Origin of the sequence: Vibrio gallaecicus, from assembly GCF_024347495.1 — a bacterium.
Classification (GTDB): Bacteria; Pseudomonadota; Gammaproteobacteria; order Enterobacterales; family Vibrionaceae; genus Vibrio; species Vibrio gallaecicus.
This window is the reverse complement of record NZ_AP025490.1, coordinates 2,997,915-3,055,585: the sequence shown is the minus strand read 5'-3', so window position 1 is coordinate 3,055,585 and position 57,671 is coordinate 2,997,915. Positions and strand designations below refer to the sequence as shown.

Annotated in this window: 52 protein-coding genes and 1 pseudogene (2 of these 53 cut by a window edge); 23 read left to right on the top strand and 30 right to left on the bottom strand. The window is 42.5% G+C overall.

Annotated elements, in window-relative coordinates:
• The 7 genes from OCU78_RS13410 to aspA all read right to left on the bottom strand — a co-directional run.
• On the bottom strand, nucleotides 1-287 hold the 5' end (the start) of the coding sequence (locus OCU78_RS13410) for a sodium:solute symporter family protein (RefSeq protein ID WP_137375045.1). The gene continues 1,417 nt to the left of window position 1, outside the view; the window shows 287 of its 1,704 coding nt (coding positions 1-287); its start codon is at nucleotides 285-287; its stop codon lies beyond the left edge, outside the window.
• A 10-nt stretch (nucleotides 288-297) separates the two neighbouring features.
• Nucleotides 298-564, bottom strand: coding sequence for a DUF4212 domain-containing protein (locus OCU78_RS13405; RefSeq protein WP_137375046.1), 267 nt, complete (start codon nucleotides 562-564; stop codon nucleotides 298-300).
• Between the two features lie 548 nt (nucleotides 565-1,112).
• Nucleotides 1,113-1,739, bottom strand: a complete 627-nt coding sequence (locus OCU78_RS13400; protein WP_137375047.1) for a MarC family protein — start codon at nucleotides 1,737-1,739, stop codon at nucleotides 1,113-1,115.
• 146 nt (nucleotides 1,740-1,885) lie between these two features.
• Nucleotides 1,886-2,521, bottom strand: a complete 636-nt coding sequence (locus OCU78_RS13395; protein WP_137375048.1) for a response regulator transcription factor — start codon at nucleotides 2,519-2,521, stop codon at nucleotides 1,886-1,888.
• A 233-nt stretch (nucleotides 2,522-2,754) separates the two neighbouring features.
• Nucleotides 2,755-4,593, bottom strand: coding sequence for a protein-disulfide reductase DsbD (locus OCU78_RS13390; protein ID WP_137375049.1), 1,839 nt, complete (start codon nucleotides 4,591-4,593; stop codon nucleotides 2,755-2,757).
• 187 nt (nucleotides 4,594-4,780) lie between these two features.
• Nucleotides 4,781-6,088, bottom strand: coding sequence for an anaerobic C4-dicarboxylate transporter (locus tag OCU78_RS13385; protein ID WP_137375050.1), 1,308 nt, complete (start codon nucleotides 6,086-6,088; stop codon nucleotides 4,781-4,783).
• Between the two features lie 159 nt (nucleotides 6,089-6,247).
• On the bottom strand, nucleotides 6,248-7,699 hold the full coding sequence (aspA, locus tag OCU78_RS13380; protein ID WP_137375051.1) for an aspartate ammonia-lyase: 1,452 nt from the start codon (nucleotides 7,697-7,699) through the stop codon (nucleotides 6,248-6,250).
• A gap of 284 nt (nucleotides 7,700-7,983) precedes the next feature.
• On the opposite strand from aspA, the gene OCU78_RS13375 reads away from it, so the two are divergent.
• Nucleotides 7,984-8,511 carry an FxsA family protein gene (locus tag OCU78_RS13375; protein ID WP_137375052.1) on the top strand — a complete coding sequence of 176 codons (528 nt, stop codon included), beginning with the start codon at nucleotides 7,984-7,986 and terminating at the stop codon, nucleotides 8,509-8,511.
• A 220-nt stretch (nucleotides 8,512-8,731) separates the two neighbouring features.
• Here the strand turns inward: OCU78_RS13375 and OCU78_RS13370 are convergent, their stop codons facing one another.
• The 4 genes from OCU78_RS13370 to OCU78_RS13355 form a co-directional block, all read right to left on the bottom strand.
• Entirely contained in the window at nucleotides 8,732-9,211 is a 480-nt protein-coding gene (locus tag OCU78_RS13370) for a tRNA (cytidine(34)-2'-O)-methyltransferase (RefSeq protein ID WP_137375053.1), read from the bottom strand.
• A gap of 209 nt (nucleotides 9,212-9,420) precedes the next feature.
• Complete coding sequence (locus tag OCU78_RS13365; RefSeq protein WP_137375054.1) at nucleotides 9,421-10,038, bottom strand: superoxide dismutase; 618 nt, start codon at nucleotides 10,036-10,038, stop codon at nucleotides 9,421-9,423.
• Nucleotides 10,039-10,171: 133 nt separating this feature from the next.
• Nucleotides 10,172-11,551, bottom strand: a complete 1,380-nt coding sequence (cpxA, locus tag OCU78_RS13360) for an envelope stress sensor histidine kinase CpxA (protein WP_137375055.1) — start codon at nucleotides 11,549-11,551, stop codon at nucleotides 10,172-10,174.
• Entirely contained in the window at nucleotides 11,551-12,243 is a 693-nt protein-coding gene (locus tag OCU78_RS13355; protein WP_137375056.1) for a response regulator, read from the bottom strand. The genes cpxA and OCU78_RS13355 overlap by 1 nt, the downstream gene beginning before the upstream one ends.
• Nucleotides 12,244-12,426: 183 nt before the next feature.
• Between OCU78_RS13355 and OCU78_RS13350 the strand changes: the two genes are divergently transcribed.
• From OCU78_RS13350 to pfkA, 3 genes are all read left to right on the top strand, one after another.
• Nucleotides 12,427-12,924 carry a CpxP family protein gene (locus OCU78_RS13350; RefSeq protein ID WP_137375057.1) on the top strand — a complete coding sequence of 166 codons (498 nt, stop codon included), beginning with the start codon at nucleotides 12,427-12,429 and terminating at the stop codon, nucleotides 12,922-12,924.
• Between the two features lie 189 nt (nucleotides 12,925-13,113).
• Nucleotides 13,114-14,025 (top strand): CDF family cation-efflux transporter FieF, encoded by a 912-nt coding sequence (gene fieF, locus OCU78_RS13345; protein ID WP_137375058.1) that lies wholly within the window; start codon nucleotides 13,114-13,116, stop codon nucleotides 14,023-14,025.
• Between the two features lie 314 nt (nucleotides 14,026-14,339).
• Nucleotides 14,340-15,302, top strand: coding sequence for a 6-phosphofructokinase (gene pfkA, locus OCU78_RS13340; RefSeq protein ID WP_137375059.1), 963 nt, complete (start codon nucleotides 14,340-14,342; stop codon nucleotides 15,300-15,302).
• Between the two features lie 229 nt (nucleotides 15,303-15,531).
• Here the strand turns inward: pfkA and tpiA are convergent, their stop codons facing one another.
• The gene (gene tpiA / locus OCU78_RS13335; protein WP_012604968.1) at nucleotides 15,532-16,302 is read right to left on the bottom strand and encodes a triose-phosphate isomerase; all 771 of its coding nucleotides are present in this window, start codon (nucleotides 16,300-16,302) and stop codon (nucleotides 15,532-15,534) included.
• A 250-nt stretch (nucleotides 16,303-16,552) separates the two neighbouring features.
• Here tpiA and OCU78_RS13330 point away from each other — a divergent pair, with 250 nt between their 5' ends.
• Nucleotides 16,553-16,900 (top strand): 5-carboxymethyl-2-hydroxymuconate Delta-isomerase, encoded by a 348-nt coding sequence (locus tag OCU78_RS13330; protein ID WP_137375060.1) that lies wholly within the window; start codon nucleotides 16,553-16,555, stop codon nucleotides 16,898-16,900.
• A 128-nt stretch (nucleotides 16,901-17,028) separates the two neighbouring features.
• Nucleotides 17,029-17,451, top strand: coding sequence for a DUF805 domain-containing protein (locus tag OCU78_RS13325; protein WP_137375061.1), 423 nt, complete (start codon nucleotides 17,029-17,031; stop codon nucleotides 17,449-17,451).
• Between the two features lie 75 nt (nucleotides 17,452-17,526).
• Here the strand turns inward: OCU78_RS13325 and OCU78_RS13320 are convergent, their stop codons facing one another.
• From OCU78_RS13320 to glpX, 3 genes are all read right to left on the bottom strand, one after another.
• A complete protein-coding gene (locus OCU78_RS13320) occupies nucleotides 17,527-17,886 on the bottom strand; it encodes a DUF3135 domain-containing protein (RefSeq protein ID WP_137375062.1) in 360 nt (119 codons plus the stop codon).
• A gap of 107 nt (nucleotides 17,887-17,993) precedes the next feature.
• Nucleotides 17,994-18,614 carry a helix-turn-helix transcriptional regulator gene (locus OCU78_RS13315; protein ID WP_137375063.1) on the bottom strand — a complete coding sequence of 207 codons (621 nt, stop codon included), beginning with the start codon at nucleotides 18,612-18,614 and terminating at the stop codon, nucleotides 17,994-17,996.
• A 246-nt stretch (nucleotides 18,615-18,860) separates the two neighbouring features.
• The gene (glpX, locus tag OCU78_RS13310) at nucleotides 18,861-19,868 is read right to left on the bottom strand and encodes a class II fructose-bisphosphatase (protein WP_137375064.1); all 1,008 of its coding nucleotides are present in this window, start codon (nucleotides 19,866-19,868) and stop codon (nucleotides 18,861-18,863) included.
• A 322-nt stretch (nucleotides 19,869-20,190) separates the two neighbouring features.
• Between glpX and zapB the strand changes: the two genes are divergently transcribed.
• The gene (gene zapB, locus OCU78_RS13305) at nucleotides 20,191-20,433 is read left to right on the top strand and encodes a cell division protein ZapB (protein WP_137375065.1); all 243 of its coding nucleotides are present in this window, start codon (nucleotides 20,191-20,193) and stop codon (nucleotides 20,431-20,433) included.
• A gap of 125 nt (nucleotides 20,434-20,558) precedes the next feature.
• Here zapB and rraA read toward each other — a convergent pair whose 3' ends face one another.
• The 7 genes from rraA to priA form a co-directional block, all read right to left on the bottom strand.
• A complete protein-coding gene (gene rraA / locus OCU78_RS13300) occupies nucleotides 20,559-21,134 on the bottom strand; it encodes a ribonuclease E activity regulator RraA (RefSeq protein WP_137375066.1) in 576 nt (191 codons plus the stop codon).
• Nucleotides 21,135-21,206: 72 nt separating this feature from the next.
• Entirely contained in the window at nucleotides 21,207-22,124 is a 918-nt protein-coding gene (locus OCU78_RS13295; RefSeq protein ID WP_137375067.1) for a 1,4-dihydroxy-2-naphthoate polyprenyltransferase, read from the bottom strand.
• A 189-nt stretch (nucleotides 22,125-22,313) separates the two neighbouring features.
• On the bottom strand, nucleotides 22,314-23,651 hold the full coding sequence (gene hslU / locus OCU78_RS13290; RefSeq protein WP_137375068.1) for an HslU--HslV peptidase ATPase subunit: 1,338 nt from the start codon (nucleotides 23,649-23,651) through the stop codon (nucleotides 22,314-22,316).
• Between the two features lie 164 nt (nucleotides 23,652-23,815).
• Nucleotides 23,816-24,364, bottom strand: coding sequence for an ATP-dependent protease subunit HslV (hslV, locus tag OCU78_RS13285; protein ID WP_137375069.1), 549 nt, complete (start codon nucleotides 24,362-24,364; stop codon nucleotides 23,816-23,818).
• Between the two features lie 275 nt (nucleotides 24,365-24,639).
• Entirely contained in the window at nucleotides 24,640-25,179 is a 540-nt protein-coding gene (ftsN, locus tag OCU78_RS13280) for a cell division protein FtsN (RefSeq protein ID WP_137375070.1), read from the bottom strand.
• A 111-nt stretch (nucleotides 25,180-25,290) separates the two neighbouring features.
• Nucleotides 25,291-26,298, bottom strand: coding sequence for a DNA-binding transcriptional regulator CytR (gene cytR, locus OCU78_RS13275; protein ID WP_137375071.1), 1,008 nt, complete (start codon nucleotides 26,296-26,298; stop codon nucleotides 25,291-25,293).
• Nucleotides 26,299-26,515: 217 nt separating this feature from the next.
• A complete protein-coding gene (gene priA, locus OCU78_RS13270) occupies nucleotides 26,516-28,717 on the bottom strand; it encodes a primosomal protein N' (protein ID WP_137375072.1) in 2,202 nt (733 codons plus the stop codon).
• A gap of 344 nt (nucleotides 28,718-29,061) precedes the next feature.
• Here priA and rpmE point away from each other — a divergent pair, with 344 nt between their 5' ends.
• Both rpmE and OCU78_RS13260 read left to right on the top strand, forming a co-directional pair.
• Nucleotides 29,062-29,277, top strand: a complete 216-nt coding sequence (rpmE, locus tag OCU78_RS13265) for a 50S ribosomal protein L31 (RefSeq protein ID WP_137375073.1) — start codon at nucleotides 29,062-29,064, stop codon at nucleotides 29,275-29,277.
• Nucleotides 29,278-29,488: 211 nt separating this feature from the next.
• Nucleotides 29,489-30,799 carry a malic enzyme-like NAD(P)-binding protein gene (locus tag OCU78_RS13260; protein WP_137375074.1) on the top strand — a complete coding sequence of 437 codons (1,311 nt, stop codon included), beginning with the start codon at nucleotides 29,489-29,491 and terminating at the stop codon, nucleotides 30,797-30,799.
• Between the two features lie 164 nt (nucleotides 30,800-30,963).
• On the opposite strand, the gene metJ is transcribed toward OCU78_RS13260, so the two are convergent.
• Nucleotides 30,964-31,284 carry a met regulon transcriptional regulator MetJ gene (gene metJ, locus OCU78_RS13255; protein ID WP_004415993.1) on the bottom strand — a complete coding sequence of 107 codons (321 nt, stop codon included), beginning with the start codon at nucleotides 31,282-31,284 and terminating at the stop codon, nucleotides 30,964-30,966.
• A gap of 205 nt (nucleotides 31,285-31,489) precedes the next feature.
• Between metJ and OCU78_RS13250 the strand changes: the two genes are divergently transcribed.
• From OCU78_RS13250 to metF, 3 genes are all read left to right on the top strand, one after another.
• Complete coding sequence (locus OCU78_RS13250; RefSeq protein ID WP_137375075.1) at nucleotides 31,490-32,674, top strand: O-succinylhomoserine (thiol)-lyase; 1,185 nt, start codon at nucleotides 31,490-31,492, stop codon at nucleotides 32,672-32,674.
• A complete protein-coding gene (locus OCU78_RS13245) occupies nucleotides 32,674-35,085 on the top strand; it encodes a bifunctional aspartate kinase/homoserine dehydrogenase II (protein WP_137375076.1) in 2,412 nt (803 codons plus the stop codon). Before OCU78_RS13250 ends, OCU78_RS13245 begins: the two co-directional genes overlap by 1 nt.
• Before the next feature lie 286 nt (nucleotides 35,086-35,371).
• Complete coding sequence (metF, locus tag OCU78_RS13240) at nucleotides 35,372-36,271, top strand: methylenetetrahydrofolate reductase (protein WP_137375077.1); 900 nt, start codon at nucleotides 35,372-35,374, stop codon at nucleotides 36,269-36,271.
• Nucleotides 36,272-36,382: 111 nt separating this feature from the next.
• Here metF and OCU78_RS13235 read toward each other — a convergent pair whose 3' ends face one another.
• From OCU78_RS13235 to argE, 3 genes are all read right to left on the bottom strand, one after another.
• Nucleotides 36,383-36,922, bottom strand: a complete 540-nt coding sequence (locus OCU78_RS13235) for a PadR family transcriptional regulator (RefSeq protein ID WP_137375078.1) — start codon at nucleotides 36,920-36,922, stop codon at nucleotides 36,383-36,385.
• 355 nt (nucleotides 36,923-37,277) lie between these two features.
• Entirely contained in the window at nucleotides 37,278-39,908 is a 2,631-nt protein-coding gene (ppc, locus tag OCU78_RS13230) for a phosphoenolpyruvate carboxylase (RefSeq protein ID WP_137375079.1), read from the bottom strand.
• A gap of 279 nt (nucleotides 39,909-40,187) precedes the next feature.
• Nucleotides 40,188-41,324 (bottom strand): acetylornithine deacetylase, encoded by a 1,137-nt coding sequence (argE, locus tag OCU78_RS13225; RefSeq protein WP_137375080.1) that lies wholly within the window; start codon nucleotides 41,322-41,324, stop codon nucleotides 40,188-40,190.
• A 153-nt stretch (nucleotides 41,325-41,477) separates the two neighbouring features.
• On the opposite strand from argE, the gene argC reads away from it, so the two are divergent.
• The 4 genes from argC to argH all read left to right on the top strand — a co-directional run bounded on the left by argC (nucleotide 41,478) and on the right by argH (nucleotide 46,825).
• On the top strand, nucleotides 41,478-42,482 hold the full coding sequence (gene argC, locus OCU78_RS13220; RefSeq protein ID WP_137375081.1) for an N-acetyl-gamma-glutamyl-phosphate reductase: 1,005 nt from the start codon (nucleotides 41,478-41,480) through the stop codon (nucleotides 42,480-42,482).
• An 11-nt stretch (nucleotides 42,483-42,493) separates the two neighbouring features.
• Nucleotides 42,494-43,282 carry an acetylglutamate kinase gene (gene argB, locus OCU78_RS13215; protein ID WP_137375082.1) on the top strand — a complete coding sequence of 263 codons (789 nt, stop codon included), beginning with the start codon at nucleotides 42,494-42,496 and terminating at the stop codon, nucleotides 43,280-43,282.
• Between the two features lie 119 nt (nucleotides 43,283-43,401).
• Entirely contained in the window at nucleotides 43,402-44,613 is a 1,212-nt protein-coding gene (locus OCU78_RS13210) for an argininosuccinate synthase (RefSeq protein WP_137375083.1), read from the top strand.
• A 337-nt stretch (nucleotides 44,614-44,950) separates the two neighbouring features.
• On the top strand, nucleotides 44,951-46,825 hold the full coding sequence (argH, locus tag OCU78_RS13205; protein ID WP_137375084.1) for an argininosuccinate lyase: 1,875 nt from the start codon (nucleotides 44,951-44,953) through the stop codon (nucleotides 46,823-46,825).
• Between the two features lie 202 nt (nucleotides 46,826-47,027).
• On the opposite strand, the gene OCU78_RS13200 is transcribed toward argH, so the two are convergent.
• Nucleotides 47,028-47,279, bottom strand: a complete 252-nt coding sequence (locus OCU78_RS13200) for a DUF3624 domain-containing protein (protein WP_137375085.1) — start codon at nucleotides 47,277-47,279, stop codon at nucleotides 47,028-47,030.
• Between the two features lie 87 nt (nucleotides 47,280-47,366).
• On the opposite strand from OCU78_RS13200, the gene OCU78_RS13195 reads away from it, so the two are divergent.
• Nucleotides 47,367-47,714 carry a RidA family protein gene (locus OCU78_RS13195; RefSeq protein ID WP_137375086.1) on the top strand — a complete coding sequence of 116 codons (348 nt, stop codon included), beginning with the start codon at nucleotides 47,367-47,369 and terminating at the stop codon, nucleotides 47,712-47,714.
• Between the two features lie 102 nt (nucleotides 47,715-47,816).
• On the opposite strand, the gene OCU78_RS13190 is transcribed toward OCU78_RS13195, so the two are convergent.
• Both OCU78_RS13190 and OCU78_RS13185 read right to left on the bottom strand, forming a co-directional pair.
• Nucleotides 47,817-49,283, bottom strand: coding sequence for a dihydrolipoyl dehydrogenase (locus OCU78_RS13190; RefSeq protein WP_137375087.1), 1,467 nt, complete (start codon nucleotides 49,281-49,283; stop codon nucleotides 47,817-47,819).
• Between the two features lie 323 nt (nucleotides 49,284-49,606).
• The gene (locus OCU78_RS13185) at nucleotides 49,607-50,335 is read right to left on the bottom strand and encodes a glutathione peroxidase (RefSeq protein ID WP_137375088.1); all 729 of its coding nucleotides are present in this window, start codon (nucleotides 50,333-50,335) and stop codon (nucleotides 49,607-49,609) included.
• Nucleotides 50,336-50,556: 221 nt separating this feature from the next.
• On the opposite strand from OCU78_RS13185, the gene oxyR reads away from it, so the two are divergent.
• Nucleotides 50,557-51,474: a DNA-binding transcriptional regulator OxyR gene (gene oxyR / locus OCU78_RS13180; protein ID WP_137375089.1), complete on the top strand. Its 918-nt coding sequence runs from the start codon at nucleotides 50,557-50,559 to the stop codon at nucleotides 51,472-51,474.
• A gap of 156 nt (nucleotides 51,475-51,630) precedes the next feature.
• Here the strand turns inward: oxyR and OCU78_RS13175 are convergent, their stop codons facing one another.
• Nucleotides 51,631-54,276, bottom strand: coding sequence for a penicillin-binding protein 1A (locus OCU78_RS13175; protein WP_167494071.1), 2,646 nt, complete (start codon nucleotides 54,274-54,276; stop codon nucleotides 51,631-51,633).
• A 204-nt stretch (nucleotides 54,277-54,480) separates the two neighbouring features.
• On the opposite strand from OCU78_RS13175, the gene pilM reads away from it, so the two are divergent.
• The 5 genes and pseudogenes from pilM to OCU78_RS13150 all read left to right on the top strand — a co-directional run.
• A complete protein-coding gene (pilM, locus tag OCU78_RS13170; protein WP_137375090.1) occupies nucleotides 54,481-55,503 on the top strand; it encodes a type IV pilus assembly protein PilM in 1,023 nt (340 codons plus the stop codon).
• A pseudogene (locus OCU78_RS13165) lies at nucleotides 55,487-56,053 on the top strand (PilN domain-containing protein); the annotation flags it as partial. The gene pilM and the pseudogene OCU78_RS13165, both read left to right, overlap by 17 nt.
• A 130-nt stretch (nucleotides 56,054-56,183) precedes the next feature.
• Nucleotides 56,184-56,777, top strand: coding sequence for a type IV pilus inner membrane component PilO (gene pilO / locus OCU78_RS13160; RefSeq protein WP_137375092.1), 594 nt, complete (start codon nucleotides 56,184-56,186; stop codon nucleotides 56,775-56,777).
• A complete protein-coding gene (locus tag OCU78_RS13155; protein ID WP_137375093.1) occupies nucleotides 56,764-57,279 on the top strand; it encodes a pilus assembly protein PilP in 516 nt (171 codons plus the stop codon). Before pilO ends, OCU78_RS13155 begins: the two co-directional genes overlap by 14 nt.
• A 59-nt stretch (nucleotides 57,280-57,338) precedes the next feature.
• On the top strand, nucleotides 57,339-57,671 hold the start of the coding sequence (locus tag OCU78_RS13150) for a type IV pilus secretin PilQ (RefSeq protein WP_137375094.1). The gene runs 1,380 nt beyond the window's last position; only the first 333 of its 1,713 coding nucleotides appear in the window; the start codon lies at nucleotides 57,339-57,341; its stop codon lies off the right edge, out of view.

Genomic DNA, 57,671 nt, shown 5'->3' with positions numbered 1-57,671 from the left:
CGTAGGTAAGGAGCTAAACATAGAGCAAGTAGTACATAACCACCAGTCCAACCCATAAGGTAAACCGCACCGTCATACCCTACGAATGAAATGATACCAGCCATTGAAATAAATGATGCAGCTGACATCCAGTCTGCAGCGGTTGCCATACCATTCGCAACAGGGTGTACACCACCGCCAGCTACGTAGAACTCACTGGTTGATCCCGCGCGAGCCCAGATTGCGATGCCGATATAGACTGCGAAAGTAATACCGACGAGAATAAACGTCCAAGTTTGAATATCCATGTTCTAGCCTCTAGTCTTCCTGTACGTTATATTTTTTGTCGAGCGCATTCATGCGAACAACGTAAATAAATATCAGCGCCACGAAGGTATAAATGGAGCCTTGTTGGGCGAACCAAAAACCTAGCTTGAAACCGCCAAATTGAATGGTGTTAAGGGCATCCACAAATAAGATGCCTGCGCCGTAAGACACTACAAACCATACCGCGAGTAGTGTTCCCATAATTCCCAAGTTTTCCTTCCAGTAGGCTTGAGCATGTTCTGTCGATTCGAACGCCATTGCCTTCTCCTTAATTCCGTTTCAGTAAAAACTGTTTCTGTAGAAAATTACCATGTTAACGTAATGTTACGATTTAAAAGATAACAAGGATAAGTCAATAACTCTGTGCAACTTTAGTCGGGCTAATAAAAGCGTAAGATCTCCACTTAATGGGGCTTTAAGGGAAGTCGGCAATGAAAGTGTGATGTTAATTTGTTGTTAAATTAGCCAAAGGTCTAAGGTTGAGGGTACTTTGAAGGGATCTTTTGAGCAATAAAATGAAAATTATTGAAAATAAACGGCGGATTGGGGCATGGAACATAGGTGTCTTTATGCATTATAAGGGCTAAATAAGAGAAGCTTCAGTATAAATGGCTAAGTATGAAAAGGGTTAAGAATGAAGGGGGCTAAGTGCAAGAAGAACTCTGAGTAGAAAACCTTAAGAATAAGAAAAACTGAGCTCTAAATTTGAGAGTATCTGAGCTTTAGACAAGCACGGCTTACAAGGAAGATTGCCCTCAATCACCGGCTTAGTCATTGAGGACAACATTTTTAAATTGGTTAAAGGGTTACATGTAAAAATCTTTAATACCGAGCAGTAAGTTATTCACTGCTACTGCTGCAAGAATAAGCCCCATTACGCGGCTGATAATAGCAGCTCCTGCATTACCAATGACCTTTTGGATGCTATTCGCTGCTAGTAAAAGCAGTAAAGTAATGACTAAGACACCGAGCATCACACCGGCAGTAATACTCTGATCAATCAAAGAAAAGCGGTGGTTATCAGTCAACATAACAATAGCCATCATTGCTCCGGGAGAAGCAATGGATGGAATAGCTAATGGGTAGACAGCCAAATCAGCTAGTTGAGAATGGCTGACTTCCTCAGAGATTTTTTGTTCTTGCTCGGGTTTGCTTTCCCCAAAAATCATAGATAACGCAAACAGCAATAAAACAAGCCCACCCGCCGCTTGAAATGCAGGAAGTGGAATTTGCATGGCCTCAAGAAGAAGTTGCCCAGCGATAAGGAAAAACAATAAAACGCCAGCAGATATCGCCACGGCTTTCAAAGCCACTTTGCGTCTTTGTGCAGGGGTTAAGCGTTGAGTTTGAGATAAGTAGACAGGTACAGAGCCAATTGGGTCAATAACAGCCCAAAGAACAACAAACTGAGTAATGATGATACTAGTAAGCAAAGTAAATCTCCCAGAGTTACGGACAGAGGGATAAAGATTGCTAGGGCAGCAATCTTATTCATTATAGCGTCTGTTATTCTCTTTAAGTCATCACAATGTGAGAGCTGAAAAAGACATTCAATTCAGCTCAGATATTGTGATGTTACTTACTGCTCGGTTTCCACCTGCTGTAGAAGGATGACGGCTTGAGTGCGGTTTTTTACGTCCAATTTACGAAAGATTGCAGTCATGTGTGCCTTGATAGTTGCTTCTGAAACATTTAACTCGTACGCGATTTGCTTGTTGAGTAAACCATCCGAAAGCATGCCGAGCACTTTGTATTGTTGAGGGGTGAGAGTGGATATTTTCTCCGCTAGATCGTTACATGCAGCGTTATTAGTAATCAGACCTTCAGGGTAGAAAGGGTCACCGTTTAATACTTGATTTAATGCACTGACTAATTCTCGCATGTCACTCGATTTCGGAATAAATCCAAAAGCTCCGTGGCTTTTTACTTGGGTAACGACGCTGGCGTCTTCACTGGCAGAAATCACGACAATAGGTAAATCTGGGTATTCTGCTCTCAATTGAATAAGCCCTGACATGCCATTTGCACCAGGCATTTTGAGATCAAGCAGTAATAGATCTGGCTCATCTTCTTTTTTAAGGAGGGTCAGTAGTGCATTGAGTGAGTCTGCTTCAAGTAAATTAGCCCCGCTTATCGCCATATGAACCGACTGAAATAGAGCGTTGCGAAAAAGAGGGTGGTCATCAGCAATGATAATGGTGTAGGTCGAGTCCATGACATTTTACACTTTTAACAATTTAGTTAACTTTTATTATTATCTTGATTGGATATGCGGACAATATTTATACACTAAAAGTCTGAACCATATCGACTTTTAACGTGAACTAGTTTGATTATGAATCGGTAATTGAAAGGTAGATAAAGAAAACCGCAATTCTAAGAGTATTATTAAGTACTTATAGAAATGCGGTTCTTTTAAATTTGCTCTTTAGTTTCGGCTTCGGAAGCTTATTGATTCGCTTCGAGCAGGTAGTTATTCATATGCGTTAGGAATTTTTCAGCATTCATAAAGCCAGTCACGCGAGCATTTGGAACATGGTTACCCTTACTGTCCCAGAACTCGATAGTGGGTAGCCCAAGTACTTGTAATTGACCTAATAATTCAATGTCTTGAGGTAGGCTTTTAGTGACATCAGCTTGAAGTAAAATAAAGTTACCCAACTTTTTCTCTACATCTTGCTGGTGGAAGGTGTATTTCTCAAATTCCTTACATGCCACGCACCAATCAGCGTAGAAATCGAGCATCACAGGCTTACCTTGGGTTTTTGCATTTATTAGCTGTTGCTCTAAGTCAGCGATGTTACTGATTTGAATAAATTGCACTTGTGCTTGTTCTACTTGTACTGATTTTTCTGAAAACCAGTAGTTGAGCGCAGGCTGCGCTGAAACAAACAATCCAAGTATTGCAATAATTCCCACAGCACTTTGTTTCCACTCTCCAAATGGCAGAGAATTCTTAGAATGGTAAAGCCAACCAAATGCGATAAAGCCTAAAGTAGACCACAGTACTGTTGCCCAAAATTCAGGAATAATTCGTTCCAGTAAGAAGATAGGAGCGGCAAGCAAAATGAATCCAAACACGACTTTCACTTTATCCATCCAATTACCTGCTTTTGGCAGAAGCTTATTACCAAACACGGCCACTAATATAAGTGGAATTCCCATGCCCATTGCAAGTGCGTAAAGCGCAATGGCACCAGTAAACAAGTCACCACTTTGTGCAACATACAAAAGAGCGCCAGAAAGTGGGGCTGTGGTGCAAGGTGAACATACTAAACCAGAGATAGCCCCCATAGCGAAGACACCTAAAGTATTGCCACCTTGTTGCTTGTTGCTTTGATTGTTTAACCAAGTTTGGATACTGCTTGGCAATTGCAGGTTGTACACGCCAAACATCGACATTGCCAAAGTGACAAACAATAAGCTTAAGCCAATCAGGACATAAGGGTGCTGCATTGCGGCTTGAAATTGCATGCCAGCTGAAGCGACAACTAACCCCAATAATGTGTAGGTGAGCGCCATACCTTGCACATAAATAAACGACAGCATTAATGCGCGACCTTGGCTCAATTTACCGCCACCCAGTACGATGCCAGTTAAAATTGGGTACATAGGTAAAACACAGGGAGTGAAAGCTAAACCAACACCTAGTGCTAGGAACAAGAAAGGTGTCCACCATGCATCACCAAGCTTGTCTGCAAGGTTTGAGTCTTTCGATGATTCTGAAATCGAAGGAGTTTGGTTATTTGAGCTGGATAAATTCTGATTACTTTGAGTCTTTTTAGCAGTGTTATCTACTGAGTCAGCTGGTAATGATTCGGCAGTTGATGAACCCGCAACAAAAGGCTCGATATCAATAACACGAGTTTCAGGAGGGTAGCAGAAGCCAGCTTTAGCACAGCCTTGATATTGAACAATGAGTTTTGCACCTTCTTGATATTCAAGAAGCGGTATTTGAACAAAAAGAGGCTCTGTATAAATGCTCACTTCACCAAAAAATTCATCTTGGTAAGGTTGACCATCCTCCATTTGCTCATCACCAATCAAGAGGTTTTCACCACTGAAAGCTATGCGATGTTGGTAGAGGTAGTATTCATCCTTCACTTGCCAATCAAGTAATATTTGATTGCCTTGCTGAAAGTGATTTAAAGGAAAAGCTTGGTCTACAGGAACAAATGTATTGCTCGATGTTAGGTTTAAGCTTGGTTCACTTTTTCCAAATAAAGCGAAAACAGGGTTAGAGAGAGTAAGTAACCCGATAACCAGCAAAGAAATGAAAGCGCGCATAAAAAGATTCGTCAGTGTTAAGTTAAAAGTATCTTAACTTACTCAGACAGGATTATTGATGAATAAGTTTCAACTTGAGGCATATTTATACTGCATTGGGCTTTTTGAGAAAGATACAGATAAAGAAAAAGGAAGCCGAAGCTTCCTTTATGTTTTTATTACCGGGACTCACTGAGTCAATCGGAAACTAAATAAGTAGACCGCCGAATGCAAAACCTAGTGCTACAGAAGTCGCAATAGTCACAACACCCGGAATAAAGAATGGGTGGTTGAATACGTAGTTACCGATACGTGTCGAACCTGTGTCATCCATCTCAACTGCTGCCAATAATGTTGGGTAAGTTGGAAGTACGAACAGTGCACTTACCGCAGCAAATGACGCAACGGCTGTTAGTGGTGCTACACCAATTGCAAGAGCAGCTGGCATTAGTGCAACCGTTGTTGCGCCTTGTGAGTAAAGCAGCATAGAAGCGAAGAACAGAACTAGTGCTAGCATCCATGGGTAGTCAGCCAGTAGAGCGCCTGCTACGTCTTTGATTTCAGCAACGTGTGCGTTTACAAACGTTGAGCCTAGCCAAGCCACACCAAGTACACATACACACGCTGTCATACCAGAGCGGAATGTTGGCGCAGATGAAATTTTAGCAGCATCTACTTTAGTGAATAGAACAATCGCAGCTGCGGCTGCAAGCATGACACTCATGATTGCTTCGTTACGGCCAAGTGCTGGGTTTTCAATAAGACCAACTGAGCTTGAGATTGCAGCAGCGTAGCAAACGACAAAACCAATAGCGGCAAGGAAGATAAATGTCGCTTTCTTCGCTGTAGGCAGAATTTCACGCTTCTCTTGTGTCGCCAGTTTCACTAAACCTTTTTCAAGACGGTCTTGGTAGATAGGATCGTCTTTCAATTCGCTGCCCATGTAATTGGCAACCAAAGCACCGACCATACAAGCAATAAAAGTTGTTGGAATACAAACAGCTAGCAATGTTAGGTAGTCAACACCGAATGGTGCCAGCATCGCAGCAAAAGCAACCACTGCCGCTGAAATTGGAGACGCAGTAATCGCAATTTGAGATGCAACAACAGCAATAGAAAGCGGACGAGATGGGCGGACCCCTTGTCCTTTTGCTACTTCGGCAATAACAGGCAGAGTTGAGAATGCTGTATGACCAGTACCCGCCATAAGAGTCATGACAAAAGTTACAATAGGCGCGTAAAAGGTAATACGTTCAGGATGTTTTCGTAAAAAGTTTTCGGCAATTTGCACTAACCAGTCCATACCACCAGCAACTTGCATAGCTGCAATCGCGGTAATGACCGACATGATGATCAAAATTACGTCAACAGGGATAAATGCTTGGCTGGTTGGAACTCCAAGTATTAGAGAAAGTGCGATAACACCTGCACCACCGGCAAAGCCGATTCCAATACCACCAATTCTGGCCCCTAAGAATATAAAGAGTAGGACGACAAATAGTTCTACTGCAATCATGGTTACACCTCATTATTAGATTTTATTATGTGAAGGTTCATATGAATAAGCCCTCAAATAATAAATATTATGCATCTCGTTGATATAACCACTTTTATATTGTGGTTAACCGTATTGGAGCCTAAAAAAGGGCTCCGTTTGGAGCCCTCTATCTTCTACTTATTCGTAGCGCTTAGCTTTATACTGAGGATGCATGAGGTTTTCAACAGAGAAAATGTCATCTAGCTCTTCTTCAGTCAGTAATCCACGCTCTAAGACCACTTCTCGAACACTTTTTCCTGTTTCTGCACAAATCTTACCGACAATGTCACCCTCGTGGTGCCCAATGTATGGGTTTAGGTAAGTGACGATACCGATAGAGTTAAATACGTGAGATTCACATACTTCTTTGTTCACCGTAATGCCGTCTACACACTTGTCACGAAGGTTCACACACGCGTTTGTTAGAATATCTAGAGACTCAAACATGCTTTGTGCAATTACAGGCTCCATTACGTTCAATTGCAGTTGACCACCTTCAGCAGCGAAAGAAACCGTGTTGTCGTTACCTAGCACTTTAAAGCAAACTTGGTTTACTACTTCAGGTACAACTGGGTTTACTTTAGCTGGCATGATTGAAGAGCCTGCTTGAAGTTCAGGTAGGTTAAGTTCATTCAGACCAGTACGTGGACCTGAAGAAAGCAGACGTAAGTCATTACAGATCTTAGACAGTTTAACCGCTAGACGCTTAAGTGCTCCGTGTGTCATTACGTATGCGCCACAGTCCGACGTTGCTTCGATTAAATCTTCAGCCGCTACACACTCTAGTCCAGTTACCTCTGCTAGGTGTTTAACCGCAAGACCTTGGTAGCCAGGTGCAGCGTTCAGACCAGTACCGATAGCTGTTGCGCCTAGGTTTACTTCTAGAAGTAGTTTTGAAGTGTATTCTAGGTTTTTGATTTCTTCATTAATGGTAACTGCCCAAGCATGGAACTCTTGACCAACCGTCATTGGCACTGCGTCTTGAAGCTGAGTACGTCCCATCTTCAAAATTGTGTTGAATTCTTGGCTCTTAAGCTCGAACGCACCTTTTAGGTATTCGATAGCGTCGATCAGTTTACGAACACTGTTGTAAACAGAGATGCGGAAGCCAGTAGGGTAAGCACAGTTTGTCGATTGGCTGCGGTTTACATGGTCATTTGGGTTGATGAACTCATATTGGCCTTTTTCTTTGCCCATTAGTTCAAGTGCCACGTTCGCGACTACTTCGTTCGCGTTCATGTTTACAGAAGTACCAGCACCACCTTGGAAAACGTCCGATGGGAACTGATCCATGCACTTGCCCGTGTCTAGAATTAGGTCACAAGCTTCGATGATGTATTTAGCAACTTCGCTTGGAATAACACCTAACTCTTTGTTTGCTAAAGCCGCCGCTTTCTTGGTCATCACCATGCCACGAACAAATTCTGGTACGTCAGAAATAGTTACATTTGAGATGTTAAAGTTTTCAATAGCACGAAGAGTATGGATGCCGTAGTAAGCATCAGCGGGAACATGACGTTGACCTAATAGATCTTCTTCTAAACGAGTGGCTTGATTAGCTGCGATAGGAGCTTTAGATAGAGTAGCCATAACAGGATCCTTAGAGAATAATTCTGATAATGTAGTTAATTATTAGCCTATTCTGTATGCAAATACTCCGTTCGCTAGAATATTGGGCTGATAAATCCGTCCTGACTTATGTAGCACATGATACTGTACTTAGCGCATAAAAATAGTAAGTTGATCACCTTTTTTACTTTTGTCTCGTCAATATTCTGTAAAGTTATTTCGGGTCAAAAAACACGGTTCTTTACAGGATAAATTTGTGGTTAGTGGGGCTTTAAGCGTACACTGCAAGTAACAAAGGAGGGCGTGTGTTTCCTATCTTACTTTTACTCTTTATTTTCGTACCTATCATTGAGATCGGTCTATTTATTCAAGTTGGTGGCTTTCTAGGATTGTGGCCAACGATTGCGTTAGTACTCGTGACTGCATTTGTTGGGGCTTCACTGGTTCGTAGCCAAGGTATCCAGACATTAATGTCGGTACAAGGTCGCTTGCAGCAGGGTGAAATGCCTGCTCAACAGATTCTAGAAGGCGTGATGCTGGCTGTTGCTGGCGTATTGTTATTGACTCCTGGTTTCATGACAGATGCTTTCGGCATGCTGGTTTTACTTCCTGCACCAAGAGCTATCATGGCTAAAAAGTTGATGGAAAAAATGGTTGTGAAGAATATGTCTGGCGGATTTCACGCTGGTGGTTCGGCTGGTTTTGGTCATAGCCCATTTGAGCAAGACCCATTTCACCGCGACCCATTTAATAATTCGAATGATAGCAATACGTTTGAAGGTGAGTTTGAGAAAAAAAATGATGATGACGTCAATAAACTCAACAAGCCTTAGAGTGAGCTGATGGAATTCACGTTTTGAATGTCTGAATCGATTTAAATAAAAAATGCCCTAGCAAATTGCTGGGGCATTTTTTATTCGGTATCTAATCAACTGAAGCTTGGTTCACTTCAATGTTGGCTCTTGTGATATTGAAGCCTGATGTGTTTTGGTTACATGAGTCCGACTAAACGGTAATGACTCATGTTACTGTAATTTTGAAATAAAAAGCGATTTAAAGCGCTCCTTTAAATCCCATTTGACGCCAAGCTTCAAAGGCAATAATTGCAACGGCATTAGATAAATTTAAGCTGCGAGCATCTGGCATCATAGGAATACGAATTCGCTGACCCATCGGCATGCTTTCAATAAACTCTGCTGGTAAACCGCGAGTTTCAGGACCAAACATTAAGACATCACCTTGTTGAAATTTAGCATCGACATGATGCCCCGTGGTTTTTGTGGTGCAGGCAAAAATACGGTAGTCGCCTTCACGTTCATTTTCTAAATATTCAATAAACGCTTCTAAATTCTTGTGTCGCTTTACGCGTGCTAAGTCATGGTAGTCCAAACCCGCACGGCGGACTTTCTTTTCTTCTAAATCAAAACCTAGTGGCTCAATTAAATGTAAGTTCGCACCGCAGTTAGCGCTAAGTCTAATAATGTTGCCAGTATTAGGGGCGATTTCAGGTTCATAAAGTGCAATATCAAACATATAAATTCACTATCAATAGAAGAAAAGAGGCTGAAGTATAAGGCGGCTTATTGTTTTAATACAAGCCACCTTATTGTTTCACTTTACGTCAGAGTTCATTCTGATGTTTTTCTGACTTGTATCTTTCGCATATCTTGATATTGAAAGCGATTTAGAACAGATGAGATTCATCTAGCCGTTATGACTTGTGGGTACTATGACTTTGGAAATTATGATTTTGGAAATAGAGCAACTTCGTAGTTCTCGGCAACCGCATTCCAGTTCACAACGTTCCACCAGGCTGCTATGTAGTCAGGGCGGCGGTTTTGATAACTGATGTAGTAAGCATGTTCCCAAACATCGAGAGCTAAAATTGGCTCACCTTGGTTTTCAGCCGCGTCCATTAGTGGATTGTCTTGGTTCGGTGTTGAGGTGATTTGAAGCTTTTTATCTTTCACGATTAGCCACACAAAGCCAGAACCGAAGGTATTGATTGCTGCTTGAGTAAATGCCTCTTGGAATGCTTCAAAACTACCAAATGTAGATTGAATTGCTTCGCCAAGTGCCCCTTGTGGCTCGCCTCCACCTTCAGGTGACATGCAGTACCAGTACAGAACATGATTATAGTAACCACCGCCATTATTGCGGATCGCTGGAGCGTGCGTTGAGATATTGGCGAAGATGTCTCTAAGGGTTGCAGTTTCAAGATCACTGCCACTGATCGCAGCCATGAACTTGTCGTAATAAGTTCTATGGTGCTTTCCGTAGTGGACTTCCATTGTTTTCGCATCAATGTAAGGTTCTAAAGAATTGTATGCGTAGGGTAGTTCAGGGAAAGTGTGTGACATAGTAAATCCTCCGTAATTAGACGATCTACCATAATGATAATAAATATCATTATCAACTATGTATTTGTAAGGTTATAGCTTGTGTCAAAATAAGCCGCTCACTCTTAAGTGGCTTACTTTGAGTACGACTTTATTAAACGGGCAAAATCGGTAGGGTAACTTCGACCTGAAGCCCACCTAACTGACTTCGACTACCTGCGATGGTGCCACTATGCTGGCGAATCGCACTTTCCGTAATAGCTAGCCCTAAACCAGCCCCTCCGGAATGCCGATCTCTAGCGGTCGATACTCTGTAGAATGGACGGAATATGGCTTCTAATTCATCGTCCGGAACACCTTCACCATTGTCACTTACTTGGATGGTAAGTGTGTCATTCTCGACAAACAGCTGAACATCAACAAGGTCCTCTCCATAATAAATGGCATTGCGAGTAATGTTCTCTATTGCACTCATCAATAGCTTTGGATTACCTGAGATCTTTCTATCTGGAATGTTTGAGAAAGTCAGCTGTTTATCCATTTGCTCTGCTTCAAATTGGGCATCTTTTAATATTTCTTCCCATAAGCTAGATAAAGGCTGTACTTCGCGGTTTAAATGACTGTCTACTTGCATTCTTGAAAGAGTCAGTAGTTCGCCAATCATTTGTTCTAAACGTTGAGCTTCTGTTTCAACCCTGCCGTGTTCAGAGCTTTCCCCCTGCTTTCGTATGGCTAGAGCATTTGCCATGCGCAGGCGAGTTAATGGTGAGCGCAGTTCATGAGAAATATCAGATAGCAGGCGCTGTTGCCCTGAAATCATTTGATTCACAGCTTCAACCATTTGGTTAAAGCTTGCCCCTGCTTGTCTGAATTCTGACGTCCCTTTTTCAAGTTCAGGGTCTACGATGAACTCCCCTTGAGCAACTCGCTTAGCTGCTTGTTCAAGTTTTCTTGCAGGTTGGCTAAGTGCCCATGCTAACCAAAGCAGTAAGGGTGTGCTCACGAACATTACGGCGAGGAGCAGCTGTAATGGTTTATCGAATAAGCGGAGGAGAAATGGCGGTGTTTGATCCCATTTAACGCCAATATACATATATAGATCTTGGTTGGCTAAATGCACTGGCAGAGGTCCAGCCACCATATAATGTCCATACAATCTTTGCTTGGGTTGCGTGGGTGCATCTATGGTTGTTACAAAATTTTTAATGGCTTTAAGTTTAAAGTCTGGGTGCCTTTTTGTGGTTAACACGTTGCCATCTAAGTCAGTTAAAAATTGGCGAGCGCGTTTATCCCTTTTACTTCGAGGCTCTTCAAGCTTGAATAAAATTTTGCCTAAGTTGCTTTCGTTGGCAAAGCGTTTCTCAGTGTTGTCTTTTATCTTAAGAATACGCTGATAATGATCGGCTGGAATGTCGCGTGCCTTTCTTGGGTCTAAGTGTGGTAGAGATAACACAGCCAAAAGCACCAGTAACATGGTGAACCAAAAGATAGCAAAGATACGTCCATATAAGCTGGTGATTTTAGGTAAGCGCATTAATCTTCCTCAATCAATAAGTAGCCACGCCCTCGTAGGGTTTTAATACGAGGCTTGCCATCAGCACGTTCGGGGAGTTTTTTTCGTAAATTAGAAATATGCATATCAATGGCACGGTCAAAAGCTGCTAACCGTTTACCTAGGACATCCAAACTTAAGGATTCCTTTGTGATGACTTTTCCTGGGTTTTGGATTAAGTGGCTTAATAAGGCAAATTCAGTCGTTGTTAAGTCAACAAGCTCGCCTTTGTAGTAGGCTTCCTGTTTTCCGGGGTAGATCTTTATACCGTTATACTCGATACCATCGTTAGTCGGTTTTGGTGTCACAGCTTCCGTTTGGGTACGCCTAAGTATCGCTCTGATACGAGCAAGCAATTCGCGGTCACTAAAAGGCTTAGGTAAGTAGTCATCGGCGCCAAGCTCTAAACCAATCACGCGATCAATTTCTTCGCCCTTTGCAGTGAGCATGAGCACTGGTGTTTGCCTTGTTTCTCTCAGTTTCTTTAAAGTTTCCATACCATTAAGCTTTGGCATCATGACATCCAACAAAATAAGGTCGATGTCATCTGTTACGGCTTCTAATCCTGCGTATCCGTCATTGGCTTCTGATACAGAAAAGCCTTCGAAGCTCAAAATATCTTTCAGTAAGCTGGTGAGCTCAGTATCGTCATCAATGAGAAGAATATTTGCCATGGTAAGAACCTTGTTATTGTTGTGTACGCTTTAATATTACTGCTAATCGTTGGTCTATTTATAGTCTTTACGATTCTTTACGCTTTCTAAACGTTGCTTTACAAGCTAGCCACTATTCTACACTCAAGCGCTGAGAAACAGCCCACAAACAACCGAACCGTGACACGAATTGAGGCAATGATTATGAAAATGACTAAGAAACTTGTTCTAGCAGCAACTGCACTTCCACTAATGTTAGGCACTGCAAGTGCGTATGCTTTTGGCGGTGGTGATAAAGGACATCATGAAGGCTTCAAAGGTAAGTGTGGCGGTTTTGATAAGAAGATCATGCGCAAACTTGACCTAACTGATGCTCAGAAAGACCAGCTAAAAGAAATGCGTGAAGCGGGTCGTGAAGAAATGAAAGGTAAGCGTGCAGAGAAAATGGCGAATATGCAGCAGCACCAAGAAAAAGTTCAAGCGCTAGTTCTTGCTGATACTTTTGATGAAGCCGCAGCAACAGAGTTGGCGACTCAGATGGTAGAAAAGCAAGCTGAACGTCGTGTTGCAATGCTTAAGAAGCAACATCAAGTGATGAGTATTTTAACTGAAGAGCAAAAAGCCGAGTTCCAAGAGATTCAGCAAAAGCGCATGCAGAAATGTACTGAAAAAATGGAAAAACACATGAGCAAGCAAGGCTAAGCCTTCTGCTATTATTCGGGTGTTTTGTTACACCAGAATGTGTAAATAATTGATTAAATAAGCGACCTTGTGTCGCTTGTTGTCGTTTAAGCATTCTAATTTTTAAGATAGAACATATTTTAACCTGTCATATTCAAGCTTTAGATTGCACGTTATACTTTGTTAACTCAGTCACTATATAGCCAGATTATGAAACAAGAATACGCTCGTTTAGTTACCTTGGCCGCTTGGGCGGCAACTATTATCGCCTCCATTTTGTTGATTGTGAAAGTGGCAGCTTGGTGGGTCACCGGATCAGTCAGTTTGCTGGCTTCCGTTGTTGACTCTCTGCTCGATATCGCGGCTTCAGTCGTCAACTTGTTGGTGGTCCGTTATGCATTACAACCTGCAGATAAAGAACATGCGTTTGGTCATGGAAAGGCGGAGTCACTGGCGGCTTTGGCTCAGGCGATGTTTATTTCTGGTTCTGCCTGCTTCCTTATTCTAAATGGTGTCGAGCGATTCTTCAGACCCCATGAACTTAACTCCCCTGAAATTGGTATATATGTCAGCTTATTTGCGATGCTGATGACCTTTGGGTTAGTTCGCTTCCAAAAGCATGTGGTTCGCCAAACGGGCAGCCAAGCCATTGCCGCCGATTCCTTGCATTATCAATCTGACCTTTATATGAATGCTGCGATTATGCTGGCATTAGCGTTGAGTTGGGTTGGCTTTGGACAAGCTGACCCTGTGTTTGCTGTCGCTATTGGTCTTTATATTCTTTACAGCGCGTACCAAATGGCAATGGAAGCTATTCAATCTTTGCTTGATAGAAAGCTGCCTGATGATGAACTTCAGAAAATCAAAGATGCTTCGTTAAGCGTGGAAGGAGTGCTCGGTGTTCACCAGTTACGAACTCGTCGTTCTGGTCCTATTCGATTTATTCAACTGCATTTAGAGCTAGAAGACCAAATCCCACTTATTGAAGCGCACCGTATTTCTGATGAAGTAGAAGCAAAACTTATTTCAGTTTTCCCATCTGCTGATGTATTAATTCATCAAGACCCGTATTCCGTTGTTTTTGGTCCTGAAAAAGAACAAAAGTTTCAAGATTGGTCTTAATTGAGTGAAATGGTAAGTGATTGGATTTTGGACTACAGTGAGTAAAACCAAAGCGTCAGTGGTTGGTTTTCTCTACTGAGTAGTGAGCGTCTTAATAACAATTGTTGTTGATTCTGATATGAATCAACAAAGTATTTGAGTAAAACTGTAATACTCTTACATAAGTAGAAAAGTTACATAATTTAGTGCGATTAAAGTGGTATTCCTGTTGAAGAAATGTAACATAGCGCACAAATATAGAGTTTAAATATTGTTGATATACCGTCAGCAAGCATAAGAATTGAATAATAAATTCCCAAAAATCGAGGGTGAGCATGATTAAGAAAATCGGTGTTTTGACAAGTGGCGGTGACGCTCCAGGCATGAACGCAGCAGTACGTGGCGTAGTTCGTACCGCACTATCAGCTGGCATTGAAGTTTACGGCATTTACGATGGCTACCAAGGTCTAGTTGAAGACCGCATTCAACAGCTTGATCGTTCAAGTGTATCTGACGTGATTAACCGTGGTGGTACTTTCTTAGGTTCTGCACGTTTCCCTGAGTTTAAAGATGTAGCGGTTCGTGAAAAGGGTATTGAAAACCTTAAGAAACACGGCATCGAAGCTCTTGTGGTTATCGGTGGTGACGGTTCTTACATGGGTGCGAAAAAGCTTACTGAAATGGGCTACCCGTGTATTGGTCTTCCTGGCACTATCGATAACGATATTGCAGGCACAGATTACACAATCGGTTACCTAACTGCACTTAACACTGTTATTGATTCAATTGACCGTCTTCGTGATACTTCTTCTTCTCACCAACGTATTTCAATTGTAGAAATCATGGGTCGTCACTGTGGTGATCTAACTCTGATGTCTGCAATCGCAGGTGGCTGTGAGTACATCATCACTCCTGAGACTGGCTTAGATAAAGACCAGCTAATCGGTAACATTCAAGACGGCATTGCGAAAGGCAAAAAGCACGCAATTATCGCTCTGACTGAACTGATGATGGATGCTAACGAACTAGCAAAAGAAATTGAATCAGCAACGGGTCGTGAAACTCGTGCAACGGTTCTTGGCCACATTCAACGTGGTGGTCGTCCAACAGCATTTGACCGTGTACTTGCTTCACGCATGGGTAACTACGCTGTACACCTTCTTGCTGAAGGTCACGGTGGTCGTTGTGTTGGTATCGAGAAAGAACAGCTTGTTCACCACGATATCATCGATTGTATCGAGAACATGCAAAACCCAGATCGTTCAGACCTATTCAAGGTTGCTGAAGAGTTATTCTAAGCAAACATTAGACTTTGTCTGAAAGACTTAAAAATATTAAAAGTTTATAAGTCTGAAAAATTTAAAAACCGCTGATTAACTTCAGCGGTTTTTTTATGCCTGGCTTTTATACCGCTGAAGTTTCTAATTGAGCTGAACAGTATAGAAAACTGAACATATTAGAAAAGCAGGCAATAAAAAAGGCCAACCGAAGTTGACCTTTCATTTAACTTAAACGGTGAAGTTTAAATTAAGCTTTTGCTTCAGCTGCTGCTTTAGCGATAGCTGCGAAGCTTTTCGCGTCTAGAGCTGCACCGCCAACTAGAGCACCGTCGATGTCTGGTTGTGCGAAGTAAGCTGCTGCGTTTTCTGGCTTAACAGAACCGCCGTATTGGATAACAACTTTCTTAGCAACGTCTTCAGATTTCTCTGCAATGTGTGCACGGATTTGAGCGTGGATGCGTTGTGCATCTTCAGCTGTAGCTGCTTTACCTGTACCGATAGCCCAGATTGGTTCGTAAGCGATGATAGCGCCTTCAAGAGCTTCAACACCTTGAGTGTTGATAACAGCGTCAAGTTGACGAGCACATACAGCAACAGTTTCGCCTGCTTCGTTTTGTGCTTCAGACTCACCAATACAAAGAACAGGAGTTAGACCGTTCTCTTTTAGGAATGCGAATTTCTTAGCAACAAACTCGTCAGATTCAGCGTGGTATTCACGACGCTCAGAGTGACCGATGATGATGTGAGATGCGCCGAACTCTTTAAGCATTGCTGGAGACATGTCGCCAGTGAATGCACCGCTGTTGTTTAGGTCAGAGTTTTGAGCACCTAGGATGATAGCGCTGCCTGCTTCAGTAAGCGTACGCTCAGCAAGGTCAACGAAAAGTGCAGGTGGAGCAACTGCTACGTCTACGCCTGTCACGCCTTCAAGTTCAGCGTTAAGACCGTTTAGTAGATCAACAACCATTTCTTTGCTGCCGTTTAGTTTCCAGTTACCCATAACTACAGGATGACGCATAGGAATATCTCCAAAGTATTTAAATAAATCGAATGTAAAAAAGTAAACTTTATTACGAAATAATATAACAGATTAATATCAACAGATCATGACTGTGGTCATTACTTTCTTGGATCTTACTCAATGGTCAGAGTAGATTTTAAGCATATATCAGTGATCCGACAGACAGAATAATAGCGAACTTCTCGGATTTTTCATCGTTAGTTGATATTAAGGGACAAACGATTGCGTATTAGTATAGGAATTGAGAATGCCAAATTTAGTTTTAGAGTATTCAAACTCAGTGGATGAGCGAGTTAATATTCAAGGTTTGTTAGAAGACCTTCACCAAGTGGCACTTGTATGTGGGTTATTTGATGCGACTTCTGTGAAGTCTCGTTCACTGCGTTGCCATAATTGGTTGGTGGGTGAGGAAGGCGATAATGTCGATTTTATCCATATCAGTTTTGAACTATTATCGGGGCGTACAGAAGAGCAAAAGCGAGATTTATCTCGCCAATTAATGCAAACTTTACAAGAGCAAGCGAGCCACGTTCGTAGTCTTACTGTTAATATCCGAGATATGGACAAGACTTGCTTTCAAAAAGTGATTAACTAGCAGTCATGATTAACTTGTTGTAATGATTAATTAGTTAAAATAGTTAGCTGATCTAACCAATTTTTATTTTGCTGTCATATTTATTTTTGCTGTCAAAGCTGTGATGGCTAATTTTTTGAGTATCTAAGATGTCGATGAAAGAACTGTTGTTTTCTTTCAAGGGTAGAATTGGCCGTAAGGTCTTCTGGACTTGGAATGTTATTTATTATGTTTTAATTGCGGGCTTTGCAACCGGCATTTCTGTGTTATTCCCAGCATATGCTTATATATTGCTACCTGTTTTCTTATTGTTCCTACTTGTACCTGATTTAGCGATCACTTCAAAGAGGTGGCATGACAGAGGAAAATCCAACCTTTGGTTACTGCTTAATATTCCTTTGGTATTAGGACGCTTAGCAACACCAGCCGCTACACAGAGTGTTGACGGTGCATCACCATTACAAATGGTTGCGACTACCGCTGCTTTGGCTTGTGGGTTGTGGATTTTGGTGGAGTGTGGCTTTATGAAAGGTGCTGATGGAGAAAACCAATACGGACCTGAGCCTAAGTAGGTGTAGGTAAGCTGAGGTCTGAATAAATTTGGCATTCTAAAAAGGAGACTTAGCAGTCTCCTTTTTTATTTGAATTTAGTCAGCGTCATGGAATGTTTTCTTATGAGGGGGCTGAGGTTTAAAAGGAATAATCACAGCTTGTGGGGAATCAATTCGTACATCACCTTCTAGCATGTCTTGAAATTTACCCATCTGGCAGCAAAGCTCCTGCATCAACACAACATTGGTGTGGTCCGGATTTTTACAGCGGCTGACGACGAGATCGATGTGGCATTGCTGCGCTCTAAGCCTGTCTTGCATGGATTCTGATGCAGAGCAAATCATATCCTCGCACATGTCATGCTTAAATTGATTAAAAGCGTCGGGATCCTTTTGTGCAAGATCGACAAGTTCATCGAATGATGGGAGAGGTTGTTCTAGCTGTGGGTATCCCATAGAGACTTCCTTCGTACTGTAATAACAATTTCATCAGTACATTAAGCATAAGAAAGATTATGGGGGATATTTTATCCGTTTACTCTTTTCTCAAAAATGAGAATACATTAGAGCAAAGGCGTTAAGGTATAAGTGCAGCGGCGTTTACCTTCAATAATGTGTTCTGATCGAGTAACTTCACATTCACCATTCAATAACTCTTTGAATATATTAAGCTCTGATTGGCATAGGCTTGGGCAACGCATAGCTGCTTTACAAATTGGGCAGTGATTCTCAATTAAAATATAGTGATCGCTTTCGTCAATAAGCTCTGCCATATATCCTTCGTTTTCTCGTAAATCAGCAAGTGTTTGTAATTTACTTGGCAGGTCTGAGCAATGAGATAGGGCTTCTTGGTACTGTTTGAAAGTATGAGCTTCACGCTCAGCGGTGACTTTTTCCAGTCCTTCTTTGCCAAATAAGTGTTCAACAGCATCAATAAATTGAATGGTTAATTCACCGTGACGATCTGAAAATTGCCCATGACCTTTCTGAGTCAGTGACCAGTGACGAGTAGGGCGCCCAACTTTAACTTTTACATCATGAAACGCGAGAATACCGTCATCTTCCAAACTTTGTAGGTGTTGTCTTGCGCCCATCGTCGTCATGCCAAACGCTTCAGAAAGTTGTTTAGCTGTAACGGCACCTTGGCGCTTGATAGTTTGTAAGATTTTGTCGCTCGTTTTCATGTTATTCCTACCTTATGAACCCTACTATTATGGGGCAAGGTGTTTATAAAGAAAACCTCTTACTATCTCTTGAGTTCTTTTATGCTATTTAATTGAAGAGCTTGCGGGGGAAGCCAGAAGATTTTATAGGGATAATAAAAAGGCCGATACCTGAGTATCAGCCTTCTTTTTTATTAAGCTCTGTTATTACTAAGCCTAATAGCGTTCAGTGTTTATTATGACCGGTATTCATTATGGCGATTTTCTTTAAAGAATATGATCAATCACTTCTGGATCTTTACGCTCTAGGTAGTGAATCGATTTGATGCGACGAATAGTACGGCAGCGACCACGAATGAGCAGGGTCTCAGTTGTCGCAATATTGCCTTGGCGTGTAATACCTTCAAGCAGGTCGCCTTTAGTAATACCTGTCGCAGAGAATACAACATTGTCGCTGCGAGCCATGTCTTCCATTTTTAGGACGATGCCAGCGGTTACGCCCATTTCAGCACAACGCTCAAGTTCAAGTTCACCGTGTTTGCGGTTCTCTTCTGTGTCGCCTTTTACTTCGTGGCGAGGCAGTAATCGACCGTGCATGTCGCCATCTAGTGCGCGAATTACAGCAGCAGAAACCACACCTTCAGGAGCGCCGCCGATACAGTACATTACGTCTACTTCGCTGTCTGGCATACAAGTTAGAATTGAAGCGGCAACATCGCCATCAGGCACAGCAAATACACGAATGCCCATTGCTTGCATTTGTGCAATAACTTCATCGTGACGAGGCTTAGCAAGCGTGGTGACTACTAGAGTATCAAGGGTTTTACCTAATGCTTTAGCGATATTTTCTAGGTTTTCTGTCAGTGGCAGTTCTAGGTCAATAACGCCTTTAGCGCCAGGGCCTACCACTAGTTTTTCCATATACATGTCGGGTGCTTTTAGAAAGCTTCCTTTCTCACCTGCAGCCAGTACAGCCAATGCGTTAGATTGCCCCATCGCCGTCATGCGGGTTCCTTCAATTGGATCTACTGCGATATCTACAGCATCACCACCAATACCTACCTCTTCACCAATGTATAGCATTGGAGCATCATCTATCTCGCCTTCACCGATAACAATTTCACCGCTGATTTCTGTTTTATTAAGTAAGCTACGCATTACTTCTACAGCAGCGCCATCGGCAGCGTTTTTATCGCCACGCCCGAGCCACTTATAACCTGCTAGTGCGGCACCTTCTGTGACACGAGAGAATGACATTGCTAAATCGCGTTTCATGCTGACTCCAAAACTTTCAAAGGGGGGAATAGAAATTTGCGGCGAATTTTATCATACCTCAAAGGGAACGTTTGCTTTTTTACTTTTGAGGGTTTGCCTTTGATCAATATGAGGCTCGAAATTTGAAATATTCAATAAAATGATGAGTTACCACAGTTGCTTGCTATTGCTCACGTCAATATTCGGTGAATTACGATTATTTTTTAGTCGAATAGTGCAAAATATCGAATATAGAGAGTGTTTATCGGGGCTCTGCTGAGTAGAATGGGCGATAAGTGGAGTGAACCTTCAACTCGAATAGATAATTTAAAGGTAGGCCGACATGTCTTTTGATGTATTAGAAAAATTAGAAGCAAAAATTCAAACTGCAGTAGATACAATCGCACTTCTTCAAATGGAAGTTGAAGAACTTAAAGAAGAGAAAGAGCAGCTTACATCTGAAGCTAACGAGCTTAAAATAAGCCGTGAAGCATTAGAGCTTAAATCTCAAGAAATGCAGAAAGAGCATGAAGCTTGGCAAGACCGCATCCGTAACCTTTTAGGTAAAATGGATGATGTAGAGTAATTAGCTCTCTGAATTAGAAAACGCCCGCTATTTTTATAGCGGGCGTTTTTGTTTTTGTTCAGTTTTATCTGCAAGACGACTTAGCAAGTCGGCGTTTAGCTCATTAGATCTTAGGCCATTAGTTACTAGCGAATTGGGTCGTACGTTTCGTTATCTGGTGAATCATCTTGCTCATCGACTTCAAGATCATCATCCATGTCATCGTCATCTAGAACCAAATCTACATCAAGTGGCTCTTGAGATAAGATAACGCCCGTGTTGTCAGCATACAGGTGATCTTCAGGAAGGAAAGTCACGCCACCAAAATTAACAGGTACGTCCGTTTCGCCATTGTGTTGTTGGGTTGCGCCAACTGGAATAGAGGCTAGGGCTTGGATGCCTAAATTCATATCTTCTAGTTCATCGACTTCACGTACACAGCCGTATACGACAAGGCCTTCCCACTCATTCTCTTCGGCTAGTAGAGCAATTTCTGCATCAATTAAGGCTTTACGTAAAGAGCCTCCACCATCAATTAGCAACACTCGACCAAGACCATCTTGTTCTAGGACGGAACGAATTAAAGCATTATCTTCAAAACATTTTAACGTGGTGATTTTACCGGAGAACGATGAACGACCTCCAAAGTTGCTGAACATAGGTTCAAGTACATCAACTTGGTCTAAATAAATATCACACAGCGCAGAAGTGTTGTATTCCATAGTTTACCTTTTGAACAATGAGCTTATCTTGAGTATATCGGTGCATTAACCCTTTGCAATCATTCCCCATAATTAACTGAGCAGAGTTTGAGCTACAACAACTCCTGCAAATAATAGGTTGGTAATTAATGAACACTTAACAATGACCGGCATCATAGGGGCAATTTGGGCTGGTTTTTGAGTATTCCAAACGGCTTTACCGTGTTTATAGACGGCGATAATGCTCAGTAAAAATGGCAAACTTATCCAAAGAGGCTTTTCTTGGATAACTAAGTAAGCAGAGAAGGCAACAATGGCACTGCCTAATAATAAGAAATGATAGTGCTTAGCTTTTGTTTGACCGAGACGAACAGCCATGGTGCGTTTTCCGCATTCGCTGTCATTTTCAATATCACGCATGTTATTGATATTAAGGACCGCGACAGCCATTAAGCCACAACCTAAAGCAGGCAGAAACAAGCTAGGCTCAACATTCCCAGTGTGTAAGAAGTAGGTGCCGGATACGCCAAGTAAACCAAAGAAGATAAAGACAGATAAGTCGCCTAACCCAATGTAGCCGTAAGGCTTGTTTCCTACTGTATAAGCAATAGCCGCGACAATGGCGAGAACACCTAATGCGATAAACGACAAAATACTTTCCAGTGTGCTTAGTGCGTGGAAAATTAAAACCAAGCCCGCCACCATGGTAAATATGATGTTCAAAATGATCGCTTGCTTCATTGTTTTGGCGTTTACTGCGCCAGATTGCATGGCTCTTACTGGACCTAATCGATTATCGTTGTCAGTACCTTTAACAGCATCGCCATAGTCATTGGCGAGGTTGGATAATATCTGTAAAAGGGTAGCGGTAAGGAAAGCCAATAAAGCGATCGAAAGTGAGAACTGATCCGAGGAAAATGCCAAGCTACTCCCGGTAAGAATAGAGACAAGTGCCAATGGCAGAGTTTTTGGTCGTGCGGCATCAAGCCAAATCAGTAGAGATTGTTTCATCGTAGATACATTTCTTTATCAGTTCACCTTCATTAGCGGTGAGCTTTAGTGGTAAGTATATGGTGTCATACAGTGATTTCAGTATACGCTCATTTTTTGGGTATTAAAAAGCCCACTCGGAAGTGGGCTCTTATTAATGTCATTAGCCGTCATTTCTTTGCGATAACGCAAATGTTCGACTTTTTTGTGCTACAGGATGAAGCGACTTAAATCTTCATCTTCTACAAAACCACCTAATTTCGCTTTCACGTACTCAGCATCGATAGTTAGTTTTGTACCAGGTTTGTCTGTTGCTTCGAATGAAATTTCATCCATTAGACGCTCCATAACGGTATGAAGACGACGAGCACCAATGTTCTCTGTTGTCTCATTGACTTGCCATGCAGCATCTGCAATTTGTGTGATGCCATCTTCTGTGAAATCAACATCAACATCTTCTGTCTTCATGAGCGCGATGTACTGTTCTGTCAGAGATGCTTTTGGCTCAGTTAGGATACGTTTGAAGTCGTTACTTGAAAGCGCTTCAAGCTCTACACGAATCGGTAAACGACCTTGTAGTTCAGGAATAAGGTCAGACGGTTTCGCTACTTGGAATGCACCAGATGTAACAAACAAGATATGGTCTGTTTTCACCATGCCATGTTTTGTTGAAACGGTACTGCCTTCAATTAATGGCAATAGATCGCGCTGAACACCTTCACGAGAAACATCAGGGCCAGAACTATCTCCGCGCTTACAAATTTTATCGATTTCATCAATGAACACAATGCCATTGTTTTCAACGTTATAAATCGCGCTTTCTTTCAGTTCTTCTTGATTAACTAATTTTGCAGCTTCTTCTTCAGTCAGTGCTTTTAAAGCATCTTTGATTTTCAGCTTGCGCTTTTTCTTGGTGTCACCAGCAAGGTTTTGGAACATACCTTGTAGCTGGTTAGTCATTTCTTCCATGCCCGGAGGAGCCATTATTTCCACGCCCATTTGCGGAGCGGCAACGTCGATTTCAATCTCTTTGTCGTCTAACTTTCCTTCGCGTAATTTCTTGCGGAAGATTTGACGAGTGTTTGATGAGCTTGTGTCTTCTGATTGCTCATTTTGACCCCAAGCATCACGTGCTGGTGGAAGTAGGGCATCTAGTACGCGTTCTTCAGCTTGTTCTTCAGCGCGGAATTGTACTTTTTCCATTGCTTGCTGATGAGTCATTTTGATTGCAACGTCTGTTAAGTCACGAATGATGGTTTCAACTTCTTTACCAACATAACCAACTTCAGTGAATTTCGTTGCTTCAACTTTGATGAACGGTGCGTTCGCCAGTTTTGCTAAACGGCGCGCAATTTCAGTTTTACCAACACCTGTTGGACCAATCATTAGAATATTTTTTGGAGATACTTCAACGCGCAAGCTTTCTTCAAGCTGCATGCGACGCCAGCGGTTACGTAGTGCGATTGCAACTGAGCGCTTGGCGTTATCTTGACCAATGATGTGGCGGTTAAGTTCGTGAACGATTTCACGAGGAGTCATCTCAGACATGGTGTTTCCTTAATTCTTTTAATCACGACTGTAATTGAATATCAAAATAACAGTTCGGCTGTTGGGCGTTAACTTCATACTTGGTTTGCGTATAAGTCATATACATAAATGAGCTTATGTACGCATGAGCTATTTGTGCTCAGACATATTGAAGATGCGGCTGATTATTCAGGCTTAGGCAGTTCAACAGTGCTTTCAAGCTCTTCAACAGTGTGGTGATGGTTTGTGAATACGCAGATGTCACCAGCAATAGTGAGTGACTTCTCTGCTATTTCACGAGCATCTAAATCGGTATTTTCAAGCAGAGCTGTCGCGGCTGCTTGCGCAAAGTTACCACCAGAGCCAATGGCAATGAGGTCGTTTTCAGGCTGCACAACATCGCCATTACCTGTGATGATCAATGATGCTGTTTCATCCGCAACCGCTAGTAAAGCTTCTAGCTTGCGAAGTGCGCGATCACTGCGCCAGTCTTTAGCAAGCTCAACGGCTGCTTTTGTTAAATGACCTTGGTGCATTTGCAGTTTGCTTTCAAATTTTTCGAATAGCGTGAAAGCATCGGCAGTACCGCCAGCAAAACCTGCCAGTACTTGGTTGTTATATAGGCGGCGAACTTTACGGGCATTGCCCTTCATCACTGTATTGCCTAAAGATACTTGTCCATCACCCGCGATGACGACTTTATTATTACGACGTACAGATACAATGGTAGTCACGAGTAGGGCCTCTTGTTTTTTTGTCTTTTGGGTATACAGGTTATATGAGGATAAAGAGCCGATAATTCAAGGAAACGCACAACTCAGAAATCAAATAGATGTGTAAATGAACGTAAGAATAAAGTTAGGAGAGATCTTTGAGATGAAAGTGAAAGAAGCAGTAAAGTGCTGGGGGATAATGCTTGAGGGCGCTTAAAAGATAAAAGCCTTCGCAAGGAAGGCTTTTAAGAGGTTGATACTTTAGTTGAGGTATTTTTGTGCTCACTGAAATACCACTATTGGGTTTCTTTCCAAATAGCACACGGCTCAATTTTAGCTCGTTGTAGCTTATGTCGGTCGCGCTCAGCATCGCGTTTTAAATCGTAAGGTCCAAGCACTACTCGGTACCAACTGCTGTTTTCTTTTTTGCGAACTTTACTGTTGATACCTTGGAAAGCGATATCTAACTTGCGTGCTTCCGCTTGTTTCAGTGTTTTGTACGCACCACACTGCATGATGTAAGGAATGTCAGATTTCTTCTGCTCTTTTGCTTTTACTTCAACTTGGCGGCTTGGCAGCGTTTCAACGTAATCCCACTTTTCTTCTGGAGGCGGTGGAATAGGTTTCGCAGCTTTAGGTTTCGGCTTGGGTTTTGTCACCACAGGTGTAGGTGCTGGTGGCTCTGGGTCTGTGCTAAGCAGGTATAATCCATAACCGAACCCACTAGCTAGTAGGATCGCTAAAAGACCACTACGCCAAGGCTTACGGCGAGGGGCTGTCTTTTTGGTCGGCTTCTTTGTTCCACGACCGCGTCTTGCGTAATCTTTATTGGCCACTGAGCATTTCAACAGTTGATGATTCAACTTTCATGGTAATCCAGATCGCGAGTGGATAATAGTGTAGAAATGGAAGCGGCACATCAAAATGTGCCGCAAAGAAGTGCTTTTCTATTGAATGCGTGGTGGAGCTGTACTTCCTCGTACGATCAACTCTGTTTCAAGCAAGCGGGAACCAGCTTGAACATCATTGCCTTTCAATACGTCCAGCATCATTAGCATCGCCTGACGACCGATCTCGTAGCGAGGTTGTGAAATAGTGGTGAGCGGTGGATCGCAGTATTGTGCGAATTTAATGTCATCGAAGCCTACAACTGAAAGGTCTTGTGGAACGCGTAGACCTAACTTCTTCGCTTCTTGAATCGCACCGATAGCCATAGCATCGTTGTGACAGAAGATAGCAGTTGGAGGTTCTGGCAGTGCGAGCAGTTGGCGAATCGATTGCGCGCCAGCTTCAAAAGTAAAATCGCCAACCGTGCCATAGGCAGGGTTCATTGTGATACCTGCTCGGCGTAGTGCTTGCTGGTAACCTTGCTGACGAAATTGACAGAGTGTCGCAGACGTTGGACCTGAAATTTGCCCTATACGCTTATGACCAAGTTGAGTGAGATAGTTCACGGCTTCAAATGCAGACGTTAAGTTGTCTATATGGACAGTCGGAAGCTCAAGATCTGGGGCAAACTCACAAGCCATTACCATGGGAGGTAAATTCTTTTGCTCGGGTTTACTTAAGTCAAATGGATGATCTGTACCGAGTAACAACATGCCATCAGCTTGTTTGGTGAACACTAAATTTACAAAAGAGCTCTCACGCTTCTTTTGTTGTCCACTATCGCCAAGTAACACAAGGTATCCGTGTTCAACCGCAGCATCTTCAATCCCACGGATAATTTCCGTAAAGTAAGGGTCACAGATGTCTGGGACAATAGTTACTATGGTTTTAGATTCGTTGCGACGTAAGTTTCTAGCTAACGAGTTAGGTGAGTATCCAGCTTCAAGTACGGCATTTTCAACGCGTTTACGAGTTGAAGATGATACTTTTTCCGGGTTCATAAGCGCTCTTGATACTGTCGCTGTAGAAACCCCTGCAAGCTGGGCAACATCCTTCATTGTCGCCATAAATTAAACCCTCTTTAAATTCCTTTGTATGCCACTGAAATCGGCAATCATTATTCTTTTAATTGATTAACTTCCATGAAAGCAATGCTTACACTTATGTGCTTGAAATATACTATTCATTTAGAGCACATAAAGTTACGGGTAGATTAACAAAAATTACACGACTCGTGTGAAGTAGCTCACGAGAAAACTGAAATCTCTGAAGCACCGCATACTTTTAACTGAGATCTTGAGGCTCTATATCGATCGACCAGCGTACTTTTTTTGCAGTTGGTAACATATTGATAGCTGGTTTCGCACTCATTAATAACTTTTGCATTAATGAACGAGTTTGAGTTTGCAAAACTAATTGCCAGCGTGACTTTCCTGCACGTTTTGCTAAAGGTGCGGGCGTTGGCCCGAGCACCATACAAAACCCATCATAAAGTGGATGTGCTTCAAGGGTATGACGAACCTGACGTAAAAAATCTTCCACCAAATATGGATCGTTGGCTTCAGCTCTAAATAACGTCATGAAAGTATAAGGAGGCAGCATAGCCTGTTTACGTTCGGCTAAGGCAGTTTGCGCAAAGTGGTTATAGTCTTTGTGTAGTAAAGCTTGCAGCAAGCCATGCTCAGGGTGATGGGTTTGTAAGATCACTTCCCCAGGTTTACTGGCACGACCTGCACGTCCCGCGACTTGAATGAATAACTGGGCGAGTCGTTCTGAGGCTCGAAAGTCACTGCTATAAAGTGAACCATCGACATCGAGTAGGGCAACTAAAGTTACATCTGGAAAGTGGTGCCCTTTAGCGAGCATCTGCGTTCCGATAAGTATTTGGAACTCACCTTTACGTATGGATTCTAATGCTGTTTCTAAGCTGCCTTTACGGCGAGTGCTGTCTCTATCAATTCGTATTGTTTTATAGTCAGGGAATAGGTGCCCTAACTGGGTTTCCAATTGTTCGGTACCCACGCCATGTGTTACTAGTTGGGTTGAACCACAACCTTGGCAATGGTGTACAACATGCTGTTGGGAACCACAGTGGTGGCAACGCATTTCATTGCTGTTTTGATGATAAGTATAATAAGCATCACAGCGTTTACATTCTGCCGTCCAACCACATTCGTGACACATTAAAGCAGGAGAAAAACCACGGCGGTTTAAAAACAACATGACTTGGTTGCCAGACTGCAAATGACGTTGCATTTCTGCAATCAATGAAGCTGATAATCCACTTTCTAAATATTCCCCCTTCACATCCAGCACTTTGTTGGTCGTAGGAAGCGCGACCCCCGCTCGGTTGGTTAGTCTTAAATAGTGATACTTACCGGTTTGAGCGTTATGAAGGGTTTCAAATGCAGGAGTAGCAGAGCCGAGGACTACCGGTATTTGTGCTTTATGCGCACGCATTATCGCCACATCTCTAGCATGATAACGAAGGCTGTCTTGTTGCTTGTAGGATGCGTCATGTTCTTCATCAACAATGATGATACCTAGATCAGAAAAAGGGGTGAACAGTGCTGAGCGAGTGCCTATTACGATTCCTGCTATTTTATCACGGGCTGACAGCCAAGCATTAAGACGTTCAGTATCATTAAGCCCAGAGTGAATTACCTCGACAGGCACATTAAAGCGTCGTTTGAATCGGTTAATGGTTTGTGGCGTTAATCCAATTTCAGGAACAAGAACAAGCGCTTGTTTACCTTGCTCTAAAATTGGCTTAATCATGTTCAAGTAAACTTCAGTTTTCCCTGAGCCAGTGACACCTTCAAGCAAAAAGCAGCCAAAATCTGTCTGGCTATTGACGGTCGCGATAGCAATGGCTTGTTCTTCATTGAGCTTTGGCTTGTCGTGGTCGTTTTCTAGTTCTTTAGACCAAGCGATACGCATCGGCTTTTTTTCAAGAGACTCAATCCAGCCCTTTTCTTGAAGTGTTTTTAAAACCGCGCTTCCCACTTCCTCATCAATAAATTCTTGATGGGGCACGGATCCGTTTTCCAGCATTCTCATGACTTTTGCTTGCTTAACGGCACGCCCAAAACCTAGCATTAACTGATCTTTACCTTGAGGTGTCAGCTGCCATTCAACCAAGGTGGCAAAATCTGCATCTTTACCTTTACGTAAAGCAGAAGGTAATGCATTGGCGAACGTTTCCCCAAGAGGGTACTGATAAAACTGACTGCACCAAACTAACAAAGAATAAACCGAGTCAGACCAAACGGGTTGATTGTCCAACAACGCTTTAATTGGTTTGAGCTTGTCTAAGCTAAATTCGGATTCATTGACTAGAGCTGTGACTATGCCTGTTAATGTTTGACGCCCAAAAGGTACAGATACACGACCGCCAATAATAGGGAACAGGTGACTAGGTATTTTGTAGTCAAACTGCTTATCTAAAGGGACTGGTAGTGCGACACGGGCGATAGTTGGGCGCATAAAGTGACAGCTTTATTTTGAATAGGAAATGACGAAACAGTCTAAAGGATAAGCCCATGAAATTCGAGAAACAGTTTGGTATCGCTTCATAAAGGCTGTGTTTTTTAATGGCTTAGCGATGTTAGAGAAGAACTGATATTGGCTTTTAATATAGAAGGAAAAAAAGGTTGGTGAAAAATGTATCAAATCAGTTGATCCTACTTCTCAGATTCATTACTATACTGCGCCTTGAAGGTATGGCTTTGTATCCTTGTGTTACGAAGCGGTACTTTTAATTATTTTTTAACTACGTGTGGTGTCCGGCTTAGAATCGGATGGCGACACGGCCTAATTGAGGTTATCCCATGAAAGCTGGAATCCACCCAGAATACAAAGCTGTTACAGCTACTTGCTCTTGCGGCAACACATTTGAATTCAACTCTACTCTAGGTAAAGCTGGTATTCACCTAGACGTATGTGACAAATGTCACCCATTCTACACTGGTAAGCAACGTATCGTAGATACTGGCGGCCGTGTTGATCGCTTTAACAAGCGTTTCGGTGCTCTTTCTAGCAAGTAGTAATACTCGCTATATAGACATCCAAAAGGACACTTCGGTGTCCTTTTTTGTTGCCTGCCATTTAGAGATTTCAACTGTTCACTGGTCTTATTAGTAGTCAAATCTCGTTTTTTAGTGAGACTGATAGGTAAACCACCTAGGAACTTTGAAGTACATCTATTAACATGAAGAGGATTCCCCCAAATAATAATATCTTAGGAAACCTACGCTCATGTCAGACGACACTCGCCAGGCTCAATCTTCAAAAGAGCCATTATCAGCAGAAGAAAAATTATCTGCTCAAGAACAATTTCGCCAGCAAGCTCTTGATTATCATGAATTCCCTATTCCAGGTAAAATTGCCGTTGAGCTGACTAAGCCGGCAAATTCAGCTGAAGACCTTGCTTTAGCATACAGCCCAGGTGTAGCTGAGCCTGTTCGAGAAATCGCACAGAATGTTGATAACGTTTATAAGTACACAGGTAAAGGCAACATGGTTGCAGTTATCTCTAACGGTACTGCGATTTTGGGTTTAGGTAACCTTGGTCCTATCGCTTCTAAGCCTGTAATGGAAGGTAAAGCTCTTCTGTTTAAACGTTTTGCTGGTTTAGATTCTATCGATATTGAAGTAAAACACCGCACAATCGATGAGTTTGTCGACACGGTAGCGAACATCGCAGATACTTTTGGTGGCATCAATTTAGAAGATATTAAAGCACCAGACTGTTTTGAGATTGAACGTCGTCTTATCGAACGTTGTGATGTGCCTGTATTCCATGATGACCAACATGGTACTGCTATCGTAACGGCTGCAGGTATGCTGAATGCCATCGAACTTCAAGGTAAGCAGCTAGAAGAATGTAAGATTGTTTGTTTAGGTGCGGGCGCGGCGGCTGTAGCGTGTATGGAGCTACTGATTAAGTGTGGCGCTCAGCGTGAAAAAATCTACATGCTAGATCGTAAGGGTGTGATCCACACTCGCCGTGACGACCTAAACGAATACAAACAGCTTTTTGCTAACAACACAGACAAGCGAACGCTGGAAGATGTGATTGAAGGTGCTGACTTATTCTTGGGTGTATCGGGTCCTAACTTATTACCAGCAGAATCTTTGAAGCTGATGGCTGATAAGCCTGTTGTATTTGCATGCTCAAATCCAGATCCAGAAATTAAGCCAGAGCTTGCTCATGAAGTGCGTAATGACTTAATCATGGGTACAGGTCGTAGCGATTACCCGAACCAAGTTAATAATGTGCTTTGCTTTCCGTTTATCTTCCGTGGTGCGCTAGATGTGCGAGCTAGTGAAATCAACGATGAGATGAAACTGGCAGCAGTCACGGCGATTCGTGAACTAGCAAAAGAAGAAGTTCCTGCTGAAGTATTAAAAGCGGCGGGAGCTGATGCACTGACATTTGGTATGGATTACATTATTCCGAAGCCAATGGATCCACGTTTATTGCCTCGCGTAGCGAAAGCGGTAGCACAAGCTGCAGTTGAATCTGGTGTTGCTCGTATCGAGATGCCTGAAAATTATATGGCTTAATGTTACGTCTTTAGCATTGAACTCATAAAAAAGCCGAATCATGGAAGCATGATTCGGCTTTTTTGTATCTTGGTATGACAAGCTTACACTTGAAATACAGAAGTTAGTTTCAAACTATTGTCACAAGCAAATGAAAATATGAAGGGCATCGACGTGATTTATTTTTATTCTTCGTCAAACGCTTCGAATTCGATACCCATTTCTGTCATTAGTTTTTTCACTTCAGCAGGGATATCGTCTGGGCGGTCTTTACGTAGGTCTTCATCCGTAGGTAACGGTTGACCAGTGTAGGCATGAAGAAAGGCTTCACATAGCAATTCACTGTTTGTGGCATGGCGTAAGTTGTTTATCTGACGACGAGTACGTTCATCAGTTAGCACCTTTAATACTTTTAGAGGGATAGAAACCGTAATTTTCTTTACTTGTTCGCTTTTCTTTCCATGCTCAGCATATGGGCTTATGTACTCACCATTCCAATCTGCCATTGTGTACCTTCATCATTTTTGTAGTTAGATTAATTTAGAAGGTGATTTTAGCGGGATTTACCGCCATAAGCAAAGACATATGGACGTCTAGAAGTGTTGACGTCTTATGTTTATGGCAGTAAAGTGAATAACATATATCTAACACAGCTGCAAAACGCCGACAAGCAGCTGTTATATCCTGAACCCAATTTGTAAGGAAACACCTATGAGCAGCCGGAAGCCAGCCACAATTGCCGTTCGAACCGGTATTGAGTCAGACACTCAACACCATGCCGTTGTTCCACCAATTTATCTTTCGACAAATTATGGTTTTCCCGCTTTTGGTGAAGTGCCTAAATATGACTATACGAGATCGGGCAACCCGAACCGTGGGTTATTAGAAACAGCGCTCTTCGAACTGGAATCAGGAAAGGGTGCCGTTGTGACCAATTGCGGTACATCAGCATTGAACTTGTGGGTGTCTGCATTTCTAAGTGGTGACGATTTAATTGTTGCTCCACACGACTGCTACGGTGGAACGTACAGACTGTTTAATACACGTTCTCAAAAAGGGGACTTCAAAGTCCTGTTTGTTGATCAGTCGGATCAAACCGCATTAGATGCAGCGATTGCTCTCAAGCCCAAATTAATCCTACTTGAAACACCTTCTAACCCTCTAGTGCGAGTGGTCGATATCGCAGAAACGTGTCGTAAAGCAAAAGAGGTCGGAGCGTTAGTGGCTGTCGATAATACGTTTTTGACACCTGTGTTCCAAAAGCCTCTAGAGCTAGGTGCTGACTTTGTTATTCACTCCACAACTAAATACATTAACGGTCACTCAGATGTAATTGGTGGTGTGGTCATCACTAAAACGGAAGAGCATGCTGAAGAATTAGGATGGTGGGGCAACTGTATAGGCGCAACAGGTACGCCATTTGATAGCTACATGACTTTACGTGGTATTCGTACTTTAGGCGCTCGTATGCGTGTACATGAAGAAAGCTCTCGTGAAATTTTAACAGCGCTTCAGCAGCAAGATTTAGTCGGCACTATTTATCACCCAAGCTTACCTGATCACCCTGGTCATGAAATTGCCAAAAAGCAGCAGTTAGGCTTTGGTTCTATGCTGAGCTTTGAGTTCGCAGGATCTTTTGAAGCGTTGAAGTTTTTTGTTGGTGAGCTAGAGCTGTTCTCGTTGGCTGAATCTTTAGGTGGTGTTGAAAGTTTGATTTGTCATCCAGCTTCTATGACTCACCGTGCAATGGGGCAAGTTGCTTTGGCTGAAGCGGGTGTATCTCAGCAACTTCTACGTTTGTCTGTAGGTTTAGAAGACGCGGGCGATCTTATTGAAGATCTAAACCAAGCGTTTCTTAAGACACATAACTTCATCGAGAATGGGGAAGCGAGCTAATGAGTGTTTTACGCCAACTGCATAAATTTGGTGGAAGTAGTTTAGCTAACCCAGAATGCTATCAGCGAGTTGTGAATATTTTGAAAGAGTATTCAAGCGCGACTGATTTGGTTGTGGTCTCCGCTGCTGGTAAAACGACTAATCGTTTAATCGAGTTCTTAGAAGCACTAGATAAAGATGGGCGTTTAGCACATGAATGCCTACAGTCATTACGTCAATTCCAGCTGAATTTAATTGAAGAGTTGTTAGAAGGCGATCAAGCCGCTCATCATCTTGGTTTGGTTCAAGCGGAATTCACAGCATTAGGTGAATTGAATGCCCCACTGACTGAAGCGCAAAAGTCTCAAGTGCTAGGTCATGGTGAGGTCTGGTCTTCAAGGTTACTTGCTGAACTTCTTTCTCAGAATGATTTACAAGCTATCGCGCAGGACGCTCGTGAATTCTTACGAGCTGAAGCGGGAACACAGCCAGAAGTTGATCGCTCGCGCTCTTACGCTTTAATTAAAGAAGTGCTGGCGCAACATACACATTGTCGGGTTGTGATTACGGGCTTCATGGCTCAAAACTGCGAAGGCGAAACCGTTCTTTTAGGCCGTAATGGTTCAGATTACTCTGCAACGGTTATTGGTGCGTTAGCTGAAGTCGACCGAGTCACGATTTGGAGCGATGTAGCCGGCGTTTACAGTGCTGATCCAAGGCTAGTATCGGATGCGTGTTTATTGCCTTTACTTCGTTTGGATGAAGCCAGTGAATTAGCCCGACTTGCTGCTCCTGTTTTACATAGCAGAACCTTACAGCCTGTTGCTCAAAGTGCGATGGATTTAAGTTTACGTTGCAGTTATCAACCAGAATCGGGCTCCACTCAAATTGAGCGTGTATTGGCTTCCGGTCGTGGTGCGAAAATTATTACGTCTCTGGATGAAGTTTTATTGATCCAAGTGACGTTTGGTCACGGGCACGATTTTGAGCGTTTGACTACCGATGTACTCGAAGGGTTGAAGCGCGCTCAATTAGAACCGCTAGCGTATGAATTACAACCAGACCAATATTGTATTCGCTTGGCGTACACTGAAGAAATTGCTGGTGGTGCTTTAGAATACTTACAAGACCATGCGGTAGAAGGCGAGATTAAACTTAAAGAAGGCTTCTCTTTGGTGGCTGCGGTTGGAGCGGGTGTGACGAAAAACCCGAATCATTGCTATGGTTTTTACCAGCAGTTAAAAGACTCACCGGTAGAGTTTATCTCAGAGGCTTCTTCTGGGTTAAGCTTGGTTGCAGTGATGCGCAAAGCTGACACATCTATTTTAGTAAAAGGTGTCCATTCCCAATTATTCCAAGCACAGAAACGAGTTGCTATCGCACTGTGCGGGAAAGGAAACATTGGTTCGAGTTGGTTAAGTTTATTTGCAGAACAGAAAGCTGAACTAGAAAAGCGCCGTGGTATGAGCTTTGATTTAGTGGCAGTGATTGATAGTCAAACTTATTGGTTTGATGAGCAGGGCATCGACCCTAGCACTGTGCTTACTTGTTTCTCAGATGAAGCGGTAAATAATAACGGCAGTGACTGGCTTGAGCGTTTAGGCGAAATACAGGGTTATGATGAAGCGGTTGTATTAGATGTCACAGCCAGCAAATTGCTTGCTGATAAATATTTAGATATCGCTAAACAAGGGGTTCACCTGATCTCTGCAAATAAAGTGGCAGGTTCAGCATCCAGTGAATATTATCATCAAGTCCAAGATGCTTTTTCTAAAATCAGTCGCCACTGGTTATATAATGCAACAGTAGGGGCAGGGTTACCGATTAACCATACAGTTCGAGATTTACGTGAAAGTGGTGATGATATTATTGCTCTTTCAGGAATCTTCTCTGGTACTTTGTCTTGGCTGTTTCAGCAATTTGATGGCAGCGTTCCATTTAGTGAATTGGTAGATCTAGCATGGCAGCAAGGTTTAACTGAACCAGACCCTCGAGCTGATTTAGATGGATCTGATGTGATGCGTAAGCTAGTGATTTTAGCACGTGAGTCAGGGCTAGATATTGAACCTGAAAACGTGAAAGTAGAGTCTTTAGTGCCGAAGGAGCTACAAGATTTGTCTGTAGATGACTTCTTCGATAAAGCTTCGTTGCTAAGTGATGAATTGGCAGAGCGTTTAACTAAAGCTCAATCACAACAGAAAGTACTTCGTTATGTTGCTCGTCTTGAAAAAAATGGTAAAGCAACGGTAGGCGTAGAGGCTTTATCTAAAGAGCATGCGTTAGCGAACTTACTGCCATGCGATAATATTTTTGCGATCGAGAGCAAATGGTACAAAGATAATCCCTTAGTGATTCGCGGACCTGGCGCTGGTCGAGAGGTGACAGCAGGAGCAATTCAGTCCGATTTGAATCGTATGTCTAGCTTATTTTAATACCTTTAATGGTTGATTGTTCTGATTAACCAAGCCGCAATAACCCATAAATATGGCTGAAAGTAGAATTCATTTACTTTCAGCTTTTTTGTTTCTTTTCGGTGATTATCTATTCTCAAGCTCTGACCTTCTTCTTGAGCTTTACTCACGATCTACTTGAAAAAAATTCATAATGGATCAGTTGACATTAAATCGTATTCAATACATTCTGGAGACATATAGACGTCTAAACGTCGCTAAGGATTTGAAAATATTTAGTGGTTGCTTTTGCCACAGGGAGAGTAAGATGGGATATACGCACGCAGGTCATATCGACGCTTTGAATCAAAATATTGCTGAGCTTTCAGATAATATAAACGTGTCATTTGAGTTTTTTCCACCGAGTAGTGAAAAGATGGAAGAAACGCTGTGGAATTCTGTTCACCGCTTGAAAACTCTTCAACCTAAATTTGTTTCAGTAACTTATGGAGCAAACTCTGGCGAGCGTGATCGTACTCACTCTATTATTAAAGAAATCAAAAACCAGACAGGTTTGGTAGCAGCGCCACACTTAACATGTATCGATGCAAGTCGTGATGAACTGATCCAGATTGCTGACGATTACTGGGCGAATGGCATTCAGAGTATTGTTGCGCTACGTGGTGATATTCCTGAAGGTGGCGGTGCTCCTGAGATGTACGCGTCTGATTTAGTCAATTTACTGAAATCCCGTCACGACTTTGATATCTCTGTTGCAGCTTTCCCTGAAGTGCACCCTGAAGCAAAAAGTGCTCAATCTGACCTTATTAACTTGAAACGTAAAGTTGATGCCGGTGCTAACCGTGCTATTACTCAATTCTTCTTTGATGTTGAAAGCTATCTACGTTTCCGTGACCGTTGTGTGGCAGCAGGAATTGATGTTGAAATCGTACCGGGCATTTTACCAGTATCTAACTTTAAACAAGCTTCCCGTTTTGCTGCGATGAATAATGTGAAAGTACCAGGCTGGATGGCGCAGCAGTTCCAAGGCTTGGATGATGATCCAACGACTCGTCAACTTGTAGGTGCTAGCCAAGCGATTGATATGGTTCGTACTCTAAGTCGTGAAGGTGTGAAAGATTTTCACTTTTATACACTGAACCGTGCAGAAATGACTTATGCACTGTGCCATACATTAGGTGTTCGACCACAAGTGGTAGCTGTTTAATCCATATTCTTTAGATACAAAAAAGGCTTGGACTCTAAGAGTTCAAGCCTTTTATCTTTTTAGACAGTCGCTATTCAGCTAACAGCGATACAATCTGAACAGGGAAGAGCGTTATGCCATTGCACCTAGTTCAAGCAAAACCTCGTCAGCCCACACAATCCATGCCTCACGGATAAGTAGGTTACGACGCAGTGTTAAGCGCTCTAGACGAGCTTGCTTATCTAATGTCGCTGGTGTCGCGTAGTATGCTGCTTCAATTTCTTTGTAGTGAGAAACTAGCTTACGAGACTCTTCTACAAGTTCAGTCAGTTGAATACGGTATGCATCTGATGGTTGAACAGCACAAGCCATTAGCTTAGCTGAGAACTCATCACGTACTGTTGGGTGCGCAGTTGGTTGTTCAAACCATTCACCTAAAGCGCCACGACCGGCGTCGGTGATAGAATAAACTTTACGATCAGGTTTGCCTTCTTGAGGTTCAAGCACACAAGTTACTTGTTCATTTTGAGCCATTTTATTTAGCTCGCGATAAACTTGTTGGTGGCTTGCTTTCCAGAAGTAGCCAATGCTTGATGAAAACTCTTTTGTTATATCGTAACCAGTAGCATCGCGCGTACTTAAAACAGTTAAGATTACGTGTGGTAATGACATGTCTTTAATCCAAATGGTCAATAAACAGTAAACTAATGCTTAAACATCAAGTGTGCTTCTAATGGCACGATATGTTGGTATATGTCTAAGCAACACCAACGTGTTTCGTTGGTTATGTCACCTTATAAAGCCGTTTGTCACCTAGCGCGGTAAGTTTCCTTACCTAGTGCTGTGGAATATTTTGATAGGAGTGTTTTCACAGCGGAGCGGTATTATATCTAAATAATAAGCATAAAGTGGAATACATGGACAAAATAACCCAAAAAACTGATAGAAAACTCAATAGTGGTTATTTTACAAAATAAAAAGGTCGCACGTGGCGACCTTTTGTCTTTATTTTAGTGTTAATCACTGGCTATCCGGTATTTCGCATACCTGCTGCAATACCTGCAATCGTCACCATTAGGGCTTCTTCTAGCTCTGGCGGTGGAGTTTCACATTTTCTAGTTCGGTATAACAACTCAGCTTGAAGCATGTTTAGTGGCTCAACGTAGATATTACGAAGGCGTATTGATTCAAGACCCCATGGGTCGCTTTGCATCAAGTTTTCGTTATTCTCAACGTTCAATACTGCTTTAATGTCTTTTTGCAGTTGTTCACGAAGCAATTCACCAAGAGGTAGTAGTGACTCATCAACAAGTCGTTGATCGTAATACTTCGCGATTTCTAAATTGCACTTAGAATAAACCATCTCTAGCATACCTAAACGCGTAGAAAAGAATGGCCATTCGCGACACATCTCTTCTAAAAGAGCTTGATGGCCTTGGTCTACTGAATATTGAATCGCTTCACCAGCACCTAGCCATGCGGGTAGAACCAAGCGGTTTTGGCTCCAAGAGAATATCCAAGGGATCGCACGTAAGCTTTCAACTCCACCGTTAGGGTTACGTTTTGCTGGTCGAGAGCCAAGAGGCAGTTTACCTAGCTCTAACTCAGGCGTAGCTTGGCGGAAGTAAGGAACAAACTTTTCTTCACCACGAACAACATTACGGTAAGCTTCACAAGACACTTCTGAAAGCACATTCATCAGATCGCGCCATTCTTGTTTTGGCTCTGGTGGTGGCAGAAGATTCGCTTCTAAAATAGCACTAGCGTATATATTAAAGCTGTTAACGGCTACTTCAGGTAACCCCAGCTTAAAGCGGATCATTTCACCTTGTTCCGTTACGCGTAACCCGCCTTTTAAGCTTTGAGGTGGCTGAGAAAGTAGGGCAGCATGCGCAGGAGCGCCACCACGACCAACTGTTCCGCCACGACCATGGAATAATGTCAGTTCAATACCTTCGTCTTCACACACTTTAACCAGCTTATCCATTGCGTCATATTGAGCCCAGCCTGCAGACATCACACCAGCATCTTTTGCAGAATCAGAGTAACCAATCATGACCATTTGATGGTTTTGGATAAAGCCTCGGTATAAGTCGATGCCCATTAGTTGCTTGATAACGGCTTCAGAGTTATTTAAGTCATCTAAAGTTTCAAACAACGGACATACGTCCATGCGATAAGGACAGCCAGACTCTTGAAGAAGTAGGTGAACCGCCAGTACATCAGACGCAGTACGAGCCATTGAAATAACGTAAGCACCGAAAGCTTCACGAGGTTGAGCTGCAATAATCTTACAGGTGTCTAAAACCTCTTTAACTTGTTCTGATGGTTCCCATTCTCGTGGAAGAAGAGGGCGTTTAGAACTTAATTCATTGGTTAAGAAAGCAATTTTGTCTTGCTCACTCCATTGGTCATAATCACCAATGCCAAGGTAACGAGTCAGTTCAGAAAGAACATCAGAGTGACGCGTACTTTCTTGGCGAACATCTAAGCGAACTAGATGTACTCCAAATGCTTTAATTCGACGTAGGGTATCAAGTAGTGAACCATCTGCGATAACACCCATGCCGCACTCATGCAGAGATTGGTAGCAGGCGTGAAGAGGAACCCAAAGCTGATCAATGTTTTGTAATGTCGGCTTTTTAGGAACGTCAGCGTGATGAATCTCAGCATCTAACACTTCAAGCGTATCACCAAGAAGAGTACGCAGACCTTTTAGGATGGCACGATAAGCTTCGTGTTCATCGCCAGCTAATGCACGAACGGTGTCATTGCACTTTGTCATTGATAATTCAGTGATCAGTTCATTGACATCACCTAAATAGAGATCAGCGGCTTTCCAGCGAGATAAACGAAGTACTTCTTTGGTAATGGTATGAGTGACAAATGGGTTTCCGTCACGGTCACCACCCATCCAAGAAGAAAAGTGCACAGGGCGAGCATCAATAGGTAGACCTTCGCCAAAGTAGCCTTTAACGCGCTCATCCATATCACGTAGAAAATCAGGTACTGCTTCCCATAGTGAGTTTTCAACGACTGCAAAGCCCCATTTAGCTTCATCAAGCGGTGTTGGACGTTGCTGACGGATTACATCTGAGTGCCAACCTTGAGCGATTAATTGCTCTAGACGACGTTCAGTTTTAACGCGTTCTTTGTTTGATAAGTCACTTAGCTCTAGCTTCGACAAACATTCGTTAATTTTAACGAGTTTGTTGATCATCGTGCGACGAGTGATTTCGGTTGGGTGAGCCGTCAGTACGAGTTCGATATTTAAATCGCGTACTGCTTGTGCCGCATCCAACTTACTGATTTTGTTTTGGCTAAGCTTTGAAAATAAAGATTGTAGCGCGTCTGGTTCGCAAACGTGCTCTTCACAATGGCGAGAAATAGTATGGTACTGCTCTGCCATGTTTGTGAGATTTAAGAATTGGTTAAATGCGCGTGCCACAGGGGTTAGCTGTTCATTCGGCAGGTTTTTTATTTCTTCAATCAGGCTGTCACGATCAGCTTGGTTACCTGCTCTGGCTGACTTGGAAAGTTTACGTATTGTCTCTACTTTCTCTAAGATTACGTCACCATGTGCGTCTTGGATAGTGTTACCGAGCAAGCGTCCCAGCATGCTTACGTTACTCTTGAGAGCGGCGTATTTCTCGTTCATTGTCATCCTGCCTCGTAAAAAAATTACATCCATTGTTCCTTGCTAAGTACACAATCTAGCGAAAAGTGCTGTATCTAGTCAAATAAAGCATTCTAAGTTTGCAATTATTGGTTTTGGAAAATGAAGAAGTGATAAATTTGTTTTGATATAGGAATAAATTGAAATTTAATTACAACTTCTAAGTGGGAAAGGGAAAAACAGCATAAAAGCGACCTATTTGAGGATCGTTTTTATGCGAGTGATCTCTATTTTTGTTCTTAACTTAGAAACTGGTAATAACTAGAAACAATATTTACGTATTGATTTACTGAGTACATCAATTGTTGGGTCGATGAAGTCAAAACTTAAGAACTCATCAGGTTGATGGGCTTGGTCAATTGAACCTGGTCCCAGTACTAGCGTTGGGCAAAGCTCTTGCAAGAAAGGCGCTTCAGTACAGTAGTTCACGGTTTGTGATTCAATCCCACACACTGATTCCATTCCACCAATAAATGGATGGTCGTGTTGGCACTCGTACCCCGGGATTGGTTCATGCAATGGCGTTATCTCAATTCTTCCTGGCCATTTTGCTTCTACTTCTTTAAGCGCACCACGCAGCATGTTATCCAAACCATCTAGGCTGATGCCCGGTAAAGGACGAACATCATAATGCAGTTCACAACAGCCACAGATACGGTTAGCACTATCGCCTCCGTGAATATGACCAAGGTTTAGGGTGGGGCTTGGAATTGCAAAGCCGGGGTGATGGTACTCTTTAACTAACTTATCTCTCAGTTGCATTAGCGCAAACAGCACTTCATGCATAATTTCGATGGCATTAACACCTAAGGCGGGATCTGAAGAGTGACCTGACTTGCCAGTGACACGTACAGCATTGGCAACGTGTCCTTTATGACCCCGAATTGGCACTAGGCTTGTTGGCTCACCAATGATGCAGTAATCCGGTTTAAAAGGAGCACTTTCAGTAAAATGTCGAGCGCCCAGCATCGTGGTTTCTTCATCACACGTTGCCAAAACATAAAGTGGCTTGGTTTGGTTACTCCAATCCATTTTTTTTACGGCTTCATAGATGAAAGCAAAAAAGCCTTTCATATCTGTAGTGCCTAACCCATAAAAGCGGTTGTTGTGTTCTGTTAATGCATGAGGATTGAAATTCCAACGTCCTTCATCAAAAGGGACGGTATCGCTGTGTCCTGCAAGAAGTAACCCTCCTTCACCAGAGCCCATCTTGGCAATCATATTATGTTTACCTGGTTCAACTTCTATTACTTCAACGCTGAAACCCACGTCTTTGAACCATTGCGCTAGCTTTTCAATGACTTTGGCATTGCCGTGATCCCAACTTGGTTCTGTTGAGCTAATTGAATCGGTGGATATCAGGCCTTTATAGACCTCAAGAAAACTCGGTAATTGCATAATATCTTCACTTCTACTATTGACAGAAAAACCATAAGGCGGTAAAACACATATTAAATCATATTTAATGAATAAAAAATCAAATAAAGCTAAAAATTAAGTATGAATAGTCAAATTTGAAATGTAACTTACCTCAAGAATGGATGTGTTGAGATGCTGAAAACGACGATCATTGGCGCAAGCGGCTACACAGGAGCAGAACTGGCTCTAATGATAAATAGACACCCTGAGCTCACGCTATCAGGTTTATATGTCTCAGCCAATAGTGTAGACGCAGGTAAACCTATTGCGGCACTTCACGGTAAGTTAGCAGGGCTGATTGATATGCCAGTGCAACCTTTAATCAACCCAGAAGAAGTGGCAAAGCAGTCTGATGTAATTTTCTTAGCGACTGCGCATGAAGTAAGTCACGACCTAGCGCCAATCTTTCTAGAGAACGATTGCCAAGTATTCGACCTGTCGGGTGCTTTTAGAGTGAAAGGTGAAAATTTTTATCAAGAATTCTACGGTTTCGAGCATCAACATGATCAATGGCTTGATAAAGCTGCTTACGGTTTAGCTGAGTGGAATGAAGACGCTATTAAACAAGCTCAACTAGTCGCAGTAGCGGGTTGTTATCCAACGGCTTCACAGTTGGCAATCAAACCTTTGGTTGACGCTAACTTACTTGATGAAAACCAATGGCCAGTGATTAATGCGACCAGTGGAGTTACAGGTGCCGGTCGCAAAGCGAGCATGGTTAATAGCTTCTGTGAAGTGAGCTTACAGCCTTATGGTGTTTTCAATCACCGTCATCAACCTGAAATTGCTGCTCATTTAGGATGTGATGTGATTTTTACCCCGCATCTTGGAAACTTTAAGCGTGGCATTCTAGCAACCATTACGATGAAGCTGGCTGAAGGCGTGGCGACAGAGCAAATTCAGCAAGCGTTTGAGCAAGCTTATCAAGGTAAGCCAGCGGTCAGAATTCTTGAAGATAAGTTGCCAAGAATTCAAGACGTTGAAAACACGCCATTTTGCGATTTAGGGTGGAAGGTTCAAGGTCAACATATCATCGTAGTGTCTGCGATTGATAATTTGTTAAAAGGTGCATCTAGCCAAGCGATGCAGTGTTTAAATTTACGGTATGGCTTTCAGTCATTAACTGCGCTAGTGTAAGGAATCTTAATATGAGCCTTAATAATCAACCATTAATCATAAAGTTAGGCGGAGCTGCATTGTCTTCTCCTGATACGCTAACTCAGGTGTTTGGTGCTATTTCTACTTACCAACAACAAGTTCAGCGCCCAATAGTGATTGTGCATGGTGGTGGTTACCTTGTTGATGACTTAATGAGTAAGCTAAACCTTGAAACCGTAAAAAAAGAGGGGCTACGCGTGACCCCTTATGATCAAATTCCATTGATTGCCGGCGCTCTTGCAGGTACAGCGAACAAGCTACTTCAAGGGCAAGCAATTAAAGATGGTTTGAACGCTGTTGGTTTGAGCTTAGCGGATGGGGGTTTATGTAAAGTCAGCGAGCTAAACCCTGAATTGGGTGCGGTAGGTAAAGCCGAGCCGGGTGATTCAACTGTTCTACAAGCAATCCTCAATGCTGGCGCACTACCAATCATTAGCTCGATTGGTTTGACTGAGCAAGGCCAACTGATGAACGTCAATGCCGATCAAGCTGCGGTTGCTGTTGCAGGAGCGCTTGATGCTGAACTGGTACTGCTTTCTGATGTAAGTGGCGTATTAGACGGCAAAGGTCACTTGATTCCAAGTCTTAATCAGCAACAAGCCGATGACCTCATTAAAGGCAAAGTAATTACCGACGGCATGATCGTTAAGGTTCAAGCCGCACTAGAAGCCGCTAACGACCTTGGCCGACCAATTGAAGTTGCCACTTGGCGATACCCAGAGAAACTGACACAACTTTTTTCAGGTAAAAGCATCGGAACACAGTTTTTACCTCAGTAGGGCTTACAACGAGCCACTACTTAAAGAATTTAGACAAGATATTTAGAACAAGCATATAACTATTAAAGTCATTTCCAACGCTGACCGCCATGTGCAGTATGGAAACTAGGAGAAAGAAAATGAGCAAAGTTAACGTAAAGAAAGTTGTAGTAGCCTACTCTGGCGGTCTAGACACATCAGTAATCATTCCATGGTTGAAAGAGAACTATGACTGTGAAGTTGTTGCGTTTGTCGCGGATGTTGGTCAAGGCGACGAAGAGCTAATTGGCATTGAAGAGAAAGCAAAAGCTTCAGGTGCATCAGAATGTTACATCGCTGACCTTAAAGAAGAGATGGTTGCAGACTACATCTACCCAACGCTAAAAACAGGTGCTTACTACGAAGGCAAATACCTATTAGGTACTTCGATGGCTCGTCCAATTATCGCGAAAGCGCAGGTTGAAATCGCTCGTAAAGTGGGTGCAGACGCACTGTGTCACGGCTGTACTGGTAAAGGTAATGACCAAGTTCGTTTTGAGGGTGCATTTGCAGCCCTTGCTCCTGACCTACACGTAATTGCACCTTGGCGTGAATGGGATCTTGTGAGCCGTGAAGAGTGTCTCGATTACCTAGCTGAGCGTAACATTCCTTGTACAGCTTCTCTTACTAAGATTTACTCGCGTGATGCAAACGCATGGCACATTTCTACAGAAGGTGGCGTACTAGAAAATACATGGAACGCACCGGATGAAGATTGCTGGGCTTGGACTGTAGACCCAGAGCAAGCGCCAAACGAATCTGAAACAGTTACTTTAAAAGTTGAAAAAGGCGAAGTGGTAGCGGTTGATGGCGAAACAATGACGCCATACAACGCACTGGTTTACCTAAATGAGAAGGGTGCTAAGCACGGTGTTGGTCGTATCGATATCGTAGAAAACCGTCTTGTTGGTATGAAGTCTCGTGGCTGTTACGAAACTCCTGGTGGCACAATCATGATGGAAGCACTGCGTGCAGTAGAGCAACTGGTTCTTGATAAAGCGGCATTCGAATTCCGTGAAGAGCTAGGCGTTAAGGCTTCTCACCTTGTATACGACGGTCGTTGGTTCACTCCGTTATGTAAGTCAATTCTTGCAGCAACAGATGAGCTAGCACAAGACGTGAATGGTGAAGTGGTTATCAAGCTTTACAAAGGCCATGCAACGGTGACTCAGAAGCGTTCTGACAACAGCCTGTACTCAGAAGAGTTTGCAACCTTCGGTGAAGATGAAGTTTACGACCAAAGCCACGCTGAAGGCTTCATCCGTCTTTACTCGCTATCAAGCCGTATCCGTGCATTGAATAGCCAAAAGTAAAACTGAATAAAGACTTAACGTATTGCGTTAATTCTAAAGTTTGAAAATATAGATACCGAAGCCCATTTACTATTTAAATAGTGAATGGGCTTTTTTCTTGAACAATCTGTTTAGTAAATGGGCATCGGCCTTTTGTATCTAATGACATATAATTCGCATTTCACGCTGTAAAGAGTCAACGGACGATTACCTGGTGAATAAATATGTAAAAATAATGAATTAATACTTTATTTTTATTTTGAATTGCCGTAAGTTTAAACCATCAGAAAAATACTGAATCTTAATCAGAATTATTATTTGCAAAAACAGTGAGCACTGTGCAATTAGGAGATACACAATGGCATTATGGGGCGGTAGATTTACCCAAGCAGCAGACACCCGGTTCAAAGATTTTAACGATTCTCTTCGTTTTGATTACCGTCTCGCTGAGCAAGACATTGTGGGCTCAATTGCCTGGTCTAAAGCTCTTCATTCAGTCAATGTTCTAACAGAAGAAGAACAGCAAAGACTAGAGCTTGCACTGAACGAGCTAAAACTCGAAGTGATGGAAGATCCAGAGCAGATCTTACGTTCTGATGCAGAAGATATTCATAGTTGGGTGGAGCAACAACTTATCGGCAAGGTCGGTGACTTGGGTAAAAAGCTTCATACCGGCCGTTCTCGTAATGACCAAGTGGCGACAGACCTTAAACTATGGTGCCGTCAGCAAGGTAACCAATTACTGCTAGCGCTTGACCGTCTGCAAAGTCAAATGGTGAACGTTGCTTCTCAGCATCAAGAAACCGTGCTTCCTGGTTATACTCACCTTCAACGTGCTCAGCCAGTAACTTTTGCTCACTGGTGCTTGGCTTACGTTGAAATGCTTGAGCGTGATTACTCTCGCTTGAGTGATGCGATTAAACGTCTAGATACGTGTCCTTTGGGTTCTGGTGCTCTTGCTGGAACCGCTTACCCGATGGACCGTGAAGAGTTAGCTCACAACTTAGGTTTCCGTCGTGCAACTCGTAACTCTCTAGATTCAGTATCTGACCGTGATCATGTAATGGAGCTGATGTCGATTGCATCTATCTCTATGCTTCACCTTTCACGTCTCGCAGAAGATATGATTTTCTACAACTCAGGTGAATCAAATTTCATCGAGTTAGCTGATACCGTGACTTCAGGTTCATCTCTGATGCCACAAAAGAAAAACCCAGATGCACTAGAACTCATCCGTGGCAAAACTGGCCGTGTATACGGTTCATTAGCCGCAATGATGATGACGGTGAAAGCACTGCCTTTGGCTTACAACAAAGATATGCAAGAAGATAAAGAAGGTCTGTTTGACGCTTTAGACACTTGGAATGATTGTATGGAAATGGCGGCTCTTTGTTTTGACGGCATTAAAGTGAACGGCGAACGTACACTTGAAGCGGCGAAACAAGGTTACGCAAACTCTACAGAATTGGCTGATTACCTGGTAGCGAAAGGTATTCCTTTCCGTGAAGCTCACCACATTGTGGGTGTGACGGTTGTCGCTGCAATTTCGAAAGGCTGTGCACTGGAAGAATTAACCATCGCAGAGATGAAAGAGTTCTCTGAGGTGATAGAGGATGATGTTTACGACATCTTGACCATTGAATCTTGTTTAGAAAAACGTAGCGCATTGGGTGGCGTTTCCCCTAAACAAGTCGCTTATGCTGTAGACCAAGCTGAGAAGCGTTTATCGCAGCGTGACACTTCAATTGTCAAAGTACGTCCTGCTCGTTTGACCGATATAGAAGCATTAGAAGGCATGGTCGCTTACTGGGCAAACATGGGTGAAAACCTCCCTCGTTCTCGTAATGAGTTGGTGCGTGATATTGGCTCGTTTGCGGTAGCTGAGCATCATGGTGAGGTTACAGGTTGTGCATCACTTTATGTCTATGACTCTGGCTTAGCTGAAATTCGCTCGCTTGGGGTTGAAGCCGGCTGGCAAGGACAAGGGCAGGGTACTGCGATAGTGCAACACCTTGTTGATAAAGCGCGACAAATGGCAATCAAGAAAGTGTTTGTACTAACTCGTACTCCTGAATTCTTTATGAAACATGACTTCTTACCGACGTCTAAGTCATTGTTGCCAGAGAAAGTCCTCAAAGATTGTGACCAGTGCCCTCGCCAACATGCTTGTGATGAAGTTGCATTGGAAGTGAACTTGGTTGAGCAGGTTATTGCAAAAGTTAACGTTGCATAAGGTATTGATTTTATTGCACCTAAATAAAAGATTAAAAATCTGATCTTTTTTGGGAACAAATTAAGAAAAGTCCGGTCTATTAAAGTACCACTGCTTTTTCTTAGATTTATCTAAGAAAGCCCCAAAACCGATTGGTTTTGGGGCTTTTTTCTATCTGTTGTTTGGAAGTCTGTTTATTTATCTTCAATTACTTATCGGTTCGTTATTTAGTGTTTCTCTTTCTAAGAGGAAGGATTACAAATTTCATCACTAAATGAATGCTTAACAGTCCGCTAAACGCACAAGCCGCCATCATCAATGCAATGGCATTAATTGTTCTTGGATCTTCTTTGAAAAATAACCACCATATACCCCAGCTAAGAATTGATAATACTGTGAGTTGATTCATACAGCGTTGACAACGACCAAGCTTCTGCGTGATTTTTTCAGTTTTATTGCATCTAACACATGTCATATTAGGCTTAATTCGCGTTATGCTTATTACCTAAATAATAACACGTCATCGGGTTTTTAATTACGGTGACTTAAAGAGAGAAAGTTGATGATTGAGCGCCAAGAAACGAAACAACGCATGAGCCGTATTGTTAAGCACAATGGTACGATTTATTTATGTGGTCAAGTATGTGCCGATGCTACTCAAGGCATTAAAGAGCAAACTCAAACTATGCTTGATAAAGTGGAAGTTCTCCTTGAGCAAGCTGGAAGTGACAAAGAACACATGTTGTCAGCGACTATCTACATTAAGTCTATGGATGATTTTCAAGATATGAATGCTGTATGGGATGCATGGGTTCCTGAAGGTCACGCTCCTGCTCGCGCATGTGTGACGGGTGATATGGCTCGTGAAGCGCTACTCGTTGAGATTTCTGTGATTGCTGCTGAGAAGTAATATCAAAGCCAGTAAGAAACAAAAAGGAAAGCCAATGGCTTTCCTTTTTAGTATCTAAATCCTGCTAACAGATCAAATGGCTATCTGTTCTATGACCGGAGATTAACAACCAGGACCACAATCTAGACAGTGTTTCACCATCTCTGGGCCTAGGTGCAGTTTCGCATTGAGGTCACGTAATGCAGTTCGTACACCTTCTTCGATTACTGGGTGGTAGAACGGCATATCTAGCATTTCAGAAACCGTCATCTTGTTCTGGTGTGCCCATGCTAATAAGTGAGCCAAGTGTTCTGCATTTGGTCCCATCATTTCAGCACCAAGGAAGCGCCCTGTACCTTGCTCGCCGTAAACGTGCAGAATACCTTTGTTACGTAGCATCACTCGTGAACGACCTTGGTTTTCGAAAGACACCTCACCGGTTGCGAAGCAGCCACAAGTACCTAAACGCGTTGTGATCTCTTTGTACGTTTCACCAACCATTGCGATTTGCGGATCAGAGAATACTGCTGAGATTTTAGAGCGGCGCAGTCCTGCACGAATCTCAGGGAAGCGACCTGCATTATCACCGGCAATACGTGCTTGGTCTGCTGCTTCATGCAGTAGAGGCAATTGGTTGCTTGCATCCCCCGCAATAAATACTGATGGTAGCGATGTTTGTAGCGTGTAGTGGTCTGCAACTGGCACACCACGTTCATCAAGTTCTAGAGAGGTATTCTCTAGGCCAAGCTTGTCTGTATTTGGACGACGACCTGTAGCTGCCAGTACGTATTCAACGACGTTAGTTTCTAATTCACCTTGCTTATTGATGAACTGGATTTCGACGCGATCTTCACCCGATTCAGTGGTAATGCGTTTCATGCTTTCGATTTTCACGTCGGCATCTAGGTAGAACTCTTCATTGAAGGCTTTATCTGCATACGCCATGACCTCTGGGTCGGTTACTGGGCCAACTTGACCACCCAAACCGAACAGTTTGGTCTTCACACCTAAGCGGTGTAGTGATTGACCAAGCTCAAGACCAATCACACCAGGGCCAAATACCGCCACTGATTCTGGTAAATCATCCCAACTGAATACGTCATCATTAATGATAAGACGGTCGCCAAGCTCATTCCAAACTGCAGGGTATGCAGGGCGAGAACCTGTTGCGATAACAATACGTTTTGTAGTGATCACTGTATGATCATCAACCTGTAGCGTGTTGTCGTCTAGGAACTTAGCGTAACCAGAGATTTTGTCTTGCTCTGGGATTTCATCAACACCTTCTAAAACAAAACCAACAAAACGGTCACGTTCAAACTTCACTCGGTCCATCACTTCACGACCGTTAATCACAATACCACCTTGTGGGTGAACGCCAAAAGCCGGCGCCTTCTCAATTTGGTGTACGCTTTCAGCTGCTGCAATAAGCAGTTTAGATGGCATACAACCAACACGAGCACAGGTTGTACCGTAAGGGCCGCCTTCAATCATCACAACACTGTCAGTGTGTGCTTTTGCAGCGCGGTAAGCCCCTAAACCTGCTGTACCGCCCCCGATAACTGCTACATCTACATTGACTTGTTTCATAATAATTTTCTCGCAATGGCTAAATTTAGTTTGAACAAACCCCTCCAACTCTGGTGATTTCTTGAGAGTCAGGATCGCGGGTCAGTTTTGTGATTCTGTTTTATTAGGTTTAGCTTGTGATTCAGCTTTTGTTACTAACCGATTCTTGTTGTTAACTCTTCTTTTAATTAACTATAGGTTAGTTAAAAGCGGGCGAGTCACAGGCTATATTCTTTTTCCAAAACTCAGATAAGAGTGGTTTGGAATCGCTAACCCACAAGAAGGTGGGTTAGCGGTATTACTTAGGTTATTTAATTGCTAGGCGTTTATTAGCGACTAAGTGATTAACCTAGGAAAGCTTCTAGTTCTTCGCTGCCACCGATGTGTTTGCCACCGATGAAAACTTGAGGAACGGTAGTGCGACCAGAGATTGCACGTAGGCTTACTGTTGTTGCATCTTTACCTAGAACCACTTCTTCGTAGTTTAGGCCTTTGTCGATTAGGTTCTGTTTCGCTTTCATACAGAAAGGGCAGCCTGGTTTAGTGAATACTGTAATTGACTCTTGCTCTTTGTGCTCAGGAGCTATGTGGTTAAGCATAGTATCAGCATCAGAAACCTTGAACGGGTCGCCTGGTACGTCTTCTTCGATGAACATTTTTTCTACCACGCCGTTTTTAACCAGCATGCTGTAGCGCCATGAACGTTTGCCGAAGCCGATGTCGTTTTTCTCAACTAGCATACCCATGCCGTCTGTGAAATCACCGTTACCATCTGGGATGAATGTGATGTTTTCAGCTTCTTGGTCTGCTTTCCAAGCGTTCATTACGAATGTGTCGTTTACAGAAACACATAGAATGTCATCAACACCGTTTTCTTTGAATACAGAATGTAGTTCGTTGTAACGAGGTAGGTGACTAGAAGAACATGTTGGAGTAAACGCGCCTGGTAGGCTGAATACGATAACTGTCTTGTCTTTAAATAGCTCTTCCGTCGTTACGTTAACCCATGCATCACCTTGGCGAGTTGGGAATGTTACTTGAGGGATTGATTGACCTTCTTTAGATGCAAACATATTGATTTCCTTAAATAGTATTTTAATTTTGTTCTATCAGAGCTTAACGTTTTTCTTTGCTCTGTTTCGTTTCGTTGAGCCCATTATTAGATAAATCCTTTGATAGCTCTAATCGTTTGATGTTATGGTTTTGATAGGTAAATTCTATCAAAAGTATTTTATCCCCAAATATTCCTATTCAGACCCTTGTTCTTATTAAAACCAGAGGTAAGAGGCAGATCATGAACATTCGTGACTTTGAATACTTAGTGGCTCTTGCAGAGCATAAACACTTTAGAAAAGCCGCCGAGGCGTGCTTTGTCAGCCAACCAACGCTTAGTGGGCAAATCCGTAAGTTAGAAGATGAAATAGGTTTACAGCTAACAGAGCGTAGCCCAAGAAAAGTGATTTTTACAGAATCTGGTTTACAGCTTGTAGAGCAAGCAAAGCGTATTTTAGCCGAAGTAAAAACATTTAAAGAGATGGCAAGTGGGCATGGTGAATCAATGACAGGTCCGATGCATATTGGATTTATTCCAACGGTTGGTCCTTATATCTTGCCTAAAATCATCCCTCATCTAAAAGAAAATTTTCCAGATCTTGAGCTTTACCTGCACGAAGCGCAGACCCATCAGTTAGTGAGCCAACTAGAAGATGGCAAGCTTGATTGCTTGGTGCTGGCTGCGGTTGATGAAACGGCGGCGTTCAAAGAGATTGATGTTTATGATGAGCCGCTGAGTGTTGCGGTGCCGTGTGATCATGAATGGGCTAAGCAAGACAGCGTTGATATGTTGCAGCTTAATGGTCAAACCGTTTTAGCTTTAGGTGATGGTCATTGCCTACGTGATCAAGCATTAGGCTTTTGTTTTGCTGCGGGTGCAAAGGATGATGAAAGGTTCAAAGCCACGAGTTTAGAAACGTTGCGAAATATGGTGGCTGCTGGCGCTGGAATTACACTATTACCTGAGTTGTCGCTGCCGAGTGAAAAGCAAAAAGATGGTGTGTGTTATTTGCCGGCGGTAAATCCTACTCCATCGCGACGAATTATTGTAGCGTACCGACCTGGTTCACCATTAAGACCTCGTTTTGAGCAGTTAGCTGAAGTGATTAGTCAGCAATTAGAGAGAGTCACTCTTGTTCACAGTAGATCTCGTTCATAGCTGTCCTCGCTTATAGTGAGCCTGATTCATAACAGCTCTCGTACATAAATCACATACACCGGCGTGGTGAGAGTCAGCTTCTACTATTAAGATTAAAAAAGGGCAGATATTGAGTTTCAATATCTGCCCTTTGTTTAGATCAAATGAACGGTTTCGTTAAAAAAGTTCTTCTTCAGCTTCACCAGACGAAGTTGAATAAATGTCATTGCTTAATGTTTCATTTATGAACTCTGTTGGCTCTGTGCCTTTTAAGAAATATTCAAACATAGATGATCCATCAGACTTGTTGGTTAACAGACCCGTTTCGCGATCGATTCTTACTCTTACAATATTCTCGGGTAATGATTTTCTCTGAGCTGGCACATCAGCCAAAGCAGTACTCATGAAGTCTACCCAAGCAGGTTGTGCAGTTTTAGCACCGGCTTCAGCACCTGTGGTTTGACCTTTACCAAGGTTATTGTTGGCTTTTGTTCGACCTAATTTACGATTGTGATTATCAAAACCAACCCAAACTGTTGCTACAAGACCCGGTCCGTAACCGCTATACCAAGTATCCTTCGAATCATTGGTTGTACCGGTTTTCCCGCCAATGTCACGACGCTTGAGTGGTTGAGCACGCCAGCCTGTACCATTCCAGCCGGTCCCTTCTCGCCAGTTACCGCCACCCCAAATATTGCTATACATCATTTCACGCACTATGAATGCTGTTTGTTCTGAAATAACTTGAGGGGCAAATTGTGGCTCAGCTAATACATCTTGTTCATTAAATTCATCAGCGATAGAGCCTGTCGGAAGTTCAGCCTCTGTTAGGTCCATGTTCTCTGAATTATCAGATTCTAGCGATGATAGGTCAGCTAAATCAGTCTGTGTTTGGCAGTCTTGATGACAAACCACTTTAGGCTGAGCTTCAAATTCAACCTCACCAAACGGAGTTTCTACATGGCTAATGTAGAAAGGTTCGACGTAGTAGCCACCATTTGCAAATACAGAATACCCTTGAGCCACTTTCATTGGCGTTAAGCTACCCGCACCAAGTGCGATGGTTTCTGAACGTGGTACTTCATCAATATCAAAACCAAAACGGGTAAGGTAGTTTCGAGTGTCATCTAAGCCGACTTCTCGTAATACTCTCACTGCCATTACGTTTTTCGATTGAGCCAAACCAATACGTAGGCGAGTTGGTCCTACATAAGTGGGTGGTGAATTTTTCGGTCTCCATGCAGTACCTTGGCTTTTATCCCATTTGTTTATTGGTGCGTCATTGATTAATGAAGCCAGTGTTAAGCCTTTATCAACAGCAGCAGAGTAAATAAATGGTTTGATACCAGAGCCGACTTGTCGGACTGACTGAGTTGCACGGTTGAACTTGTTATGGACGAAGTTAAAGCCACCTACCATAGACAAAACCGCACCATTATCAGGATTCATGGCAACAAAGGCGGTATTAGCGTTAGGAACTTGGCTTAAACGCCAGATAGCTTGAACTGTTTCAGAAGCCTCTTCCTCGGTAGTGATATCTGTTTCAACCTCAGACTCTTCAGGGGATTCTGCAGCGTTATCATCAACGCGACGGACCCAAATCTGTTCACCTTGTGCAAGAATATCTTGCGCTTTTTTAGGTGCAGACCCTTGACGTTCATCGGTTAAAAATTTGCGAGCCCAATTCATGTTTGACCATTCAATGGTCACTTCGCCTTTATTCTTCACCCATGCGGTTACAGTTTTATCGGAAACAGCAGTGACTACAGCTGGTAGAAGAGCCCCATAAGTCGGTTGTGATTTAAGGTGCTTGATGATCTGTTCTTGATCCCAAGTAGGTTGCTCTGTTTGCCAGAGTACTTTTTCCGCACCTCGGTAACCATGACGCTCATCGTAAGCTAAAAGGTTATTAATCGCGGCTCTATTTGCGGCTTTTTGCAGTTTAGAATCAATGGTTGTGTAAACCTTCATACCTGAAGTATAAGCATTTTCACCGTATCGCTTTACCATCCAAGCTCGTGCAACTTCTGCTACATAAGGGGCGCTTAACTTAATTTCAGCTCCGTGATATTTCGAGGTTAACTCTTCAGATCGTGCTTCATCGTATTCTTCTTGAGTAATGTAGCGCTCATCGAGCATACGCATTAAAACGACATTTCGACGGTTGGTCGCTCGTTCGACTGAATAGATAGGGTTCATTGTCGAAGGGGCTTTAGGCATGCCAGCTAAAGTCGCAAGTTCACTAAGAGTTAAATCAGGAAGATCTTTTCCGAAGTAGACACGACCTGCGGCTCCAAACCCGTATGAGCGGTGACCAAGAAAAATCTTGTTTACGTATAACTCTAGGATTTCTTCCTTACTAAGAAGTTGCTCAATATGGATCGCAATGAAGATCTCTTTAATCTTACGCATGATCTTTTTCTCATTAGATAAGAAAAAGTTACGCGCAAGCTGTTGAGTAATAGTACTGGCACCTTGCTTCGCAGAACCTGACATAGCAACCACTAGAGCAGCACGAGTAATACCAATTGGATCGATTCCCGGGTGGTCGTAAAAACGGCTGTCTTCGGTTGCGATCAAAGCTTCAATTAAGTGCTGTGGAATATCTTCATATTTCACTGGGTTACGGCGTTTTTCACCAAATTGTGAAATCAATTTACCGTCTTGACTGAAAACTTGCATGGGTGTTTGGAGTTCGACATCGCGCAATGTTGCAACATCTGGCAATTCAGGTTTTACATAATAATAGAACCCAAAAATTGTACCGACTCCAAGAATCATGCAAATCAATGTAAATATGAATAATCGCTTTATGAACTTCACCGGATAATCCCTGATTTGTTAAGGCTGATAGGCAGCAATCTCTTGTACTCTAGGCTAAAAATTAGCTTTCGTTTATTAACGCTTATTTAACTAATAATCTCAACCCCTTAGAACTAAGCCAACGATAAGCTAACTCAATAAAAAGTTAAGACATAGATAATGTTAGACCATTGTCTCAAGTCGAGGCTTTAGGAGCTAGGTAAAATGGGTTCATCATCAGTCATCGGTATAGATATAAGTAGCCACAGTATTAAAGCCGTGGTTCTCAAACCCGTAGGGGAGTTATATGCATTAATTGGATATAAAGAGCTTCCTATTTCGGACGACATTTTCTCTGATAATCATACCTTCGAGTATCAGAAAATTGTAAAGAAACTCAAAGAACTTAAAAAAGAGTTACCTTTGTTTAGTCGAAAGGTCGCCATTTCCATCCCTGACAATTCTGTTATTAGCAAAGTACTTCAAATTGAAAGCGAACTGGAAGATAGAGAAAAAGAGTTCTCTATTTACCAAACCTTCGCTCATCAATCTCCATTTCCAATCGAAGACCTCAGTTTAGATTTCGTCAAAGTTGAAGAAAAACGCTTTGGTAAAAGTTCAACGACAAGCTATCAGGTCTACGCGACTCGAAAAGAAGTCGTAGAAAGTCGGTCTTTGGCTATAAAGAAAGCAGGGCTAGAACCTGTTGTTGTGGCTATTCATGCTCATGGGTTATTGAATATCTGGCAATTAGCGTCTCAGTTAAATCCAGATAAAAAAAATTGGCTACTTGTTGATGTAGGGCTGAATCAACTGTCTTTGGGGATTATGCCCCAGGGTGGTTCTTCTTTTTATAAAGACATTTCATTTGGTAGCCACTCAACAAACTCAACGGGCGAAGGTCACCCTGCGAGTGCATTTGGTAGTGCCGAAGAAAATCAAAAATACATAAATGATTTCATTGAGAAGCTAAAGCGGCAACTACAACTTTATTCTTCAGTTAACTCTACGCACCCTCTTTCTGGAATTTGGTTGATGGGGGAAAGTGCAAATACACCAATGCTAATTGAAGAGCTCGAAAGGCAGTTAGGTTTGAGTTGTGAGCTTCTGAACCCTCTTTCTCTATTTGAGAATAAATTATCTAAAAAACGTCGCATGCATACTGACTGGCAAAGTTTTGGCATCGCTGCTGGAATGGCTATCAGTGGGCTTAAATGGGGAGAGGTGAAGCATGTTGCATCAAGTTAACTTATTGCCTTGGCGTGATGAGATCCGGGCTCAACATAAAAAACGTTTTATCAACCTTGTTGTGCTAGGAACCCTAGCGGCCGTGATTGCGCAGTGGATGGTGGGTAACTACTTTCATGAGCAGAAATCCGAGCAACAAGCTCGCTTGAACTATTTGCAGCAATACATTGCTCAACTCGATACCCAGATCCAATCATTAAAAGTGGCAGAACAAGAACACAAATCGATTCTGACTCGTTTAGATGTGGTTGAGTCTCTTCAGTCGGGAAGAAATAAAACGACAGAGTTCATGAACTTAATGCCGAACCTAGTCCCTGAAGGTGTTTATGTCGATAAAATTAAGATGAATGGTCAAGAAGTTGAAATGTCAGGGATCAGTGATAGTACGGCTCGTTTAGCAACGATGTTAGACAACCTTGAACGTTCAGAGTCTTTAAGTGATGTTGAGATGCACTCCATCGTACATAACAAAGAACGCTTTAATAAAGAGTTTCAGACGTTCAAAGTCTCTTTCATGTTTACGCCTATATCTTTGCAAAAACCTCTTGAAGCTGCCGATACAACAGCTAAGAAGTCGGCAATGAAAGCGCCGTCGATAGCCAATGAACAATACCTCTCTATGGACGTTAGTAAGCTAGCACCTAATCAGATGGTATACCTCGTGAATCAGGAGGTCTCGAATGGTTAGTTTACAAGAACTTGATATTGATGAAATTACAGAGTGGCCGTTATTTCCTCAAGTGCTCGTGGTTTTATTACTGATGTTCATTATCCAAGGTTTTGGCGTTTGGTTTTATTTGATGCCACAAAATGATGAGTTAGAGGGGCTAAAGCAACAAGAGCAAACATTGAAAACGACGTTGCGAATTAAAGCGAATAAAGTTGCCACCTTGCCTCAACTGCAAAAGCAGCTAAATGAGTTAACTAGCCGTTATGACTACTTACTGCAGCAATTGCCTGTTCAAAAAGAGTTGGCAAGCATGTTGGCTGCGGTTAATGAACTGGGGCTGGATAATAAGCTGACTTTTACTCGCATTGATTGGGGAGAAAAACAAAATAAAGAGTTTCTTTATCGCTTACCCCTCAATATCGAACTAACGGGTGATTACCATGAAATTGGTGATTTTTCCGCAGCAATTGCCAAGCTACCAAGAATTATCAGTTTTGACGATGTGAATTGGCAACGAGTGAGCCAAGAAAGTAGCACGCTTCACTTTCGTGTCAGAGCTTATACCTACCAGTTTAAACCGGAGGTCAGAGATGAAGCCCAGTAAACTGGCTTATTTGAGCCTGATATTAATGCTTGTAGGTTGTAAAGCGAATCAAGATTCCTTGGAAGAATATGTATCAAAGGTTGAGGAGCAAGCAAGAAAAGAAGTTGCTCAGTTAAAACCAGCTGCCGAATTTATTGCTGCAACTTACGATCCGAAAATATCTAGAGGACCTTTTGTTTTACCCAAAGAAGCGATTGTGCAAGACCAGCCAATTGTTAAAAAAGACTGTTGGCAGCCAAGTTATCGTTCTAAAAATGGGAAGTTGGAAAAATACCCACTTAGTAAACTGCGTTTAAAAGGGGTCATGGGAAGCGGTTCTACTGTTTCTGGATTAGTTCAAACTCCTGTTGGTAATGTGGTGAAAATTCAAAAAGGTCAGTTCATTGGGTTGAATAACGGTCGCGTAACAAAAGTGACCAGTAAATATGTACTGATAAATGAAACCCTTCCAGATGGTCTAGGTTGTTGGCATAAACGTAACGTCAAGCTCGCTTTGAAGTGACCCAATTTCACACGATGTGGATATGAGATTTAATTATGATTAAAGGAATAGCTGTGAATATGAATAAGGTTTTTCAGAGTGTTTTACTCTTTGTTGCCTTGAGCTTTGCGTTAGTGACGCAAGCTGAAACGTCTTCCAATGAATTAAAGAGTATCGATTTTAGGCTAAATAAAGATAAAGATGCCGTGATCATTATCGAACTTGAAAGTAGCTCAACAGTGGTTGATGTGCAGCGAGCACAAGAAGGGTTAAGTATTGAGTTATTAAGTACTCAAGTGGCAGACGACAAGCTGTATATGCTTGATGTAAAAGATTTTTCGACTCTTGTGGATACGATTGAAGTATTTCGTGAATCACCGAGTACACGTTTATTAGCGTCTATCGGTCAAGAC

Coding starts and splice junctions, on each gene's coding strand:
- OCU78_RS13405 (WP_137375046.1), bottom strand. CDS start 564: ATGGCGTTCGAATCGACAGAACATGCTCAAGCCTACTGGAAGGAAAAC.
- OCU78_RS13395 (WP_137375048.1), bottom strand. CDS start 2,521: ATGGACTCGACCTACACCATTATCATTGCTGATGACCACCCTCTTTTT.
- OCU78_RS13390 (WP_137375049.1), bottom strand. CDS start 4,593: ATGCGCGCTTTCATTTCTTTGCTGGTTATCGGGTTACTTACTCTCTCT.
- OCU78_RS13385 (WP_137375050.1), bottom strand. CDS start 6,088: ATGATTGCAGTAGAACTATTTGTCGTCCTACTCTTTATATTCTTAGGG.
- aspA (WP_137375051.1), bottom strand. CDS start 7,699: ATGGCTACTCTATCTAAAGCTCCTATCGCAGCTAATCAAGCCACTCGT.
- OCU78_RS13370 (WP_137375053.1), bottom strand. CDS start 9,211: ATGTTTGATATTGCACTTTATGAACCTGAAATCGCCCCTAATACTGGC.
- OCU78_RS13365 (WP_137375054.1), bottom strand. CDS start 10,038: ATGTCACACACTTTCCCTGAACTACCCTACGCATACAATTCTTTAGAA.
- cpxA (WP_137375055.1), bottom strand. CDS start 11,551: ATGCGCTTACCTAAAATCACCAGCTTATATGGACGTATCTTTGCTATC.
- OCU78_RS13355 (WP_137375056.1), bottom strand. CDS start 12,243: ATGGCAAATATTCTTCTCATTGATGACGATACTGAGCTCACCAGCTTA.
- OCU78_RS13350 (WP_137375057.1), top strand. CDS start 12,427: ATGAAAATGACTAAGAAACTTGTTCTAGCAGCAACTGCACTTCCACTA.
- fieF (WP_137375058.1), top strand. CDS start 13,114: ATGAAACAAGAATACGCTCGTTTAGTTACCTTGGCCGCTTGGGCGGCA.
- pfkA (WP_137375059.1), top strand. CDS start 14,340: ATGATTAAGAAAATCGGTGTTTTGACAAGTGGCGGTGACGCTCCAGGC.
- tpiA (WP_012604968.1), bottom strand. CDS start 16,302: ATGCGTCATCCTGTAGTTATGGGTAACTGGAAACTAAACGGCAGCAAA.
- OCU78_RS13330 (WP_137375060.1), top strand. CDS start 16,553: ATGCCAAATTTAGTTTTAGAGTATTCAAACTCAGTGGATGAGCGAGTT.
- OCU78_RS13325 (WP_137375061.1), top strand. CDS start 17,029: ATGTCGATGAAAGAACTGTTGTTTTCTTTCAAGGGTAGAATTGGCCGT.
- OCU78_RS13320 (WP_137375062.1), bottom strand. CDS start 17,886: ATGGGATACCCACAGCTAGAACAACCTCTCCCATCATTCGATGAACTT.
- OCU78_RS13315 (WP_137375063.1), bottom strand. CDS start 18,614: ATGAAAACGAGCGACAAAATCTTACAAACTATCAAGCGCCAAGGTGCC.
- glpX (WP_137375064.1), bottom strand. CDS start 19,868: ATGAAACGCGATTTAGCAATGTCATTCTCTCGTGTCACAGAAGGTGCC.
- zapB (WP_137375065.1), top strand. CDS start 20,191: ATGTCTTTTGATGTATTAGAAAAATTAGAAGCAAAAATTCAAACTGCA.
- rraA (WP_137375066.1), bottom strand. CDS start 21,134: ATGGAATACAACACTTCTGCGCTGTGTGATATTTATTTAGACCAAGTT.
- OCU78_RS13295 (WP_137375067.1), bottom strand. CDS start 22,124: ATGAAACAATCTCTACTGATTTGGCTTGATGCCGCACGACCAAAAACT.
- hslU (WP_137375068.1), bottom strand. CDS start 23,651: ATGTCTGAGATGACTCCTCGTGAAATCGTTCACGAACTTAACCGCCAC.
- cytR (WP_137375071.1), bottom strand. CDS start 26,298: ATGGCGACAATGAAGGATGTTGCCCAGCTTGCAGGGGTTTCTACAGCG.
- priA (WP_137375072.1), bottom strand. CDS start 28,717: ATGCGCCCAACTATCGCCCGTGTCGCACTACCAGTCCCTTTAGATAAG.
- rpmE (WP_137375073.1), top strand. CDS start 29,062: ATGAAAGCTGGAATCCACCCAGAATACAAAGCTGTTACAGCTACTTGC.
- OCU78_RS13260 (WP_137375074.1), top strand. CDS start 29,489: ATGTCAGACGACACTCGCCAGGCTCAATCTTCAAAAGAGCCATTATCA.
- metJ (WP_004415993.1), bottom strand. CDS start 31,284: ATGGCAGATTGGAATGGTGAGTACATAAGCCCATATGCTGAGCATGGA.
- OCU78_RS13250 (WP_137375075.1), top strand. CDS start 31,490: ATGAGCAGCCGGAAGCCAGCCACAATTGCCGTTCGAACCGGTATTGAG.
- OCU78_RS13245 (WP_137375076.1), top strand. CDS start 32,674: ATGAGTGTTTTACGCCAACTGCATAAATTTGGTGGAAGTAGTTTAGCT.
- metF (WP_137375077.1), top strand. CDS start 35,372: ATGGGATATACGCACGCAGGTCATATCGACGCTTTGAATCAAAATATT.
- OCU78_RS13235 (WP_137375078.1), bottom strand. CDS start 36,922: ATGTCATTACCACACGTAATCTTAACTGTTTTAAGTACGCGCGATGCT.
- ppc (WP_137375079.1), bottom strand. CDS start 39,908: ATGAACGAGAAATACGCCGCTCTCAAGAGTAACGTAAGCATGCTGGGA.
- argE (WP_137375080.1), bottom strand. CDS start 41,324: ATGCAATTACCGAGTTTTCTTGAGGTCTATAAAGGCCTGATATCCACC.
- argC (WP_137375081.1), top strand. CDS start 41,478: ATGCTGAAAACGACGATCATTGGCGCAAGCGGCTACACAGGAGCAGAA.
- argB (WP_137375082.1), top strand. CDS start 42,494: ATGAGCCTTAATAATCAACCATTAATCATAAAGTTAGGCGGAGCTGCA.
- OCU78_RS13210 (WP_137375083.1), top strand. CDS start 43,402: ATGAGCAAAGTTAACGTAAAGAAAGTTGTAGTAGCCTACTCTGGCGGT.
- argH (WP_137375084.1), top strand. CDS start 44,951: ATGGCATTATGGGGCGGTAGATTTACCCAAGCAGCAGACACCCGGTTC.
- OCU78_RS13200 (WP_137375085.1), bottom strand. CDS start 47,279: ATGACATGTGTTAGATGCAATAAAACTGAAAAAATCACGCAGAAGCTT.
- OCU78_RS13195 (WP_137375086.1), top strand. CDS start 47,367: ATGATTGAGCGCCAAGAAACGAAACAACGCATGAGCCGTATTGTTAAG.
- OCU78_RS13190 (WP_137375087.1), bottom strand. CDS start 49,283: ATGAAACAAGTCAATGTAGATGTAGCAGTTATCGGGGGCGGTACAGCA.
- OCU78_RS13185 (WP_137375088.1), bottom strand. CDS start 50,335: ATGTTTGCATCTAAAGAAGGTCAATCAATCCCTCAAGTAACATTCCCA.
- oxyR (WP_137375089.1), top strand. CDS start 50,557: ATGAACATTCGTGACTTTGAATACTTAGTGGCTCTTGCAGAGCATAAA.
- pilM (WP_137375090.1), top strand. CDS start 54,481: ATGGGTTCATCATCAGTCATCGGTATAGATATAAGTAGCCACAGTATT.
- pilO (WP_137375092.1), top strand. CDS start 56,184: ATGGTTAGTTTACAAGAACTTGATATTGATGAAATTACAGAGTGGCCG.
- OCU78_RS13155 (WP_137375093.1), top strand. CDS start 56,764: ATGAAGCCCAGTAAACTGGCTTATTTGAGCCTGATATTAATGCTTGTA.